Genomic DNA, 57,671 nt, shown 5'->3' on the forward strand with positions numbered 1-57,671 from the left:
GTTTGAATGTAAATAAGGCGGAAATTTCAATTAAAACGGTAGAAGAAGGCTTTTTTGAAGACTTTATTTTATTCCAAGCGAAGGTTACTCCACTAAATTCGATGTTGGTGAATGTTATTGAAGGAGGAGCGGTTCAGGAAATATTTGTTAGCAATGGAGATAGGGTTGTGCAAGGTCAGCCATTGGTTCGGTTGTACAATCCGAATACGGAATTGGCTTACATGCAGCAAGAAACTTCGATTATTGAACAGATTAATAATTTGAATAAAGCAAAACTAGATTTGAGAAACCAAGAATTGAATTTGGCTAAAGATTTAATCAGTATTGAACATGATTTTGTAGATGCTAAAAATTTATTCGATTTGAATCAGAAATTGTTTGAGCAAGAGATTTTATCTAAAAATGAATGGCAGAAAACACAAGAGAATTTTCGGTTTCAAAAGGAACGAATGGACATCATCAAGCAAAGTGTGAAGAAAGAAAAACAGGCAAATCAAATTCAAATTGGACAACTGAATCAATCTATTGAAATTATGAATCGAAGTTTGTCTATTTTGCGGAAGAATAAAAATAACTTTTTGATTACTGCACCACTTTCGGGTCGGCTTTCATCTTTTGAACCTATTTTAGGGAAAACGTATTTGCAAGGAAATAGTATCGGAACGATTGATGTCATGAAAGGGTATAAATTAGTGGCTGATGTGGATGAATTTTATTTGGACCGCGTTTCGGAAGGACAAAATGGGTCGGTGGAGTTTAATGGAAAGACAGTTGAAGTTCAAATTATAAAGGTGATTCCTGAAATTAAAGGAGGTCGGTTTATGGTGGAGTTGAATTTTGTAAAAAACGATAATTTGGAACTTAATCAAGGGTTGACTTTTGGAGTTCGGATTAATTTATCGGAAAAAAAGAAGACGACACTACTTTCGAAAGGGAGTTTTTATCAAGACACTTCGGGTAAATGGATTTTTGTAGTGAAAGACAATCAAGCGGTTCGGAGACCCATTGTTTTGGGTAGAGAAAATCCTTTGTATTATGAAGTTGTAGAAGGATTGAAAGAAGGGGAACAAGTGGTGACTTCGAGTTATGCGGATTATAAAGACATTGAAGTATTAAGATTGGAGAATTAAGTATTAAGATGTTGGAGGAAAGAAGATAGAGGAAAGAATATAGAAAATAGAGAATAGAATAAAGATTATGGAGGATTGGGTTGAAAAGTTGATTGCGGTAGTAAGACAAATCCTAAATCAAAAATCAAAAATCAAAAATTTTAAAGATGATACAAATCAAAAAATTATCGAAAATCTTCCAGACGGAGGAAGTGGAAACGAAGGCGTTACACGAGGTTTCAATCACAATCAATCAAGGGGATTTTGTTACTATTATGGGTTCTTCGGGAAGCGGGAAATCAACGCTTTTGAATATTGTGGGACTTTTAGACAGTGCTTCTTCCGGGAGTTATGAGTTGTTAAATCAAGAAATGATTGGGTTGAAAGAGCAACAGAAATCAAAAGTAAGGAAGGAAAACATTGGATTTGTTTTTCAGAATTTCAATTTAATTGACGAATTGTCGGTTTATGATAATATCGAGTTGCCTTTGATTTATAATAATGTTGCATCTTCTGAACGAAAACAAAAAGTAGAGAAGATAGCAGAACGTTTGGGGATTTCACATCGTTTGAAACATTATCCACAGCAACTTTCGGGTGGTCAACAGCAACGTGTGGCCGTGGCAAGGGCTTTGATAAACGACCCGAAAATCATTTTGGCCGATGAGCCAACTGGAAATTTAGATTCTAAAAACGGAAATGAGGTGATGGAACTTTTGACCGACTTGCATGCTCAAGGTGCAACGATTTTGATGGTAACGCATTCCGATTATGATGCTTCTTTTTCGCAGCGAACGATATTTATGAAGGATGGAATTATCCTTTCAGAAAAAAATAATAGTAAAAACGTAGACGTATTAATTTCTTAAAAACATTTCTTATGAACAAATTTATTCTTTTTGTAACTGTATTATTTACGGGATTATTAACCGCTCAAGTGAGCGAAAACAGAACTGTTGCTGACTTTTCAAAGCTAAAAGTATCGAGTTCTATTGATGTTGTTTACACTGTTTCAGATAAAATAAGTGTGAAAGTAGAAACGGATGATGCTGAAAAGTTGCAGCTCATAAAAACAGAAGTTGAAGGTGGGACATTGGTGCTTTCTATTGACACAAAAGGGTATAAGTCAAAAAAAAGTAAGGGAAAAAAGAAAGGCAACAACATTAGTTTTATCAACGGTGTACGGTTTGAGGTATTGAAAATTACGGTTTCAGGTCCAAATTTAGAAGCGGTGAAAGTGAGTTCTTCGGCGGATTTGAAATTTATGAATACGAATAAGACTTCTAGACTGGAACTGGTGGTGAGTTCTTCAGGAAGCGTTGCTGGAACCTTTGAATGTTCGGATTTATTTATTGATGCTTCGTCAAGTGGGGATGTGTCAGCGATGGTTACTGCCGATGCGGTGGAAATTGAATCGAGTAGCTCGAGTGATGTAACTTTATCGGGAAAAACTAAAGTTATTAAAGTAAAAGCAAGTAGTTCTTCTTCGTGTGATTTGAAAAAATTATTGGCTGAAAACGCGGTTGTTTTGGCAAGTTCATCAGCGGATGTTTCGGTTTATGCTACAAAATCAGCAGAGGCAAAAGCGTCCTCAAGTGCAGATGTTGTGGTTTATGGAAATCCTGAAAGTATTACAAAAGAAGCTAGGTCGTCGGGGTCTGTGAATAAAAGATAATCAAATTTTGTCATGCTGAATTTATTTCAGCATCTAAAAATGTTGAAATGAGATGCCGAAACGAGTTCGGCATGACAAGATAAAGTTGTGTTTTGTACTACTGATTTCTATTTCAATGTCTAAAATCAATCATCACCCGAGAGCTTTGCTCGAACGGACGAAGTAATCAAAAAATCGAATCATCATGTTAAAGAATTGGACGAACTTATTTATCTATCATATTAAAAACAACAAACTCTTTACGTTTTTGAATGTTTTGGGGTTGAGTATTGGGATTGCGGGATTGATTTTCGCGATTTTGTATTGGAATGAGGAGCATAGTTATGATGAATGGAATTCTGAAAAGGAAAAAGTATATCAAGTGCAAACCAATTTGGGAGGTGGAACGGTTTGGCCTCATTCAGTAGCAGGAATTGAACCGTATCTAAAAAGTAATTTCTCAGAAGTAGAAGCATATTTCTATACTGACAATTGGTACGAACCTGCAGTGGTAAAATTTGAAGATAAAAAGGAAATTGTAGACAAATTGCTGTCAGTTCAACCTAATTTTTTCGATTTTTTTCCTTTAAAATTTAAATATGGAAGTCCAAAAAACGGATTGAATGACGAAGAAAATATTGTGATTTCGGATGTAGTTTCTCAACGTATTTTTGGCACAATAAATCCCGTTGGCAAATCCATAATTCTGGATAATAAAGCTGTGACGGTTCGAGGAGTTTATGAATTAAATGTGAATTCCAGTTTGGCACCGGAAATAGTCATTAATAGGATGGATGGGCAGATGAGAGATAATAAAAACGAGTGGGGTAATTTTAATTATTCGCTTTATCTCAAAGTTAAAAACCCAAGCAATATTGACAAAATAGCGAGTAAAATACAGAACATTTATTACGACAATCGCGAACGGACTTGGGGTGAAAAGGAAGGAAAATCGAGTGCTGAAATAGAAAAAACCATTAAGGAATCCGGAATTAAAATAATTTTAGAACCGCTGACTAGTGCAAGACTGCATTCAAAAATTGATGGGTATCCTGAAGGAAAAGGGGATTTTCAATTTCTGCTAATAATGGTTGTCTTGTCCGTTTTAATATTGATTTTGTCCATTGTAAATTACATTAATTTGGCTACAGCCAATGCCATCAAAAGAGCAAAGGAAGTTGGTGTTAGAAAAATATTAGGTGCTTCTAAAAGCAATATTATTAAACAATTTCTATTTGAAACGGTGCTCACAGTTTTGTTTTCCATAATACTTTCTTTGGTTATCGTCGAACTTTCTTTGCCGTATTACAATGAGTTTTTGGATAAAAATCTGGTAATGTTTGGTAGTCAGTTTTATGCTGCATTGAGTTTAATATTTATAATTACGGTGATTTTAGCAGGCTTTTTTCCAGCACTTTACGTTTCCAATTTTGAAACTTTAAAGGTGTTGAAGGGGAATTTTTCAAGAAGTAAAAGTGGTATTTGGCTTCGCAACGGAATGCTAATTTTGCAGTTTGCCATTGCTTCATTTTTTATCATTGGTTCCTACATCGTTTATGAGCAAGTCAATTTTCTAGCGAACAAAGAAGTTGGTTTTAAGGGTAGTCAAGTTTTGTCAATTGAAATGAATAATGAGGTAATTAAAGCTAAAAATGATGTTATTGAATCATTCGACGGTGTTAAAGCAATTTATCAAAAATATGAATTAATCAAGCAAGAAGTTTCGAAAGTAAAAGGTGTTCAAGGTGTCAATTCAGGAACATTTGATTTTGGAAATAACAGTAATTCATCGTCTCAGTTTACCTATAACGGCGTGGACATTCAAGCTCAAAATATGGCTGTAGATTTAGGAATGTTGGAGATGATGCAAATCAAAATAGTACAAGGTCGAAGTTTCTCTTCGAAATTTGCTTCAGATACTATAAGTTCGATGATGGTAAATGAGACGGCGATGCGAATGATGAATGAGAAAAACCCGATTGGGAAAGAGGTAAATTGGAACGACAAAAAGTTGACTATCATTGGTGTTGTAAGTGACTTTAATTTATACAGTCCACAATCTAAAGTGCCTCCCATGGCATTTTTTCACCTCAAAACAATTGGATGGTTGTCCTATAATATGAATAAAATATATGTAAAAGTTGATGGGGAAAACATGGAACAAACTATTGCTGGAATTGAGCAGTTTTGGCAAGAAAACAGCGATTCAGATTACCCATTTTCGTATGATTTTGTAGATAAAAAATATGCACGAACGTATCAAATGTATGTGAACCAAAAGAATCTATTTTCCTTATTGAATTTTATTGTGATTTTGATTGCTCTATTTGGCTTGTTTGCCTTGGCGAGTTATTCGATTCAAAGGAGAATGAAAGAAATTGCCATCCGAAAAACGCTTGGTGCTGAAACGAATGTTTTGCTGATTTCGCTTTCAAAACAGTATGTAGTCTTTTGCGTCATTGGCTTTTTAATAGCGGTGTTTCCAGCCTATTATTTACTGAATCAATGGTTGGAAAACTTTGCTTCTAGAATTGAAATTTCAATTTTGCCTTTCATAATTGGATTCTTTGTATTGCTACTATTGACTTTAGTTGTAGTGCTTACTCGAGCTTATCAAGCTACGAAAGTCGATGTTTTGAAGTATTTGAAATATGAATAATGCAATGTCAGTTTAATAAAAAAGGAACGCAGATTGGAGCAATTGGAATAATTTTTAAAATCACTCTAATTTCTTAAATCTGTGTTTCAATAAAATATCAAAGATGAAAATTCTATTTAGTTTGCTGTTAGTTATAGCAGTTCAGTTTGCTAACGGCCAAAGCACTATTTGGTCGTTGCAAAACTGTATTGATGCCGGATTAGAAAACAATATTGCAGTAAAAATTCAAAAATTGGAAGTAAAAAGAACCCAAAAATCAAGGGTTTCGATGCTGAATGAATTGTTGCCAACGGTGAGTTTGTTTGGAAGTCAAAGCTATAATTTTGGTTCTACGATTGACCCAGGGACGAATGCTCGAGTGAGTTCTAACATTCAGTACGATAATTTTTACATGAATGCACAGATGAATCTATTAGATTTTGGAGCGATTGCAACTGCACAGAAATCGAAAATTGGTATTGCATTGGCGAAAGCTGAACAAGAAATTGCTGAAAATGAATACAAACTTCAGATTTTAGAAAGTTTTTACCAAGCTCTTTTTACGCAAGAATTAGCTGAAATTCAAAGACAACAATTGGTAAACACGGAATTTAATTTAACTCGAATTGGTAAGGAAATAGAAATTGCCAGTAAACCTAAAAGTGATTTATACGACATACAATTTGCTTTTGCTCAAGAAGAAAAACAGTTGATGGAAACACAGCAATTATTTGATATTCAAAAATTACAATTATTTCAATTGCTAAATGTGGAAGGTGTTGTTTTGGGAAATATTCAGTTGGAAAATCAACTTTTAAATGTAGAAAGTTCTTCCGCGGAAATTTCAAATCCAAAAATTAAAGGTGCTCAATTGGCGTATGAAAGTGCTCGAAAAGAAGTGCGTTTTCAGCAATCTAGGAAGTTGCCTACGCTTTCTACATTCTATCAATTGTCTTCATTTTACTACAAACCTTTGAGTGATATGGATGGATTTGTGGAAAATTTCAGTAACCAAATGGGGAATAATAAAAACCAGCAAGTGGGTTTGCAACTTGCTGTTCCTGTATTTAACGGATTCAAAAATAATAAAGCAATTGTTTCTGCAAAAATTGAAACCGAGAAATCTAAATTAAAGGTAGAGCAAGAAAATTTACAGTTGAATCAACAGCTTGAAATTGAAAATAAAAACAAAGAAAATTACTTTCTTGTTCAAGGGAAATTAGCTGAAGTTGTAGTATTTGCACAAGCATCTTTTAAAACGACTCAAGCAAAATTCACCTCCGGAAGTGTGGATGTATTTTCTTTTTCAATTGCTAAAAACAACTTATTAACTTCGGAATTTGACCTGTTGAAAAACAAGTTGCAGAGCCAATATACGGTTCATAAAATCAATTTAATTCGTTCGAACGCCTTATAAATTTCAGTTATCGAAGTATCTAAAACTTTCGACGTACGGCATTTGACTTTCAAGTATTTCAGACTATCTTTGCAATCAAAATTCAGTTTAAATAAATGCAACGTTTTTATATTAGTTGCGCAATCTAAATATAATGAAATTAGATAGAAAAGAAATACTTAAAGCGCTCGAAACAATTTCAGTTGCTGGAGAAGGTAAAAATATTGTAGAAAGTGGCGCGGTTAAAAACGTAGTAACTTTTGGCGAAGAAGCCGTAATTGATTTGGTACTTACAACACCGGCGATGCACATAAAAAAACGTGCGGAAGATGATATTCGTAAATTAATACACGAGAAATTTTCACCAGACGCGAAAGTCAAAGTAAATATTAAAGTGGAAGCTCCTGAAAAAGCGAACGAAATAAAAGGAAAAGCGATTCCTGGTATTAAAAATATTATTGCCGTTGCTTCTGGAAAAGGAGGCGTTGGAAAATCGACTGTTACAGCAAACTTAGCGGTAACTTTAGCAAAAATGGGATTCTCTGTTGGAGTTTTAGATGCTGATATTTACGGTCCATCGATGCCAATTATGTTTGATGTAGAAACTGCTAAACCGATTTCGGTGATGGTAGATGGAAAATCAAAAATGAAACCGATTGAAAGTTATGAAGTAAAAATTCTTTCGATTGGATTTTTTACAGCACCAAGTCAAGCCGTAATTTGGAGAGGACCGATGGCTTCAAAAGCATTAAACCAAATGATTTTTGATGCAGATTGGGGTGATTTAGATTTCCTTTTAATTGATTTACCTCCAGGAACGGGTGATATTCACCTTTCAATCATGCAATCATTGCCAATTACGGGTGCGGTTGTAGTTTCTACGCCACAAGCTGTAGCTTTGGCTGATGCCAAAAAAGGAGTTTCGATGTTTATGTCGGATTCTATCAATGTTCCGGTTTTAGGAATTATTGAAAATATGGCTTATTTTACACCAGAAGAATTGCCTGATAATAAATATTACATCTTCGGAAAAGAAGGTGCTAAAAACTTAGCAGAGGATTTGAATGTACCATTTTTAGGAGAAGTTCCTTTGGTGCAATCCATTCGTGAAGCGGGAGACTACGGACGTCCAGGAGCTTTGCAATCGGGTTCAGTAGTGGAGAAAGTTTTTGAAGAAATTACTAGAAATGTAGTGCAAGAAACAGTGAATCGTAACGAAGCACTTCCAGCAACTGAAGCAATTAAAATTACAACAATGGCGGGTTGTTCTGCTGTTAAGAAGTAGTTTTTAAGTATTAAGATGTGAGTATTAAGTATCAAGACAGGAAGATAGAAGGATTTAGAGACAAAGGGATTGAAATATTCAATGAAAGTCCTAACTGCCATATTCTAATTCCCAGCTTGTAACCTAGAACCTAGAACGTACAACCTAGAACAAATAAAAATGAATACAGAAGAATTAACTCAGAATATTTTGAAAGCGTTAGACGAAATTCGTCCGTTTTTGAATTCGGATGGTGGTGATATTTCGCTTGTTGGAATTGAAGACGACAAGCACGTTACGGTTCGATTGGAAGGAGCTTGTACTTCTTGCAGTGTCAATCAAATGACATTGAAAGCAGGTGTAGAAACGACTATCAAAAAATACGCTCCGCAAATAGAAACGGTAGTAAACATCGCTTAAGTTTCAATAATTCATAAATTAAAACTGTAGTAGTAACTTGTTTTTAAAGTAAGAACAAGTTGCTAAATACAACTGACAAATATCATATTACAAGCGTGCTTAATTTACGAATTTTGCAGACAATTAAAATACGCTCGATAATTATTCAAAAAATGATACAAACAGATATTCTTATAATAGGTGCCGGTCCAACAGGACTTTTTACTGTTTTTGAAGCCGGATTACTTAAATTAAAATGCCACATTTTGGACGCACTTCCTCAACCAGGTGGGCAGTTAACCGAATTATATCCAAAGAAACCCATTTTTGACATCCCCGGATTTCCTGAAGTTTTAGCAGGAGATTTGGTAGATAATTTGATGGAACAAATCAAGCAATTTCAACCAGGTTTTACACTTGGAGAACGTGCGGAAACCATTGATAAACAAGAAGACGGAACCTTTATTGTAACTTCTGATAAAGGGACTCAGATTCACGCGAATTCTGTTGCAATTGCAGGTGGATTGGGAAGTTTTGAACCTCGAAAACCACTTCTTGAAAATCTAAATTTCTATGAAGATAAAGGAATAGAGTATTTTATCAAAGACCCAGAAAAATTTAGAAACAAACGCGTGGTGATTGCTGGAGGGGGCGATTCTGCATTAGATTGGAGTATCTTTTTATCAAATGTTGCTTCAGAAGTAACTTTGGTACACCGAAGAAATGAGTTTCGCGGTGCTTTAGATTCAGTTGAAAAAGTGCAAGAATTAAAAGACCTTGGGAAAATCCGATTAATTACTCCTGCCGAAGTAGTGGGATTAAAAGGAACAGAACATTTAGAAGGAATAGTTTTGGACGAAAATGGCGCTCAAAGAACAATTGAAACCGATTATTTAATTCCGCTTTTTGGGCTTACGCCAAAATTAGGACCTATTGCAAATTGGGGTTTAGAAATTGAAAAAAACGCAATCAAAGTAGATAATTCATTAGATTATCAAACGAATATACCAGGAATTTACGCCATTGGTGATGTAAATACCTATCCGGGAAAATTGAAATTGATTTTGTGTGGTTTTCATGAAGCAACTTTAATGTGTCAGAGTGTTTATCAACGTATGAATCCAGGAAAGAAATATGTGTTGAAATATACGACGGTTTCTGGAATTGATGGATTTGATGGAACAAGAAAAGAAGCCGAGAAAGCGGTTGTAAAAGCAATTAATTAATATGGCACAAGACGTTAAAATAACCATAATTGACCGCGAAGGTGTTTCGCATGAAGTAGAAGCGCCAACGGATATGAACATGAATATCATGGAATTGGTTCGTGCTTATGAACTTGCTCCAGAAGGAACGATTGGTATTTGTGGCGGAATGGCCATGTGTGCTTCTTGTCAATGTTACGTGCTTAATGACGTGGCTTTGCCCGAAAAAAGTGACGATGAAGAAGCGATGTTGTCAGAAGCATTTAATGTAAAAGAGAACAGTCGACTGGGTTGTCAATTGCATATAACTGAAGATTTAGAAGGATTGAAATTAGAATTGGCTCCTGAATAAAACTGGGATTATTATATAAATAGAAAAGGCGAAAACAATATTGTTTTCGCCTTTTTTGTGCTGCTTTTTTTGAAACTATTTAGCTTCCTTATTTACTTTTGTAATGTATTTTTCAATAGCCATTGTCATTGATGGCGCTTCAGGCGTTGGAGCCATAATATCTACGACCAAGCCGCTATCTAAAGCTTCTTTTTGAGTGGTGCTTCCAAAGACTGCAATTCTAGTGTTGTTCTGTTTGAAATCTGGAAAGTTTTTAAATAATGACTTGATTCCTGTTGGACTAAAGAACACCAAAATATCGTAATAAACATCTGCCAAATCTGACAAATCACTCATTACCGTTTTATATAATGTTGCTGCAGTCCAATTAACTTTAAGGTTGTCTAAAGTTTGTGGTGCATCAGCATTCAATTGATCAGAAGCTGGAAGTAGGAACTTTTCATCTTTGTACTTTTTTATCAAGGAAGATAAATCAGCAAAGTCTTTTTGTCCTACATAAATTTTACGCTTTCTATAGACAACGTATTTTTGCAAATAAAAAGCAACTGCTTCTGATTGGCAGAAATATTTTAAATCTTCTGGAATCTTGTAACGCATTTCTTCAGCTACCCTGAAAAAATGATCCACTGAATTCTTACTTGTTAATATGATTGCAGTGTAATTTTTGAAATCAATTTTTTGAAGTCGAACGTCTTTTGCACTGACGCCTTCCACATGGATAAATGGGCGAAAATCTACTTTTACTTTATGCTTTTGCTGCAGCTCGAAGTATGGTGAATTTTCTACTTTAGGTTCGGGTTGTGACACCAAAATTGTTTTCACTTTCATGTTTGCTTTTTTCTTTTCCGCTATTTTTTTGTAAACCAGTAATAAACGAAATAGTAAGGTGCTATTTCGAGAGTGCAAAGATACAAAATAAAATAAAACAACTTTCCAATTATGAATTTTTGATAAATTTTTAAAGAATTTAGATAACTCAAAATATTTGCTATTAAAACAAAGGAAATTAACACATAAATTACCATTATTGATAGGTTATTCGTATAATAGAGCAACATGTTAATCGGTAACAAGCATAAAGAAATGTAAGTTCTGTAGTTAACTTTCTGTAAATTATACTGCTCAATCAATTCTTCAAAGTCAAAAGCAACGGCTACGATTTTTTCAACTAAAAATTTACCTAATATAAAGACGCTGCAAATAGTAATTAATTGTATAAATAAAACCCAATCGTATTTAGAAGCCAATCCCATGTAGTCTAATATCAATTGAATGAAAAAACTCATGGAAACAAATAGCACAAACATCAGTGCAATATTGAACCAACTCATCAATTGTGAGCTGTCTTTGTAGATTTTATTATACTTGTCAGAGACGATTAGTTTTGAGTAATCGGCAAATCGGTTTTCAAAAGCAGATTTGGTAATTGCAATTACGGCAAATGATAGTACAAATAGGAGGGTAGCCCAATCTTTACTTTGTATAATCCGTTCTTCTCCTAATAGTTCGCTTATCATGGCGCAAAATTAGTGAATTTTTTAATGCTTCAGTATCATTTAGAATGTGGTTTTTGAATGATTTGATGGCTTTAAATGTTAATTAATACTGTTTTATTGGTAGGCATCCGCTTGAAATAGTTTATTTTTGTTGACGAAATTTAGAAACTTATGAATCACGGAATCGTTATCATTCCTACATACAATGAAATAGAGAACATTGAAGGCATCATCAGAGCGGTTTTGTCTTTGCACAAGCCTTTTCATATTCTTGTTGTAGACGATAATTCGCCTGACGGAACCGCAAAAAAAGTGGTTCAGTTGCAACTTGAGTTTCCGGAACGCCTTCATATTGAAAATAGAACTAAGAAGTCCGGTTTAGGAACGGCTTACGTTCACGGTTTTAGATGGGCTTTGGCGCGCGACTATGATTATGTTTTTGAAATGGACGCTGATTTTTCTCACAATCCCCAGGATTTAGAAAAATTGTATGATGCATGTCATTTGGGAATGAAGGACGTGGCCATTGGTTCAAGATACGTAACAGGTGTTAATGTAGTGAACTGGCCGTTAAGCCGTGTGTTGTTATCTTACTTTGCCTCAGTGTATGTGCGATTAATTACTGGTATGGAAATACACGATGCTACCGCCGGATTTATGTGTTACCGCCGAGAAGTGTTGGAAAAAATCAATTTAGACCGCATAAAATTTGTAGGTTATGCGTTTCAAATTGAAATGAAATACCGTTCGTATGCCAAAAAATTTGAACTTTATGAAGTTCCAATAATTTTTACAGACCGCGCTCGAGGTCAGTCTAAAATGAGTGGCGCCATTATCAAAGAAGCTATTTTTGGCGTAATTGCCTTAAGAATAAAAAAAATGTTTAATCGACTATAGAGTTATTATGAGCACAACGTTAATCCGCAATGCGAAGATTGTAAATGAAGGAGTTATTTTTGAAGGAGATGTATTGATTGAAGGACAAATGATTGTGGAAATTGCTTCTCAAATCAGTGCTAAATCATCGTCTACTAAAATTATTGATGCAGAAGGAAATTATCTGATTCCGGGAATAATTGATGATCAGGTGCATTTTAGAGAACCAGGTTTGACACACAAGGGAACTATTTTTACCGAATCTCGTGCCGCTGTAGCTGGTGGAATTACGAGTTTTATTGAGCAACCCAATACCGTTCCCAATGCCGTTACGCAAGAATTATTAGAAGATAAATACAGAATTGCTTCTGAAAAATCCTTTACCAACTATTCTTTCATGATGGGTGGAACAAATGATAATTTGGAGGAAATTATGAAAACCAATCCTAAAAATGTAGCCGGAATTAAATTGTTTTTAGGTTCATCTACTGGAAATATGTTGGTGGACAATGAAGAGGTTTTAGAGAAAATATTTACAAGTACAAAAATGCTAATTGCCGTGCATTGTGAGGACGAAGCTACGATAAAAGCGAATTTGGCTCAATTTACAGAAGAATTTGGTGAAGATATTCCTGTTTCAGCACACCCGAAGATAAGAAGTGCCGAAGCGTGTTATATTTCTTCGTCCAAAGCGGTTGAGTTGGCTAAAAAGACGGGAGCGCGTTTACACGTATTTCATATTTCCACAGCAAAAGAATTGGATTTGTTTACCAATAAAATTCCGTTGGAAGACAAGAAAATCACCGCTGAGGTTTGTGTACACCACCTTTGGTTTTCGGATAAGGACTATGCGGCAAAAGGAAATTTAATTAAATGGAATCCAGCAGTTAAAACTGAAGAAGACCGAGATGCACTTTGGGCAGCTTTATTGGACGACAGAATTGACGTAATAGCTACCGATCACGCACCACATACCTTAGAAGAAAAAAAGCAGAAGTATGCAAAAGCACCTTCTGGCGGACCACTAGTACAGCATGCTTTGCTGGCCATGTTTGAATCCTACCACAGAGGAAAAATTTCCATTGAAAAGATCATTGAAAAAATGGCGCATAATCCTGCAAAATTGTTCAAGATTGAAAAAAGAGGATTTATTAAAGAAGGTTTTTATGCCGATTTAGCAATTGTAAATCCAGGATTACCTTGGACGGTTAACAAAGATAATATAATGTATAAATGTGGGTGGTCGCCTTTTGAAGGCACTACTTTTAAATCGCGTGTAACACATACGTTTGTCAATGGACATTTAGTGTATTCAAATGCTAAAGTAAAGGACATTCACGTGGGAGAACGCTTGACTTTTAACCGCTAAACAAATGTTGTTATGAGAAAATTGCTGCTGTTTTTTTTCTGTGGAATAATGCTTGCAAGTTGCAATTCAAATCCAGTTGAAAAACCAAAAGATGTACTTGATGAAGACCAAATGGTGGCTATTCTATATGATTTATATGTAATTAATGCTATGAAATCCAGTGGTGCGCCATCTTTGAAGGAGAATAATATAACACCTTCAAAATACATTCTTCATAAACATAAAGTAGACAGTCTACAATTTTCGAGAAGCGATCGGTATTACGCAACGGACATTGACGTGTATGAAAATATTTACAAAAGAGTTACTCAAAAGCTGCAAGTCAATAAAGCAGCAGCGGATTCTTTGCTAGTAAAGGAAGGTAAGCAAGATTTGGCCACAAAAGATTCGGCTGCGCTTCCGGAGATCAGGAATACTTTAAAGAATAAGCGAACTGCAAAGAAAGCACTCTTTGTAAAAAAAGACAGTATTAAAAATTAATATTTTTTGGCAATTTGCTCAATAACTTGTTCCATCGGTGTAAAATGAAAGTTGAGTTCTTTTTGGATTTTATCACTAGAATAAACATCCTTTGTATGAACTGACTTGGCAATTGCTTTTGTAAATTGCCTCTTTTGAAAAAATACATTTGCGGCAATCCAATCCCAACGCCAAGCAATTTTTGTCATCCATCGTGTAACTTCTTTTCTTGGAGGTGCCACTTTTAGTTGCTGTGCAATTAGAGTGGTAATGGTTTGATACGAAAGATTTTCAGAAACGACTATGTATCGATCTCCATGAGCGTTGCTGTTCATAAGTTGCATCATACATTTTACTACATCTGAAACGCCAACAAATCCTGTAGTTCCCAAAGCATAATAGTGTAAACCCTTTGCTACTTTTGAAATCAGATTATAGCTACCTTCGTTCCTATTCCAACTTTTAGGAACAGGGCCAAGAATAACACCTGGATTTACAATAAGAATTTCTAGGCCTTCTTGTTGTCCGCGCCAAAGTTCCATTTCTGCACCATACTTAGAAATAGCATAATCACTGTGTGGCTTTTCTGGATTCCAGTCGGTCTCTTCGTTAATGATTTTTCGGCTGTCTGTATTGCGTTCTTTGTAATTGTGTTCGGGCAAATCGCCTAAAGCTGCGATGGAACTTACAAAGCAGATTTTCTTGATGTTTTTTGCTAAGCAAAAGTTGACAATATTTGCTGTTCCTTCGATATTGGTTTTTCGTAATAACTCTTCGTCGCGTGGGTCAAAAGAAATTTTTGCTGCGCAATGATAAACATAATCAATGTTTTCAAATGCTATTTCTAAAGCTGGAATATCCGTAATGTCACCAAGAGTCCAAATTATTTTTGCAAATAATGCCTCTTTACCATACATTTTAAAAAGCGCTTTCGTCTTTTCAATTGCACTTTTTTCTCTGTAAAGTGCCTTAATTGATAAACCGCTTTCTGTAAGATGCAATGCCAAATGTGCACCCAATAATCCTGTAGCTCCTGTAACTAAAATCATAGTAACAAAGATACGTACTTAATCAGATTATTGAATAAGAAGCAGGTGCGAAAGTTTTATTACGTTCAATTTTAAATTGAAATACCACTGCTTATCATCACAGCATCTTAAATGAAAATTGCACTTTAAACAAAAACACTTCCGTTTTACCTCATAAAAAAAAGCACCCGTTGAACTGAGTGCTTTAGTGTAATCTAATTTTGTGAGCTTAACCGTTAATGGCTTCCACTTTGATTTCTTCGTCTTTCAACATGTCTTTTAACATGTTTTCAATACCGCTTTTTAATGTAAATGTGGAGGATGGACAGCCATTACAAGCGCCTTGAAGCACTACTTTTACGCGTTTTTCGATAGGATCGTACGAATCAAATAGAATGTTTCCACCATCTGCCGCTACGGCTGGTTTTACATATTCTTCTAAAATATTAATGATTTTTTGAGAGGTAGTATCCAAATTATCAAAATCATCCAGTTTTTGTTTCTCCACTTTTGGATGGCTAACAATTTTGCTTTCGTCTACAGCCGTTCCACCGTTTTCAATAAATTCTTTAATGAAAGTGCGGAGTTCCAATTGGATTTCAGACCATTCACTCACATCATATTTCGTTACCGACACATAATTTTCATCAATGAAAATTTCTTTTACAAAAGGAAATTTGAACAATTCTTTGGCTAATGGTGATGCCGCTGTATCGTCGATATTTTTGAATTCTAAAGCTGTTTTAGTCAATCCTCTGCTTACTACAAATTTTAAAACGCTTGGATTTGGCGTCGTTTCACCATAAACTGTAGCGGGCATTTTTTGAGAAGCTTGTTCAGGAGCGTTCAATACGATGCCGCCAGTATTCACAAAATCATTGATTTGTTCTGCAACAGCATCTTTAACATCATCCCACTCCACTATGTTGTAACGTTCAATAGCAATAAAATTTCCTGAAATATATACTGCTTTGACAAAAGGGAGGTGAAATAATTTCTGGGCCAACGGAGAAGCAGTTGCGTCATCAATGTTTTTAAACTCGTAGCTTACATGATTGGCGATAAAATCCGGGAATTCAAATTTTAAGATAACAGGATTCTGCGTTTCTCTTATTATAACATTTATCATGATATTTGTATTTTTTGCGAATTTAACAAAGTTATCTTACACGAAATATTATATTTGGATTTTAATACTTTAATTAACATATTTTTAAACGTATTGAGTATTTTTTGTTCTCCTTCTAAATTTTGACTTTTATGAAAAGAATTCTACTTCTATTTTTATTATTAATTTCTTCCTATGTAAGCTTCTCGCAAGCTGACATAACGGTGACCAATACCGATGGATTTACTGTTTTTATTCCAGGTGTAGCTAGGGTCTACACGGTAACAGTAACCAATAATGGTCCAATGGCTGCCGAAAATTTAGTGGTTCAAGGTACTTTAACTGCAGGTATTGATTTGGCAAATGTTACCTGGTCTGGAAACAACAGCACGTCGGGAACTGGAATTTTAAATGCAACAATTGCTACGATGGCGGTCGGATCCACTGTAATCTATACCGTAAACGTTCCTGTCCCATCCAATTTTAGTCAGACTACAAATTTAGTACACCAAGTTTCCACAAGTAGTACGACAACGGATCCAGATCCGAGTTGTATTGCCTGTACAGATACTGATACGCCAACTCCGTTTGCAGACTTGGTAACAGTTAAAACAAACAATCAAACCCAATATTTAGTTGGAGAAACAACCGTATACGTAATCACGGTTAACAATATTGGACCAAGTGATGCTGTTAATGTAAATGTAAGTGATGCCATCCCAGTGGGATTGAACCCTTCTCAAATGTCATGGACAAGTAGTACGGGTGCGTCGGGAACAGGAGCTTTAAATCAGACCGTTCCTGCTTTGCCTGTTGGTGAAACGTTGACGTATAATGTGTCTATTGCAGTTCCTACTAATTATTCAGGAAATTTAATAAATCAAGTTATTGTAAGCAGTGGTACAACAGATCCAGAGATCAATTGTCCTGCTTGTATTGATGTGGATACGCCGCTACCGGATTTTGTAACAATTGATAGTAGTACGTATACTACACAACAACTTATTAAAGACGTATTGATTAATGAACCTTGCGTTCAATTGTCAAATTTCACCTCGTCTGCAACTACAAATGCAGCAGCTGCAGCAGGTTTTGGAGCCTTTAAACGAAATAACTCTAACTTTCCATTTAAGGAAGGAATTATAATCCGTTCTGGGAATGCAAGTTTTACCGAAGGTAAATATACCGGAGCTTCAACCGGTAGCACTGGATCTAATCAATCTGATCCAGATCTTGATGTAATCAACGGTAACTCATCTTCAAGAGATCGGTCTTTTGTAAAATTCAATTTTGTGCCAACTGTTCAAAATTTCAGTTTTAATTTCTTATTTGCTTCAAATGAATATGGTACCTTCCAATGTAGTTTTGGAGATACTTTTGCCTTCATATTAACAAATTTAAGTACCGGAGTTTCTAGCAACTTAGCAATTGTGCCAGGTTCGGTTAACGCTGCAAATCCAAATGGAACAAGAGTTTCTGTAGTTACGATCCGTGATGCGGCTAATAATGGGGGCTGTAGTAGTGTGAATCCTCTATTCTTTGAACGTTTCAACGCGACTGGAACGGGTCCTAATGCTGGACCTGCGAGTTCTGCTATAAATATGAGAGGCCAAACGGTTTCCATGACCGCTTCAGCAGATGTTATACCAGGAACAGAATACAGTATTAAATTGGTGATAGCGGATCACAATGATACAGCTTTTGATAGCGCAGTTTTTTTAGAAGCAGGAAGTTTTGTAATCGGTGGCCCAAGGATTACGGGAACTGGAATATTTACTTCTGGAACCGAATTTACAGGTGATGAAGCATTTTGTGAAGGAGCACCACAAATGATTCAAGCTGGTACAGGACCCGTAGCGGGTGTAACCTATTCTTGGTTTAAAGATGGCGTTCTAATTGCAGGAGCAACCAGTTATAATTTGGAAGTTACTGAAGCTGGAACGTACACAGTTATTTTTTCTTACGGAAATGGATGTCAACAAAGCGATGATGTAATTATTGAATTCAAACCTACTGATTTTCCTTTAATGGAAGACGCGGATGACTTGTATGTTTGTAACTCTGCAACTCCAACTTTTAATTTGACTTTAAATGCGCCAATAGTTATGGCTGCATATGATGTAAATGATTTTGACACATATTACTATACTAGTTTGGCTGCTGCGCAAGATCCCGTTGGTGTTGCAATTCCATCAAGTCAGGTAGCTGCTTATCCCGGTATAGATGGACAACAAATCTGGATGAAAATGGTCAATATTTTCTCAGGTGGAAATTGTGATCCAATCAAAACATTTAAATTATTTTTAACGGCAGCGCCATCAGGTGCGTTCTCTTATGCAGATGATGATGGTGAGCCCGGTTTTTGTATAAACTCAAATAATAATTTACTGCCGACTTTGCTTGACTTAAGTGCAGGAGGTTCCTATTCTGCTGAACCAGCTGGATTAACTATTGATCCTGATACTGGAGCACTAGACTTAACTACAAGTTCTGCTGGAACCTATTTAGTTTCTTACATTTTTAATGCCTCAGGATGTGATCCATTTACGGCTACAACAACAGTAATAGTAGACGATTGCTTGGCAACGGTTGCTTCTAACTCCGGAAATGTGTGTCAAGGAACGCTTACATTTGGCTTATCTGCAACACCTGCAGGAGCAGGTGCTACATACGAATGGAAAGACTACAATGGAGTGGTTATTTCATCAGAGCAATTCCCTATGAACGTGCCCGTTCCAGGAGCTGCGGGATCTTATATTTATAGTGTAGTTGCATCATTAAATGGGTCGAGTTCTGACGTTTCCACTACTACTATAGTTGTACATCCGACACCTACAGCAAATTTTGTGTCGGTTTCCTCTACAATTTGTACTAATTCTTCCCTTACTATAATTTTCAGTGGAACTCCTGGAGCGATCATTAGCTTTACAGATGGTGCCACTACGTATCAAGTTACTATTGACGGAAGTGGAAGTGGCCAATATTTAACGTCAGTTTTAGCTACTGATACTACATTTACTTTGGTAAGTGTAATAGGGACAACCGTACCGGCTTGTTCAGCAAATCTAACTGGATCGATATTAATTTCGGTAGGATTGCCAACTGCAACAATAGTCGGATTTACGGAAGCAGTAATTTGTTCAGGAACAGAAACTGGTTTAGCGATTCAAGGAACACCTGGATCAACAGTAACGTATACAAAAGATGGTGTAGTGCAACCAACGGTACTTATAGGTGCAGCTGGTACAGCTACGATTCTAACAGGAGTACAAACAGTTACTGCAACAACTACATTTACATATGAGTTGACAAATGTAGTAAGCAACAGTACGCCTCCATGTTCAGATGCAATTACAGGACAAACAGCAAATCTAACGGTTAATGCTTTGCCAACGGCAACATTTACGGCAACAACAGCATCAGTTTGCGAAGGAACAGCGGCGATTTTGAATTTCATAGGAACGCCAAATGCAGCGGTAACCTATAGCAATGGAACCACTGAATTTACAGTAGTATTAAATGCAACAGGAACTGCAACAGTAACAACAGATTTTCTTTCTGTAGATACGACCTTTACTTTAATTAAAATTGAAGTAACCAATACAGTTCTTTGTTCAAACACTCTATCTGGAACAGTTCCTATTACAATTGACAAAAATCCAGCAATCACAGTACAACCGATTGGAGTTACAAAATGTGTTGGAGAATCCGTAACATTTACGGTAGCGGCAACAGGAGCTAATTTAACGTATCAGTGGTTTTTTAATGGAGTTTCAATAGCAGGAGCAACAAATGCTTCATATACAATTGCAACTTTAGCTACAGCAAATGATGGGGATTATACCGTTGAAGTATCAGGAACTTGTGGAACAAAAGTTGTTTCTGATCCAGCAGTTTTAGTTATGACAGAAGAAACAATAATCACTGTTCCACCCGTGGTTTCTCAAACAGTATGTGAAGGAGATTTAGTTACCATCAGTGTTACTGCAACAGGAACTAACTTGACATACCAATGGTTTAAAGGAGCTACAGCAGTTGCAGGAGCAACAAGTTCAACTTTAACCATTGCAACTGCAACACCAGCAAATGCAGGAATTTACACTTGTGTAATTACAAATCCATGTCAAGTAGTAACAACTACCACATCAGAATTGATTGTAAATACTTTACCAGCAATTGTTACCCAACCTGTAGGAAGTACTATTTGTGAAGGAACGGGAATCAATTTAAGTGTTACAACTACAGGAACAGGATTAACGTACCAGTGGTTTTTAAACGGAATAGCGATTCCAGCAGCAACAACGTCAACGTATGCAGATGCATCAGTGAGTTTAGCTGAAGCAGGAAACTATACCGTAGTAGTGAGCGGTTCTTGTAACCCAGCAGTTACTTCATCGGCAGCTGCCATAGTAGTGAACCAACCGGCAACAATAACGATACAGCCCGTTCCTAATACGACAGTTTGTTCAGGAACGCCAGTAATGTTAAGTATCGTTACTAATGGTGGAACAGGAGTAACATACCAATGGTTTCAAGGAGCAACAGCAATCCCTGGAGCAACGGCATCGACTTATACGATTGGGTCATCAATAGTAGCAGATTCAGGAAACTATACGTGTCAAGTAACAGTAGCTTCTTGTGGAACAATTACTTCAGAGGTTGCTGTAGTAGTTGTAAACCAAGCGCCAGCAATTACAAATCAACCACAGGATAAAGAAATTTGTGTAGGACAAACAGCTACTTTTAATGTAGTGGCAACAGGAACTAATTTGACCTACCAATGGTTCAAAGGAACCACAGCAATTGCAGGAGCAACGGCAAGTACCTACAGTATTGCAAACGCAACGGAAGCAGACAGCGGTGATTTTTATTGCGTCATTACAAGTGCATCTTGTCCAGATATTCAAACTACAACAGTAACCTTATTAGTTAAACCGCTACCTTTTGCAACCATCGCAGCTGGAAATCCATCCACTATTTGTGCAGGAGAAAGTACACAAGTTCTTTTTACAGGAACAGCTGGAGCAGTAGTAATTTATACTATAAACGGTGGAAGTCAAGAAACCATTACATTAAATGGAGCAGGAAATACGATTTTGCCTACTGGAATTTTAAATAAAACAACGGTTTACACATTAGTGAGTGTAACTTATACAGGAGCAGACGCATGTTCACAAGCGTTAGTAGGTTCAGTAACCATCAATGTAAATCCATTACCAAAAGTAGCGTTGGAAGACGGTAAAATTTGTGTAGATCTAATAACATTGGCAACAACAAGAAACTACTTGTTAAACACAGGATTAAACGAAGCAGAATTCACCTTTGAATGGTCTGATGTTAGCGGAATCATACCTTTGGCAACAAACAGTTTCTACGATGTAAGTGTAGCAGGTCAATACAGTGTAACTATTACAAATATCATCACAGGATGTCAAGCTACAGCCTTTGCCACCGTGGGTGAATCCTCCCCTCCAACAGATTTTGATTATACGGTAAGTGGTTTCTTTGCAAATAATCCAACAGTGGTTATTACCGCATCACCAGCAGGAAATTACGAGTATCAATTGGATTTCGGTCCTTTCCAAGAAAGTAACATTTTTGACAACATTTCAGCAGGAACGCATACAATTACAGTTCGTGATCCAGAAGCTTGTGATGTCTTGACCAAACAAGTACTGATTGTAGATTACCCACGTTACTTTACACCAAATGGCGATGGAATAAATGATACATGGAATATTCCGTCAATAAATGGTATTTCTTTCACAAAAATTTATATATTTGACCGATTCGGAAAATTAGTTAAAGAGATGACTGCGTCAGGATCAGGGTGGGACGGAACCTATAACGGTCAACAACTTCCTGCTACAGATTATTGGTTTACATTAAATTACCAAGAAGATACTATAAATAAAGAGTTTAGAGCACATTTTTCATTAAAACGTTAACCCCAATGAATTTTAAAAAACGATATTTAGTACTATTATTGTTCATATCACAGATTTCATTTTCGCAAGAAGGAATAGCATTATATTCTGATTATTTGTCAGATAATTACTATTTAATCCATCCCTCAATGGCTGGAGCAGCAAACTGTGCAAAAGTGCGGGTTACGGCTCGTCAGCAATGGTTTGGAAATGATAACGCACCTGCGTTGCAGACGGCCAGTTTCAATGGACGAATCGGAGATCAATCTGGAGCTGGAATTATTTTGTTCAACGATGAGAATGGATACCACTCTCAAAGAGGTTTTAAAGTGACTTATGCACACCATATTATGTTTTCTAGATCTGATGTGGATTTGAATCAACTTTCATTTGGTATGAGTGCTGGTTTAGTACAAAGCCAATTGGACCAAAGTGAATTTGAAGGTTTCGATCCAATTGTGGATGGCGCCATTCAAAAGGATTCTTACTTCAATGTAGATATAGGTGCATCTTATAATTATTTGGAGTTTTACACACACTTTACTGTAAAAAATGTTTTGGCTAGTAAAAGAGATATTTACACAGAAGTAGAATCGGATAACTTGAGAAAATACATTTTGAGTGCTGGTTATGTTTTTGGTGATAGTGAAAAATTGCAGTGGGAACCTTCTGTTTTGTTTGCCTATACAGATCAGACCAAAGAAAAATTAGTTGATTTAAATCTTAAATTATACAAAGATTTTGACTTTGGAAAACTTTGGGGTGGATTGTCTTACAGAAGAAGTTTCGATGCTACGCAATACTTAGATAATGGAACAGTAGAAACACAGCGTTTACAATACATCACACCTATAGTTGGTTTGAATTATAAAAACCTGGTTTTTGCTTATACATACTCACACTTAGTTGGTGATGTAAAGTTTGACCAAGGTGGTTTTCACCAAATTACTTTAGGGATCAATTTATTCTGTAAAAGAGAGAAGTGGGATTGTAATTGTCCTGCAATTAATTAAGAATTTATTTTATTATAATGTAAAGTCCCGCTATTTGGCGGGACTTTTTTAATTCAAATTAGTATGGTTATAAAAGCAGTAAATGGCAAGTCGCCTAGTATTCCTTCGGATTGTTACGTAGCAGAAAATGCTACAATTGTGGGCGATGTTTCTTTTGGATCCGAATGCAGTGTGTGGTTCAATGCAGTTATTCGTGGCGATGTGAATCAAATATCATTTGGTAATAAAGTAAATATCCAAGATGGAGCGGTAATCCATTGCACGTATCAAAAGCACGCTACTGTAATTGGAAATAACGTTTCTATAGGTCACAATGCCATCGTACACGGTTGTACAATCGAAGATAATGTGCTAATTGGAATGGGTGCCATCGTAATGGACAATTGTGTGGTAAAAAGCAACTCAATTATTGCTGCGGGAGCTGTGGTTACTCAGAATACAGTGGTGGAATCGGGTGTGATTTATGCAGGCGTTCCAGCCAAAAAGGTAAAGGAAATCAACCAATCAAATTTTGCTGGAGAAATTGATCGTATAGCCACTAATTATGTAATGTATTCCAGTTGGTTTAAGGAAGTTGCGGAAGAGTAATTAAAATTAACAATCTCTTTCTATAACGTCATATGAATGGATCAGAACTGCTTTTAAGACATCGGAACTACTATTGGTTATAAATTGATGGTACGGCGTCTTAGAGGCGCTGAAGCCAATTTTTGATTCTAAAATGAATTGAGTTTGTCTAGCTACTGCTTCTCCAGAATCAATGATTTGAATGGTTTTTGGTAAAATCTTTTTGATTTGCGGAATTAAGTAAGGGTAATGACTACAGCCTAAAACCAAGTAATCAATATTGGCATCCATCATGGGTTGAAGATACGAATTAAGCAATTCATACATTTCCACTGAATCTATTTTTCCGTCTTCAATTAGTTGAACCAAGCCAAAACCGACTTGTTCTACAATCTTTACATTTTGGTATTTCAAGACCGTTTCGTTAAAAAGTGCGCTGTTCAAAGTTCCTTTTGTGGCTAAGATGCCAATCGTTTGGGTTTTAGATTTGAGTGCAGCAGGTTTAATTGCAGGTTCAATTCCGATAAAGGGAACATTATATTGAGCGCGTAATTCTTTTATTGCATTAGTGGTGGCAGTATTGCAAGCTACCACAATTAATTTGCAATCGCGCTCTAAAAGTAATTCTACGTTTTTACAACTTAGGGCGATAATTTCCTCTTTTGATTTCTGTCCGTAAGGAGCATTTTTGCTATCGGCTAGATAAATGCTGCTTTCATTGGGCAAAAGTTGATGTATGGCTTTCCAAATAGAAGTGCCGCCAATTCCAGAATCAAAAAGTCCAATGGGATTATCATTTGTCATGAAGCAAATATAAAAAAAAACTGCTCAAGCTATTTAAAACTTGAGCAGTGATTGTATGTGATAATGTAAATATTAAAAACCTAAATCCTTTTTAACATCTGCGGTAAGATCCGTTCCGTCTGCATAGATAAAACTAGCTGAATCTGAAACGTATTGGAAACCTTTAGCACGACCTACTTTTTCAATCGACGTTTTGATTTTTAACTGGATTGGTTTCATCAAATCCATTTGTTTAGTTTGCAACTCTTTTTGAGCAGTCTGACCAAATTCCTGAATTCTTTTTTCCATGTCTTCTACTTCTTTCTGACGATCCAAATTGATTGCTTCAGATACAGTTTCAGACTCAGATGCATATTTTTGCAAACGCGTTTGCAATTCATTTCTCATTGTTGTAAAATCAGCCTCGTACGTCTTAGTGATTTTTTCAATCTGTTTTTGTGCATCAAGCACAGCTGGCATTTTAGTCATAAGTTCCTCAACATTTACGTGAGCTATTTTTGACTGAGCGTTTACTTGGTTGGCTCCAAAAAACAAAACAGCGGCAAGTAGTAAGGTTTTCAATTGTTTCATCATTATAAATATTAAAGTAATTAATTAATTTTTGTTTCTATTCTTGTTTGTTACTTATTTCGTTGGTGGCGTAGGTGTAGTGGTACTGTCCTTTGCCTTTTTTGCGTCTTCTCGATCTTTAATGGTTTTTGCTTTTTTATCAGCTAAAGCTTGGCGTCGTTCATCCATTTCTTTTTTCTTTGCAGCAATTGCTTCCTTCCGCTGCGTTTCTTTTACAGAGGCTGCCGATGGTTTATTTTCAGTCGGAGCTTTTTCTGCTTTGTCTTCCGGAGCCGAAGTTTCTTCTTCCGGTTTATTTGCTGGACTTGCAGGTATTGTTACTCCATTTCTTTTGTCAATAATAGCTTGTCTCTTTGCGGCAGCTTCTGCACGTTTAGCATCTGCTGCAGCTTTACGATCAGCTAAAAGCTTTTCACGATCAGCGGCTTTAGCGCTAATTAAACTGTCTCTTGCTGCTTTCTTATCGTCCAAAATCTTTTTTCGTATGGCAAAATCAGAATTGGCATCCTCAACATCTTCTTTATATTCCTTAATTGCTTCTTCCTTCAATTCGCTTTTGCTCAACTGACTTCTCTTAGATGTTCTACTCAATCTTCGAACAACCAAATCACTAATGTCAAATTGCTTTGCAGCAAATATCATTGTTAGATCAGACGACTTGTCAAACACGAAATCATATCTCTTTTGCTCCGCAATATCTTGCACTGCTGTAAAAACTTGATCTTGTATAGGTTTAACCAATACCGCTTTTTGTACAATCAAATCACCATTTGGACCAAATCGCTTTTCTTGAAAAGCCATCAATTCACTCTCTTGAAATAGAATTTCTTCTTCGCGTTCTTCTATTAATTCTTTGGTCAAAAGTACGCGTTCCGTTTTAAGCGATTCTTTCAGTTTGTCTATTTCAGTAGTTTTTGCACTGATTTCTTGTTTCCATTTCTGGGCTTTTTGCTCTAATGCGTTTTTGGCTTCTGTATAATCAGGCGCATTTTGCAGAATATATTCCATGTCAATGTATCCAATACGCAAACCACGAACCACTTGGGCTTGTATGCTGCAAGTGAATGCAAACAAAATCACTAAAATTATATGTTTCTTCATAATTTATTAATTTATTAGAAAATACCGTGCCACTTTTTTTTAGAACTGTTGTCCGATGATAAAATGCGTCTCCCAACCGTTTGGTTTTAATTGTCCTGGTTGTGGATCAAATCCATGTCCGAAGTCAATTCCTAACAGTCCGAAAGCAGGCATAAATACACGTAAACCAAATCCTGCTGAACGTTTTAACTCGAAAGGATTGTATGCTTTAAATCCATTATAAGCCGCTCCAGCTTCGGCGAAAGCCAAAACGTAAATAGAAGCTTGCTGTGCCAATGTTATTGGGTAACGCAATTCTAATGAGAACTTATTATAAACCGTTGCTCCATCTTGAGTGGTAACTCCTGTTTCAATGTTTTGTGAATAAGGTGTCAATGATTGATTTGGATATCCTCTTAACTGAATTACTTCTCGTCCATCAAGAGCAAAGTTAGCCAATCCATCTCCTCCTAAAAAGAAACGTTCGAAAGGTACATCTCCTCTTTCGCTATTGTAATTACCAAGGTAACCAAATTCTGCCAAAGATCGAAGAACTAATTTATCATAAATTTTTGTATACCAATCCGCTTTCATTTTTATTTTGTAATACTCCAACCAATTAAACTTCTCCTGATCGACCTTTGAAGCATCTGCCGACGCATCTTGAAAGTTATCAACTCTTGTGTAAATAGGAGTTCCGCTGTCGCTGTACTCTACTTTAAGGTACTTACCTTGACTGTCTGGATCTGTTATTGCTAAACCTTCAGTAGAATCATATAATCTTTTATATTCTTCTTTGTTGCCAAGATTGCCATAATCTACACCATTAAATAATGAATAAGGAGGTGTTATTTTTGCGCTAATGCTAAACTCAGAACCGTACATTGGGTAAATTGGATTACTACCTTTATTGGTATGTGTAAATCCTACAGTGTATGCAAAATTTCTAGAAGATCCATTTCCAAAAGTAAATAAACCCGTGTTGTAATTGTTCAAATCATAAAATTGGAAACTCAACGCTTGTGATAAGAACGAGTCATTATCCGGCACTGTCAATCGTTTTGATAGCCCTACAGATAACGAGATGATGTTAAAACTACGTGATCTATCTACATCATTCGTGCTGAAATTATTTAAATATTGCTTACTGTAAGACAATGAACTATTAAAACTAACTGGTTTTTTACCTCCAAACCAAGGCTCAGAAAAACTCATACTATAGGTCTGAAAATACGTACTTCCTTGCAAACGCAACGATACTTTCTGACCGTCTCCCATGGGTACCGGTTGGTACGCTTCCTTTTTAAACATGTTTCGAGCAGAGAAATTGTTGAATGATAATCCTAGCGTTCCAATGAAACCTCCACCACCGTAACCTCCTTGAAGTTCAATTTGGCTCGAGCCTTTTTCTACTAAATTCCACTCAATATCTACGGTTCCTGCTGCCGGATCTACATTTTTAAATTGCGGATCAATCGCCTCTGGATCAAAAAATCCTAAAGCCCCGATTTCACGAATTGTTCTTACTAATTCTTCCTTACTGTATTTTTCTCCTGGTCTAGTACGCAATTCGCGGTAAATTACTTTATCGTTCGTTTTGTCGTTTCCTACTACTGTAATTTTATTAAAATAGGCCAATGGACCTTCCATAATTCTAATTTCAAAATCAATGGTGTCATTTTCAGTTCGTACTTCTACCGCATTAATTTGTGAAAACAGGTATCCGTTATTTTGGTACAAATTGGTAATGTCTTCTCCGTCTGGTTTTGTTTTGTCTGCAATTCTTTTTTCAAGCAAAACACCATTATATACATCGCCTTTTTTAATTCCAATTAAACTGCGCAAACCTTGATCCGTATAAACCGAGTTTCCTAAAAATTTAATATCGCCAAAATAGTATTTCTTACCTTCTACTAAATTTATTTTGATAGCAAGGTCGTTTTTCTCTTTATTGTAAATGATTGTGTCAGACAAAATTCGTGCGTCACGGTATCCTTTTTCCTTGTACTTACTTACAACCGATTTTAAATCTTCTTCGTATTTATCTTTGACATACTTAGATCGTTTTAAAATTCGAATAAAGTTTTTCTGCTTGGTATTGGACATTGCTTTACGCAAATTTTTGTCAGAAAATTTCTCGTTTCCTTCAAAGACAATAGACGATACTTTTACTTTTTCGCCTTTGTCTATGTTCACCAACATACGAACTTCATTTCCTGAAGTAGTATCAGGGGTAACGGTAATATTTACTTTGGTATTGTAAAATCCGTCTTTTCTATATTTGTTTTCAATATAGTTTTTGGTAGTCGTAATTAAGTTTTCGTTTACAATTTTACCTTTAGTTAAACTATTGTCTTTTATCAAGCCTTCAACTTTACCTTTTTTTACACCGTTAATTTTAACGTCGCTTAATTTTGGTAACTCGTTTAAGTTTAATTCTAAATAAATACTATCGCCTGCAATCCTATTAATGTAGAAATTAATTTCGCTAAAGAGCTGCACTTCTCCTAATTTTTTAATAGCATTGCTGATTTCCTCTCCAGGAATAGTAATGCTTTGTCCTTTTTCCAAACCGGAATAAAGGATGACGTTTTGTTTATTAAAAGTTACTTTACCAGTAACGTCAATATCAGCTAAGATGTAAGTCTTACCTTCGTCAAAAGGAAGTCGCTCTTGTGCTTTTGCTTGAAAAACACTTCCAATACAGAGTACCGAAACGAATAGGGGTATGCTTTTATATAACACTAAAAAATTATTTAATTTGTTCACTTGTTTTTCCGAATCTTCGCTCTCGCTTTTGGTAGCTGATAATTGCTTCATATAAATGCTGTTCTGTAAAGTCCGGCCAGAGCACTTCGGTAAAGTATAATTCTGCGTAAGCTATTTGCCACAACAGAAAATTACTGATTCGATGTTCGCCACTGGTTCGTATTAATAAATCTACGTCAGGTAAATTTTGCGTGTAAAGATGCTCATTTATAATTGCTTCATCAATAGCGTCTATTGAAATTATATTATTTTTAACTTTACTTGTAATTTTTTTCACTGCCGAAATAAGCTCTTCTCGTGAGCCGTAACTCAATGCTAAAGTGAGCGTCATTCGGGTATTGTCTTTCGTTTTATTTATAACTTCTAAAAGTTGCTTTTGGGCAGAAGAAGGCAGTTTTTCAATGTTACCAATGGTATTTAAACGAATGTCATTCTTCATTAATGTATTAAGTTCCTTCTTTAAAGAGGAAATAAGTAGTTTCATTAATGTATCTACTTCAATTTTTGGACGGTTCCAATTCTCCGTAGAAAAAGCATATAGCGTAAGATTTTTGATGCCAATTTTAGCGCACGATTCTACCGTAGTTTGCACTGATTTTGTTCCATTTTCATGACCAAAAGCGCGAAGCATTCCTTGTTTTTTAGCCCAACGGCCATTTCCATCCATGATGATGGCAATGTGTTGGGGTAAATTATCGTTATTAATCTCGTTTTTTAAATCCATTTCGTTAATCACAAAAGCATGGTTTTCTACCAAAAGTGTATGTCAGCGTAAAGCCTGAAAAAACATACCAATCGTTACTGTTTATATTGCCGAACCGCAATTGTTGCAATTCATCATTTTTAGGGGAACTTCCATCAATATCATCTGCAAACGTATATCTTGGGGCAACTTCAAATCCTACAATTAGATTTTTAGTTAAATTCGATTTTACGCCTAAAGCAAAAGGGACTGAAAGTGTACCATGACTGGAATCCGAATTGGTTACATTGGGTTCTTTAAAAAATAATCCATCATAATGCGTATAGGCCAATCCTACAAATACATACGGAGTAAATTGCCTTTTCAACTGATGCAAATCAAATTCGAAAAAATTAAATTCAAGTCCTAAAGATACTTCTTTTATCGTATTCTCGAAATCATAGTTCCTTTGTTTTCTGGACGGATCTTTTGATCGATCGTCGTCTGCAGTAATTTTAGCAGTACTAATGGAGGCACGCCAAGAATGTCTCGGACTGCGGTTCCATTTATATATCAGGCCATAAGTAAATTCGTTTGGTTTGATGTAAGTGGTTTCACCTACGTCTCCAACAAAATTGCTTCCACCTGCAAAAACACCGATTTCGTGAATTTGAGCGGTTGCAGAAAAGGTAATTAATATTAAAAAAGATAAAATCAGTCTATTCATAAAATTGAAAATAGCGTGCAAATATAATAAATCTGACTACTAAACGACTACCATTTTAGTATTTATGTCAATTATATTACAACAGTTTGTAGTTGTGTTTAAATAGATATCAAACGGAAAGAATAGTGATTAAGTATTAAAAAGGCATTAAATCCTGAATTAATTTCTTTTGTCCTCGCCCCAAAGTAGTTTTGTGCGTAAGGTTTTGAAAAAAGTTTCATTCGGAATTTCCACCATATTGATCTGAAATGACGTTTTTTTGATGGTAATAACAGATTCATTTTCAATAGATGTTATACGAGAATCCATTGAGACCAAGTATTGATGTTCCCTGCCCGATACCTTAAGTTTGATTTCTGTAGTATCAGGAATTACAAGTGGTCTTGCATTTAAATTATGTGGTGCAATAGGAGTGATGACCAAACTTTTTACGTCTGGTGTTAGTATCGGGCCGCCACAACTTAACGAGTATCCTGTAGATCCCGTAGGTGTAGCAATTATCAATCCATCAGCCCAATAGGAAGTCAGTAGTTCGCCGTTCAAGTAGGTTTCAATGGTGATCATAGAAGTCGTGTCCTTTCGACTTACCGCAATTTCGTTCATTGCAAAATTGATGTCCATCAAATCTTTATTCTTTGGAAAGACACTCGCTTTTAGTAGCGTTCGTTTAGAAATTTTATAGTTTTTGTCAACCACCATTTGTAAAAAAGCCGCGATATCTTCCTTTTGTACAGATGCTAGAAAGCCAAGCCTACCTGCATTGATTCCTAATATTGGTATACCCGATTTTCGAACTAAAGTGGCTGCTCTTAATATTGTTCCGTCGCCACCAATGCTCAAAAATAAATCAAAACTTTTGTCCAATTCTTTGTGCGAACTGAATGTTTTATATTCTTTTTTTACCAATTCCTTCTCATAAAGCATCTTTAAAAAAGTAGCCTCAATGACCATCTCAATGTTTTTTGAATTGAAAAAAACAAAAATGTCTCGAATAATTGGTTCAGTACTGTTTTGATAATATTGGCCGTAAATTGCAACTTTCATAATCTGTTTTATTTGGAGAAAAAAGAATGTCTTGTAATAAAAAAGTGCGAACTATATGTTTAAATATTTTTCCAAATAATCCGATCGCTCCTTTAAGCCTTCTAAATAGGTGTCTTCTTTGTTTTCGGAGATGATGTTATAGCCGTACCTTCTGAAGGTTTGGATAATTTCATTGACGCTTCCAGAAGCAATTTTTACTGTAATTTGTGCGGTTTGAGTGGTTGAATTAGATAAAAAACTTCCTAAAACCTTTCCGCCATTGCTTTCCACAATTTGGGCAATTTGAGACATGGAATAATCCAATGCATCTTTCTCAACTACGATGATGCCACCTTGTTCTTTTAGAAAAGGCGTGTCGTTTAAAAATCGGATCACATCTTGAATTTCGTAATACCCTACGTAAGCGTTTTCGGGAGTTAAAACGGGTAATATGTTGCTTTGATTTTGAGCAAAGACTTCTAATACATCCAGCCAAACCATCGTTGTTCGCGCAAAAAAACCTTCTAAATTAAAACGGTAATCATTGATTGTTTTGTCCAAATCATAAGTTTCTACGTCTTCTGCAGCGATGCTTCCTATATAAACCCATTCTTCTACCACAGGAAAATGACTGTAAGGTGCGTCAGCAAAAAAATCCTGAACATTCCCAATACGCTCATTTAAGTGTAACGGCTTGTAGTCGTTAGTAATATAGTCTGTGATTTCCATAATAATCGTTGTGGATTTATTGTCTGCAAAATAATCAAATTTTAGCACAATAAGCCTCGTTTAACTTCGTATTTTTGTATTTGTTAAAACAATGTACAACGCTTCAAAAAGTATTCCAATGACAAAATTAAGTGTAAATATCAATAAAATTGCCACATTGCGTAACGCTCGTGGAGGAAATGTGCCGGATTTATTACAAGTTGCTAAAGATATAGAGCGCTTTGGCGGACAAGGAATAACCATTCATCCGCGTCCAGATGAACGCCATATTCGGTACCAAGACGCCAGAGATTTAAAACAAATTGTAACCACAGAATATAATATTGAAGGAAATCCAGAGCGTAGTTTCATGGATTTGGTGCTGGAAGTACAGCCTACGCAAGTTACTTTAGTACCTGATGCAGTGGACGCTATAACCTCCAATGCCGGATGGGATACTATGAAACATGCTGATTATTTGAAAGAAATCATTCAGGAATTTCATAGAAACAACATTCGTGTTTCTGTGTTTGTAGATCCTGTTTTAAAGATGATTGAAGGTGCAAAGTTAATTAATGCCGACAGAATCGAGTTGTATACCGAAGCTTTTGCACATGATTACGGTTTGGGTAATAAGGAAGGTATTCTGCCTTATGTGGAAGCGGCTAAGTTAGCCAATGCCTTGGATTTAGGAATCAATGCAGGTCACGATTTAAGTTTAGATAATATTCAATTTTTTAAACAGAATATCCCCAATTTATTAGAGGTGTCCATTGGACATGCGCTAATTTCAGAAGCACTTTATCTTGGATTAGATAATGTGGTAAATATGTATTTACAAAAATTGAAATAACCAATTACTATTGGTAACTCGCAATTTCTAAATCAAAAATCATAATTCATAAATTATCATGTTGTATTCAAAAATAGAAGGATCAGGAAAACCATTTGTCATCATGCACGGTTTTTTGGGAATGTCTGACAATTGGAAAACTTTAGGAACACAATTTGCCGAAAGCGGTTTTGAAGTGCACATGCTAGATCTTAGAAATCACGGTCGCAGTGTGCAGTCAGAAGTGTTTAATTATCAAATGATGGTAGACGATGTGGTGCAGTATTGCAAAGAAAAGGAATTAAGCTCCATTTATTTATTGGGACATTCTATGGGAGGTAAAGTGGCAATGTTTACAGCAACACAATTTCCGGATTTGGTTGAAAAATTAATTGTGGCGGATATTGGGGTAAAATATTACAGACCACATCACGATGAAATTTTAGAAGGTCTTGCTGCTGTTGATTTCTCAAAAAAGCCAAGCAGGAGCGATGTCGAAGAAATACTTACGCCTTACATTGCAGATTTTGGCACACGTCAATTTCTAATGAAGAGTTTATATTGGAAGGAACCAGGTCAACTGGCGTACCGATTTAATTTGAATGCGTTTATCGCAAATAAAGACATGATTGGCGACGCGTTATCGCAAGATGCAGTTTTTGAAAAGCCTACTTTGTTTTTAAAAGGAGCAAATTCGAGGTATATCCTAGAGTCGGATACCGAGGAAATTAAGAAACATTTTCCTAAAGCCGAAATTGAAGTTATTGCAAATGCAGGTCATTGGCTTCATGCCGAAAATCCTACTGATTTTTATGATGCAACTATGCAGTTCTTAAATAACTAAATAAAAAAAGGAGTTTTCAACTATTGAAAACTCCTTTTTTAACAAAAATGGGAAGGTCTTAATTTTTAACCAGTTTCACTGTAGAAGTAGCTCCATTTGTATCGGAAGCTTGCACCATGTATATTCCATTCTTTAAACTGGAAATGTCTACAGTACTTGTTCCTACATTTAGGTTTTGCAAAAGAACTTGCTTTCCTAATAAATCAAAAACACGAACTTCTGTAATATCTGCGCCAGAAAACTGAATGTTGTCTTTTGCTGGATTAGGCCATATTGCTAATTTGGTATTATTAAAATCATTCAATCCCAATTGTGTTCCCGTGTATTTATAAGCACCTCCGACTGTTGCAGAAGTGGTAAATCCTCCTCCAATTCCAACTGCAGCATTTTTAAATTTTATGGTTGTAACTTGTGTTCCTGATTGAACTTGCGTCCATGTTAAACGTTACTGCAGTCCATGTAGTGCCGCCATTTGTTGTATTATATAACAAAGGTGGAGTTGATTTTTTTACTAATAATCCGTTGTTGGCATCTTTGAAACCAAAAGATCCTGAAACTGTAGCGCCACCAAAATCAGTTATCGGTGATTGTGAAACCGTCCATGTCAGTCCTTTATCTGTTGATTTAAAAATCCTACCTTTATTAGTTCCAAACCAAATGATGTCGCTATTAACTTCATAATTATGAACGTAGCCATATTCTCCACTAAGTGGATTAGGAATGTCAACACTAGAAACACGTGTCCAATTCGTTCCACCATTAGTGGTGGTGTACAATTCAAAAAAGCCACTTGCCGGATCTCCTTGGCAAAAGCCATTATTAGCATCCCAGAAATGAACAACGTTCGGAAATGAATCCACTGTATTGTTAAATAAAGCGGTGGTTTGTTTGGTCCATGTTACGCCAGCGTCTGTGGTTTTCCAAATACCTCCTAAAACCGTATTGGCATTATTGGAGTAGGCAGAAACCCAAGCCGTTGTTGCTGAAATAGCGCTGATGCAGGAAGTGCTTAATAAGGATTGATTGGTGCCGAGGTTAATAGTTCCCGGAGTCCACGTGTTTCCGCCATCAAGACTTCTTGTAAATTGACGGACAGCATTTGTAGTTGTAACTCCATCGTAGGCTTTTGCCCAAATCACATTGGCATCCACAATACTAATGTCGTCAAGTCCGCGGCTTACCTCTGAAAAGCCTGTTGATTTCGCGGTCCAAAATGTTTGACTGAATCCATTGAAAGCCGTTAAACAAATGGATAAGAGTAGAAATTTTTTCATAATTTAGCAGGTTTAAAATTAAGTTGTAGTCAAATTTAAAGAAAAATGTGATACATACTTAATAATTCTTGTAAATTTTAATAAAATAATTTCACTTCTATGTCTTTAATTGTCAGATTACTAGTTACAGCTATCTTAGTTACTTTACTCGCTAATTTTCTTGGCGGTGTTGCCGTGGATAGCTTCATGACGTCAATAGTTGTGGCCGTTGTTTTGGCGCTACTTAATTTATTTGTAAAACCCATTTTGGTATTGTTTACTTTGCCAGTTACTATTTTTACGTTTGGGCTGTTTCTACTTTTTATCAATGCCATTATCATTATGTTGTGTAATGAATTGGTAGACGGTTTTTCTGTAGTCAACTTCTGGTCGGCGTTGCTCTTTAGTATCTTGCTTTCGATTGGGCAGACGCTGGTTTTTTCCTTTTCCAAAGAACGGAAATAGCAGATGCATGGACAATTTATCTATTGTTAATTGTTTGATAATACCTCAAGTAAAAACTTGGTAGGCTTGTAAAAATGTATTAATTTTGCCACCCAATTTTAGCACGTAAAACAATGAATGTTACAAGAAAAAATACCGATGATTTAAATGCAGTACTAACTGTTTCAATTTATAAATCACACTTTTCTCATAAAATAGAGACGCTTTTAAAAGAATATCAGAAAAAAGCAGATCTTCCAGGTTTCAGACAAGGTGAAGTTCCAATGGGAATTATTGAAAAAAAATACCGTCAGCCTTTATTATTAGAGGAAGTGAATAAAAAAATTCAAGAAGAGCTGAATAAATATATGCAAGCTGAAAAGCTAGACTTATTAGGGAATCCAATTCCTGTAGTAGTAGAAAACAGAGATTGGGATGCAGATAAATTTGAATTTGAATTTGAAATCGGTCTTGCACCAACTTTTGATATCGACTTAGAAGGTTTAGGCGAAATCACGCAGTATAAAATTATTGCTGACGATCAAATGCTGAATGAGCAATTGGTTCGTATGCAAAAACAATACGGAAAAATGTCTGCTAACGAAACTTTCGAAAAAGGAAATGACGTTACCGGAACTTTCAGAAATGAAGCTAAGGAAATTGAAAATCCTGCTACACTTTCTTTAGATGTCTTTAAAGACGCAGCTACAGAAGATTTATTTGTAGGGAAAAAAGTAGGCGACGTAGTTACTTTAAATACTAAAGGTCTTTTTGCTGATGACCACCAGTTGATGGAGTATTTGAAAGTAAGTCATGATGATGTTCACGGTTTGGATATTGACGTAGACTTTACAATCGAAGAAATCAATGCAACTGAGCCAGCTGAATTAAACCAAGAATTGTTTGATAAATTATTCGGAGAAGGAAATGTTTCTTCTGTGGAAGAAGTAAAAGCAAAAATTAAGGAAGATGCTGAAAAGCAATTCGAAGGACAGTCCAACCAACAATTTTTAAATGATGTAACAGAAGGTTTGTTGCACAATACTAAATTTGACTTGCCAGCTGAATTCTTGAAAAAATGGATCCAAACTGTAGGTGAAAAACAATTGACGCCAGAAGAAGCAGAAGTGGAATATGCGCGTTCAGAAAACGGATTGCGTTACCAATTGATCGAAAGTAAAGTAATGTCAAGCAATAATTTGCAAATGAATTTTGAAGAATTGAAAGCATATGCAGCTGAAATGATCAAAATGCAAATGGCTCAGTTTGGTCAAATGGATCCTTCTGCAGCTGACATTGACGGAATCGTTGCACGAGTTCTTGGAAACCAAGAAGAAGTAAAACGTCTTTCTGATCAAGTGATGAGCGAAAAAATGTTGGCACTTTACAAATCAAAAGTAAAATCAACCGTTAAAGAATTAACGTACCAAGAATTTGTTGCTGCATCTTACGGCGAATAATTTCTAAGAAAATGATTATATTTGAGCGTCAGAATTTATTTTGGCGCTTTTTGTTTTTCTCTGTTTAAGGACTTCGCACAAAATCGAACAACCTTAAACCTTAAACTTTAAACTAAAAATATGAACTACGGTAAAGAATTTAAAAAGTTTGCAACAAAGCATCAAGGTGTAAATGCAATGTATTACGATAAAATAGTTGGTGCAATGACGCCAACAAACATGACGCCTTATATTATTGAAGAGCGTCAACTAAATGTTTCACAACTGGATGTGTTTTCACGTTTGATGATGGACCGTATTATTTTCTTGGGGACAGGAATTGACGATCAAATTGCAAATATCGTTCAAGCTCAATTGCTTTTCTTGGAAAGTGCAGATGCCGCAAAAGATATTCAAATTTACATCAACTCTCCAGGAGGAAGCGTTTATGCAGGTTTGGGGATTTACGACACGATGCAGTACATCAAACCAGATGTAGCAACAATTTGTACAGGAATGGCCGCGTCTATGGGAGCTGTTTTACTTTGTGCAGGTGCAAACGGAAAACGTTCGGCATTGCCTCATTCAAGAGTTATGATTCACCAACCATCAGGAGGTGCTCAAGGAGTTGCTACAGATATGGAAATTAACTTGCGTGAAATGTTAAAATTAAAAGACGAATTGTACAAAATCATTTCTGACCATTCAGGTCAATCTTTTGATAGAGTGCATAAAGACAGTGAACGCGACTACTGGATGATTGCCGATGAAGCAAAAGAATACGGAATGATTGATGAAGTGTTGAGAAGAGAGATTAAATAGTTTTCAGTTGTCTGTTGCCAGTTTCCAGTTTAGCGCGAAACCGACAACCGACAACCGATAACGGACAACAAAAAAATAATGGCAAAACAAACTTTAGAATGTTCATTTTGTGGTCGGAAGAAACCAGAAACCGACTTGCTAATTGCAGGAATTGACGCACATATTTGCGACAAATGCATTGAGCAAGCACACGGAATTGTTTTGGAAGAACTCAAAGCGAACAAAGGCAGTAAAAAGAATGTAGGCGATTTGATTTTGAAAAAACCGAAGGAAATTCGTGCTTTTCTAGATCAATATGTAATCGGTCAAGACCAAACCAAAAAGGTAATGTCAGTGGCGGTTTACAACCACTACAAGCGTTTGATGCAATTGCAAACCGAAGATGATGTAGAAATCGAGAAGAGTAACATCATTATGGTGGGACAAACGGGAACAGGTAAAACTTTGGTGGCTAAAACCATTGCAAGAATGTTGGACGTGCCTTTAGCGATTGTAGATGCAACAGTTTTAACAGAAGCAGGTTATGTTGGGGAAGACGTAGAAAGTATTTTGACACGTTTACTTCAAGCAGCCGACTATGATTTGGCGAAAGCCGAAAGAGGTATTGTATTTATTGATGAAATTGACAAAATTGCTCGTAAAAGCGACAATCCATCGATTACGAGAGACGTTTCTGGAGAAGGAGTTCAGCAAGCTTTGCTAAAACTTTTAGAAGGAACGGTTGTGAATGTACCGCCAAAAGGAGGTCGTAAACATCCAGACCAGAAATTTGTAGAGGTAAACACGCAAAACATCTTGTTTATAGCAGGTGGCGCTTTTGATGGTGTAGAGAAAATTATTTCAAAACGTCTGAATCGTCAAGCGGTGGGTTACAGTACGTCTAAAAATGTGGATAACATTGATAAGGACAATTTACTGCAATACATCATCCCAAAAGACATTAAAGATTTTGGTTTGATTCCAGAAATCATAGGTCGTCTTCCAGTGTTGACGCACATGGATCCATTGGATAGAGAAACATTGAGAGCGATTTTGACGGAACCTAAAAACGCGTTAATTAAACAATATAAGAAATTGTTTTCTATTGATGATGTTGATTTCACCATCACGGACGAAGCATTAGATTTCATCGTTGATAAAGCATTGGAATACAAATTAGGAGCTCGTGGGTTGCGTTCTCTTTGTGAAGCAATTTTAACGGATGCGATGTACGACTTGCCAAGTTCTGATGAAACAGAATTAAAAATTGACAGAGAATATGCAGAACATACTTTGAATAAAAATTTATTGAAGCGTTTGGAAATAGCTTCGTAAGTAAATCATTCAAATTTTAATAACAAATCCCGGCTAATTGTCGGGATTTTTTTTGCTTTAATCTTTAGTAAAAACTTTGTAACAGATTAAATGATTTCAAAAGATTCTTTAGTCTCGCAAAACACTTTTAAAAAATATAAAATCCTTCTAATCTTTTTAATCTGTGGCAAAAAACGGATTCCATGCCTTTTCAATTATTCAACCTCAAATTTTTTCATTATTTTTACGCCACTAAAAAACCAACCATGACTTTTCAAAATACCCGAGAATTCGCAAAACAACTCGATGCACAAGATACTTTAAGTAAATATAGAGATGAATTTAATTTTCCAAAAGTAAACGGAAAACAAGTCATCTATTTTACTGGAAATTCATTGGGATTGCAACCCAAATCAGCCAAAACTTTTGTGGATGAAGTAATGACGGATTGGGCAGAACTTGCGGTAGAGGGACATTTTTATGCAGACAAACCTTGGTGGGATTACCACGAACGTTTTGCAAATCCATTATGTGCTGTTGTTGGCGCATTGCCAAGTGAAGTTACGGTGATGAATACTTTGACGGTAAATTTACACTTGCTGATGGTTTCGTTCTATCAACCAACCGCTAAAAGATATAAAATCCTTTGCGAAGCAAAAGCGTTTCCAAGTGACCAATACATGATTCAAAGTCAAGTACATTTTCATGCCCAACATTTAGGTTTGAATCCGTCTGATATGATTGTGGAAATTGAACGTCGCGAAGGCGAACACAACATTCGTCTTGAAGATGTTTTGGCTAAAATTGAGGAAGTAGGCGATGAGTTGGCTTTAGTTTTAATTGGTGGTGTAAATTATTATACGGGACAAGTTTTCGACATAAAAACCATTACAGCTGCAGGTCACAAAGCCGGTGCTTTTGTAGGTTGGGATTTGGCCCACGCTGCCGGAAATATTCACCTTGAATTGCACGATTGGGAAGTTGATTTTGCCGCTTGGTGTAGTTATAAATACATGAATTCGGGACCCGGAAATGCTTCAGGTTGTTTTGTACATTGCAAACACCACAAGGATTCAGACTTACCAAGATTCGCCGGTTGGTGGGGACATAATAAAGAACGTCGTTTTAAAATGGAGCCGCAATTTGATCCAGTTGAAGGAGCAGACGGATGGCAAATTAGTAATTTACCTATTTTATCGCTAGCGCCTTATTTGGCTTCTGTGGAAATGTTTGCTGAAATTGGAATGCCGGCTTTAATTAAAAAACGTGATCATATCACCTCGTATTTAGAATTTATTTTACACGAAATAGACAAAGAAGTAGATAGTACTTTTGAAATCATCACTCCTTCAAATCCCGAAGAACGCGCTTCTCAATTATCTGTTTTCTTGCATGGAGAAGGAAGAGCCTTGTTCGAATATTTAATGAATAAAGGAGTTATTACGGATTGGAGGGAACCAAACGTTATTAGACTTGCACCAGTTCCTTTGTATTGTTCGTATGAAGACATGTATGAGTTTGGACAAATATTGAAAGAGGGAATTCTTTCTGTGAAGAGATAGAAGGACAAAAGGATAGAAAGATAGAAGGACAAAAGGATAGAAAGATAGAAAGACAAAAGGATAGAAAGATAAAGGGACAAAAAGACAAAATGATAGAAGAACAGACAATCCTTACATATCAAAATCCCTCAATCTTTACGTCTTTCAATCTTTCAATCAAATTCAATATAAATTATGCATAACTATAAAGAATTAGAAATTTGGAAAGCGAGTTTGGCAATTTGTACACCAATTTATAAACTGACAAAGAAGTTTCCTGACGATGAAAAATTTGGACTTATTTCGCAAATTCGACGAGCTGCAGTTTCAGTTCCATCAAATATTGCTGAAGGTTCTTCAAGAAGTTCAGATAAAGATTTTGTTCGCTTTCTAGAATATTCTTTAGGTTCTTGCAGAGAAATCGAAACTCAAATTTTAATTTCTCAAGATTTAGAATATGCAAATCCAGAAACTGTTGCAGTACTTTTAAAAGAACTCTATCGAATAATGGTTATGATAAATAATTTCATCAAAAAATTGCGTAGTAATTATTAATTTTGTGTTTTCAATCTTTTACAAATAACAACTCGGTTGCAAGTCTTTCAATCTCTCAATCTTTACGTCCTTCAATCTTTCAATTATTTAAAATTTAACATCTAGACCGCTAGTCTTTCAATCCTTAAGTCTTTCAATCTTTCAATCCCTATAAAATATAAAATCTAGGTTGCTAGTCTTTCAGTCCTTAAGTCTTTCAATCTTTCAATCCCTTTTAAAAATGACCAAACAAGAAAAAATAAAAAACTTCAACCCATCCCAGCCCGGATTAGCGGACGAAAGTATATTCGGATTACCTTTTTCAGCAGAAGAAAGCGAAATTATAATCATTCCCGTGCCTTGGGAAGTAACCGTGAGTTATGGCGCAGGCGCTTCGGAAGGACCTCAAGCCATTTTGGATGCGTCTTTTCAAGTTGATTTGCACCACCAAGAATTTCCTGAATTATGGAAACTAGGAATGCATTTAGACTTAGGACAACATTCAGATAATTGGAGCCAACAAAGTGCGGAATACAAAGCTCTGGCACAGCCAATTATTGAAGCTTTAGAAAAAGGCGAAGTGATTGCAGAACACCCAAAGTTGCAAAGTGATTTGGATAAAATCAACGCGGTGTGTCATGAAATGAAAGAAACATTGCGGGAACGCGTTCTATATTGGACTAAAAAAGGTAAAAAAGTAGCGTTACTTGGAGGAGACCATTCGACACCTTTAGGCTATTACGAAGCGATGGCGACATTGCACGACAATTTTGGAATCTTGCATCTTGACGCGCACATGGATTTGCGAATTGCCTATGAAGGTTTTACCTATTCACATGCTTCAATTATGTATAATGCGTTGCATTTGCCACAAATTTCTAAAATTGTGCAAGTCGGTATCCGTGATTTTTGTGAACAGGAAGTGGAGGTTGCGCAAAAAGATAGAGTGGTAGTTTTCACCGACCGCGATTTAAAACGTGAAACCTATGAAGGGACTTCATGGAAAAGTCAATGTGAGGCAATTATTGATGCGTTACCGCAAAAAGTGTTGATTAGTTTTGATATTGACGGCATGTATCCTTGGTATTGTCCAAATACGGGAACGCCTGTTCCTGGTGGATTTTCGTTTGAACAAGCTACTTATTTATTATCAAAATTAGCCGAGAGCGGAAAAGAAATTATCGGTTTTGATTTAGTGGAAGTCGCTCCTGGCGAAAACGACGATTGGGACGGAAACGTAGGTGCTCGAATGTTGTTTCACATGTGCGGCGTTTTGGCTAAGAATAATAAATTGCACGTTGGAGAAACGATTGTTTTTAAAAAATAAATAAAACATTTTTACACAGATTGCACGAATTTACACAGATTATAAAGAAATTAATTTGTCAAAATTTGTGCAGTCTGTGTAGATTTTTGTCATTCTGAACTTGTCTCAGGTTTTCATCAATATTTTTTTAGATGCTGAACTAAATTCAGCAGGACAAGAAAAAACGTTTGTCATTCTGAACTTGTTTCAGAATCTCAATAACGTTTTTAGATGCTGAACACAATTCAGCATGACGAAGTAGACCAATGTAGATTTAGCTATAAATTTTCAATATTTTCCATCAAAGAAATCGCCTTCTCTTTCGTAGCGGCCAATTCACTAGGTTCCATCTTTTTTAGCAAACTCATCATCATCGCCATCCGGTGATTATTGGTAAAATGTTCTTTTTTCTCATCCAGAAAATGCCAGTATAGACTGTTGAATGGACATGCATTATCCGTCAGTTTTTCTTTGACATTATAATGACATCCGCTGCAATAATTACTCATTTTATTGATGTAACTTCCAGAAGAAACGTAGGGTTTTGTAGCCATAATTCCGCCATCAGCATATTGGCTCATGCCTCGCGTGTTGGGTAATTCTACCCATTCAATTGCGTCAATGTAAACGCCAAGATACCAAGCATCCACTTGATTCGGATGTATTTGTGTCAATAAAGTGAAGTTTCCTATTACCATCAAACGCTGAATATGATGTGCATATGCCGTATCCAAACTTTGCGAAAGCGCGTGCTGCAAACATTTCATTTTTGTTTTTCCAGTCCAAAAATAATCAGGTAGCTTGCCAGTGTTTTCGAGCGTGTTTTTGGATTTATACTCTGGCATTTCTTTCCAATATATGCCACGGACATATTCCCGCCAACCTAAAATTTGTCGCACAAATCCTTCAACTTGCGAAAGCTCAATGGTTTCTTGATTCGCATGAAAATAGTTGATAACTGTATCAATTACCTCTTTCGGACCAATCATTTTGCTGTTCATTGCGAAAGAAATCCGGGAGTGAAATAGGTATTTATGACCAGTGTACAAGGCATCTTGATAAGTTCCAAAATGTTCTAGTAAATGTTCGCAAAAATAATTAAGTACTTCCAAAGACTGTTTCCGATTCGTCGGCCATTCAAAATTTTTAGCATTAATAGTTCCCATTGTAGAAATATTCTGCTCTTCAATTTCTTTTACAATTTCAGAAACGTCGGTTTCAAATTGCAATGGAAAAGGAATTGGAACTTCCTCTTTATATTTATTGCGGTTTTGGTGGTCAAAATTCCATTTTCCGCCTAAAGGCAAATCTCCTACGGTGAGAATGTTGTGTTTCTTCCGCATTTCACGATAGAAACTTTCCATCAATAACGATTTTTTCCCTTTAAAAAATGCGGTGAGTTCTGTTCTTGACGTATAAAAATGCTCGGTATCGTAGGATTGCGATTCGATTTTTAAAGTTTTACAGAAATCCTTTAATTGAACATCCAGTCGATATTCATCAGGAAGTTGGTATTCAAATCGCGTAATTTTTTCTTTTTCAATTAAATTTGAGAGTAAAGCGGTCAACTCAATTGTGTTATTAGAATCAGAAATTTTGTAATACTGAACTTGATGTCCGTTATTTTTTAGATAATGCGCAAAATTCCGCATCGATAGAAAAAATGCCACCACTTTCTGTATGTGATGTCTTACATAATCGGTTTCTTGACGCATTTCCGCAATGATGTAAAGCGTAGTATCACTTTTTTTATCAAACCAAGAATGATCGTGATTGAGTTGGTCGCCAAGAATTAAGCGTAGTTTTTTCATAATTTTTTTGTTTCAAGTTTCAAGTTATCAAGTTTCAAGTTCGGAATCGTCCAACATAACTTGAAACTTTAAACTTGAAACAAATTTTTCACAACCACAGCTTCTGAAAAGCCTGATTTCCATCATACATTTCCGCTTGTCGTTTAATGTTGAACTTCCGATCTCGCGGGTCATTTCCAACGCCGGCATTGTAAATCCAATTGCCATAATTAGAATGAACGTCGTAATCAATGAGTAAACTTTCAAAGTAAGCAGCGGCAATTCGCCAATCTTGTTGCCATTCTTTGGTCCAAAAACTTGCTACATTTTGCCGTCCCCGGTTACTCATAAATCCGGTTTTTGCGAGTTCAATCATATTTGCATTGACAAAAGGTTCACTCGTATTTCCAGAAGTCCATTGATTAAACGCTTTCTGATTGAATTTCCATTCGTAGTTTTTATTCAAAATGCCGTCGAGTTTAAATATTCTATTTCCAAACTTCATTGAAATATATTTAAAATAATCCCTCCAAATCAATTCAAAAATCAACCAATACGTATCTTCATTTGAGCCAAATTCCGCTTCATACTCTTTGACTTTCCAATAAATAGTTTTGGCAGAGACGCTTCCATTTGCCAGCCAGGCCGATAATTTTGAACTGTAATTGGCACCAATTAGTCCGTTCCGGGTTTGTTTGTATTGCGATAGATTTTGAGTTTCAAAGAAGTAATTATCAATCCGCTTCAACGCTTGGTTTTCTCCTCCTTTAAATGGGAATGCAGTATTTTGATGTACTTCAAAGGAATCCAATCCCAAGTCCATTAATGTTGGGATGACTGTTTCATTCATAATCAGATTTGTTTCTGACTTTGCTGAAATCGAGTTTACTTCTCGAACCGATACTTTTTTCTCACACTCTTTTCTGAAAACGGTAAAAACTTGTGGCAAGTTGTCAATATCTTGGTACGGAATATCTTCAGGATGAAATAAAAATTGATAGTAAAATGCATTCCAATTTACTTCCTTAAGTCTTCCATTTCTCTGTAGATTTTCAAAAACATCGAATTCTTCACTGGTCCATTCTTTTTGAAAATAAATAGTTGCAATTTTATGTTCATCTACTAATTTAGGAATGACATTTTCTGGTTTTTCGAAATAAACCAACAAGTTAATATTTAACCTTAGTAAATTTTCACGCAATTCTGCGACACTTTCAATCAAGAATTTTACTCTGAATCGTTCCGTTTTTCTAAATCCGTACTTAGTTTCTGCAAAATGTCGAGGATCAAAACAATATACAGCAACTGTTTTTTCTGCATTTTTGCATGCTTCAGCTAAAGCTAGATTGTCGTCAACTCTTAAATTAGTAGTAAACCAAACAAGATTGTTCATTAGAGGATAAAGATTTAAGTTTAAAAAATAATAATGATTAAAATTCTCACTAGAGAAATCGGATTGCTATCCGTTTTTTGCACGCCTGCATTTTTCACTGCAATATAAAACGACTTCCCAGTTTTTCTCCCATTTTTTGCGCCAAGCGAAAGGGAGTTTGCAGGTTTTACATATTTTTTCGGGAAGATTTACTTTTTTGTGCGCCATTATAAAACGGATTTCGTGGGTTGGTCTGGATGTGCATATGTAAATCGATCTATAAGTTTTGGAAGTGCATAACCGTCAACTCCATTTATAGCTACGATTTCACCCAAATCTAATCGCACTGAAAAATCGTCTTGCAGTAATTCATCTTCAATGAAAATCTTTTCAATTGAAGCGATGAGGTGCATGCAGCCGTTTTCTTCAATTTTATATTCATTTAAATACTTACATAATAATCGGACGGGACTTCCTTTTACAAACGGGACGTTTAAATTATCTAGAAATTCCGCTTCCAAATTGGTTCTGTCAAACTCTGAAATTTCAGGTAAGTAATTGGCAGAAGTATGATGTGCAGCTGCAATCATCGTTTTGGTGATGCTATTTACTGTAAAATAATGATTGTCCTTGATATTTCTATACGTGTCTTTTGGAGCAGTGGGCATCGGACGAAGCATAAAACCTAGCATCGGAGGATTACTACCCAAATGTGTAACGCTACTTATTACAGCTACATTCAAAACATCTTCGGACGAAATAGTTCCAATTAAATTAGCCGATTTGTAACCCGTAATCGCGTTAATCAAATTGAGACGTGGTACTTTTAACATGGAGTCTATGGTTGAATGGTCGAATTCTTTCATGCGTAAAATTTTTGCAAATATAATTTGTTTAACGTAAAGGTAAATAATTTAAACAAAAAATAAAGCTTTAGGACGAAATAGTTAAAAGAAATGAATGCTTACTTTTATTATTTCAGTACTTTTGTATTTCGTAATTCTTATAAGAAATTCATGCAAACGCCTCAAAAAATGGCCATTGTAGGTTCCGGATTGGTTGGAACACTATTGGCAATTTACCTTAAAAGAGCGGGTCATTCCGTTTCTGTTTTTGACAGAAGTCCAGACATTAGAAATATTGAGTTTTCAGGACGATCCATTAATTTGGTAATGTCGGACAGAGGCTGGAAAACATTAGAAGACATTGGATTGGACGAAGAAATTCGTAAAATTGGAATTCCGGTTAATAAAAGAGGGATTCACCTTAAAGACGGAACGCTAAACAATCAATTTTACGGCAAGGAGGGCGAAGCAATTTTCTCGCTTTCCCGTGGAATCTTAAATCGAAAGATGATTGATTTGGCTGAAAAAGAAGGTGTAGATTTTTTCTTTGAACATAAAATTTGGGACGTTAATTTGGCAACAGTCACTTTATTTGAGGGTGAAACCGAACAAGACGCTTGGAGAGAATTGAAATTTGATATGGTTTTTGGTGCCGATGGTGCATTTTCTAGAATCCGACACCGAATGCAGCGTCAATCCATGTTTGATTATTCACAAGAATTCATGGAAATTGGGTATAAAGAATTACACATTCCTGCCAACGCAGACGGTTCTCATAAATTAGATAAAAACTCATTGCATATTTGGCCTCGTGGAAATTTCATGTTGATGGCGTTGGCTAATTTGCAAGGTTCATTTACATGTACTTTATTTATGCCGTTTAAAGGTGAAAATTCTTTTGAAAATATTAAAACTGAGGCAGATTTAACGGCATTTTTCGCTGAATTTTTTCCAGACACTAAAGAAGTGATTCCCGATTTGGTACGTGATTTCTTTAAAAATCCAACCAGTTATTTGGCAATCATGAAATGTTTTCCATGGACGTATGAAGATAAAGTAGCTTTAATAGGCGATTCTTCCCACGCTATTGTTCCTTTTTATGGTCAAGGTATGAATGCTGGATTTGAAGACATTACGGTTCTGCATGAAATGATGCAGAAGTACGGAGACGATTGGAAGAAAATTTTCTCTGAGTACGAAATTTCACGCAAGCCTAACGCAGATGCAATAGCAGAACTTTCCAAGCGAAACTTTATAGAAATGAGCGATTTGACTGCCGATGCTAATTTCATTTTACAAAAGAAAATTGAAAAATGGTTTTCAGATAAACATCCTGAAAAATGGACGCCATTATACAGTCGTGTGACTTTTAGTTTGCAACCTTATGCGGAAGCTTTAGCGATTGGTGATGCTCAAAATGAGATCATGCAAGAGGTTTTGAAAATGAATAATATCGAAGAAAAATGGGATTCGCCAGAAGTGGAACAACGAATTCTAGAATTATTAAAATAAATAATATAGGTAAGCCCGAAAGCTTACCTTTTTTTATGCCTCTCGATGCACTTTTGTGAAATCAAACGTTGGTGTACAAACTGATATGTACTCGCATTTTTTGTCAAAAGGGTTCGAGTATTGAACGCGGGTATTTGCTTCAATTTTTATCGACTGTCCGGCTTCTAAAATCACAACTTCATCTTCAATAATGAATTGCTTTTTTCCGCTAATAATATAAGTATATTCTGCGAATTCTGGTCGTTGGAAAGGCTCAGTCCAATGGGGAGGTGCTACCATGTGTGCTATTGAGATGTCTGAGTTGCCATCAGTAGCCTTCCCGAAATGCTCTTCTATTAGCTTTCCGTCTGTCGTAGGGACTACGAATGGAGCGGATTGTAAGGTGTATCTTTTCATAGGATTATTTTTTAAACATTTTACTAAGGATTCCAAAAGCGCCTCTAATAAAGGTAGCACTGGTTAGTACTTTTATCACTGTTTTAGTGGTGTCGCTCATGGGTTCCGCTTTTGTTTTGGTAGCGGGCTTTGCAGCTGTAGCTTTGGTTTCTTCGACTTTAACAGCTTCTTGAATCTTTTTATTTAAGATTTCATAAGCGCTTTCTCGATCAATGACTTCGCTGTACTTTTTTACTAGCTTGGAATTGTTGTTGATCGCTGAAATTTCAGCGTCGTCAAGGATGTTCATTCTGCTCATTGGCGCTCTAAGCATCGTTGCGGCAAGTGGGGTTGGGATTCCTTTTTCGTTTAAGACGGTTACTAAAGCTTCTCCAATACCTAGACTTGTTAGTACCTCGTCGGTTTTATAAAATTCGGAAATCGGATAGTTTTCGGCAGTGCTTTTTATCGCTTTTCTATCATTTGCAGTAAACGCCCGAAGCGCATGCTGGATTTTCAATCCCAATTGTGCTAGTATTCCACTCGGAACGTCCATCGGGTTTTGGGTAATGAAATAAATTCCAACACCTTTAGAACGTATCAACTTGACGATACTTTCTATTTGGTCGAGCAACGTCTTACTGGCTTCATTGAATATCAGGTGAGCTTCGTCAATAAAAAGTACCAATTCAGGTCGTCCCGAGTCGCCTTGTTCTGGCATTTGTTGGTAAATTTCAGCAAGCAAGCTCAGCATGAAGGTAGAAAATAGTTTTGGTTTGTCCTGAATGTCCGTCAATCGAAGGATATTAACATACCCTTTACCTTCGTCATCAATACGCATTAAATCACTTACATCAAATGATTTCTCACCAAAGAAAATGTCGCCGCCTTGTTGTTCGAGTTCGATAATTTTTCGCAAAATCGTCCCGGTAGAGGAAGTTGATATTTTGCCGTAATGTTCCGTGATTTCTGCTTTACCTTCATCCGTAATGTAGTTGATGACTTTTTTGAAATCTTTCAAATCCAGTAACGGCATCTTGTTATCGTCACAATACTTAAAGATAATCGATACAATCCCGGATTGCGTATCGTTCAAATCAAGAATCCTTGAGAACAATACAGGGCCAAATTCCGATACCGTAGCACGAAGTCGAACGCCGTTTTGTGGCGATAATGTCAGTAATTCAACGGGAAACTTAGCGGTTGAGTAGGGGAGATTTATTTTTGCATGGCGATCGACAATGAAAGGAAGTGCTTCGCCAGGAGCGGCAATTCCACTAAAATCGCCTTTAATATCCATCATTAAAACCGGAATGCCATGCAAAGATAGCTGTTCGGAAAGAACTTGAATTGTTTTTGTCTTACCCGTTCCAGTAGCACCTGCAATGAGTCCATGTCGGTTTAATGTTTTTAAAGGTATCTTCACATAGGTATCAGGAAGTGTGGAGCCGTCTAACATCGCGCCACCTAAAATAATACTTTCGCCTTTAAAGCTGTATCCGCTATTTATCGTTTCTAGAAAATCTTCTTTTGATTTCATGTTGTATGTAAGTTGAGCTTAAATCGAAGTCTAAAATACGAACAATTTTAAATTATAAAGTAGTTTTTTGCAACTATTCACCAATTTGTAAGCCAATAGATGTAAATTTAATGTTATTTTTAAAACGTAGGACAATAATTTTATGGCGTTTTGAGTTCTAAGTAATGCAGAAGATTTGTTTGTGTATTTAGCAGTCTATTACTTAAAAATATGTGATGCAAGTCTGATTTCAGGTCGTATCCTCAATAAATTTAACCAATAACTGAAAATTTATTACAATTGAAACATTTCGAAAAGGAGCTTACATTTCAGAAATTAATGTTAATAATGAATAAAATGAGATATTTTATTTTTTTATATGGTCTAAAAATATAAATTTGTCGTTCTGTTAAAATAATTAAATAAAAAATGCTGTTTTAAAATGCAGCGATTACATTTAAAAAACTAAAAATTAAAAAAAATGGCAAACGCATCAAATGCTAGTGTAGCGAAGAAAGAAAGTGGTTCAACTGGCGGAAATTTATTCGCAGGAATTGCAATTGTAGCATGTATTGGAATTGGAATTCTAATCTGGAGATACATAATGGGTGCTCCAGGAAATTTTGAAGGTGGAGACAATTCGGGTCACCCGCTTCCAGGAAATTATATGGGAATGGTTTACAAAGGAGGAAAAATCGTACCAGTTTTGATCGGATTATTGGTAATGGTAGTTGTGTTTTCTATTGAGCGTTTCTTCGTGATCTCTAAAGCAGGTGGAACTGGAAACTTAGATAAATTCATGAAAGATGTTCAAGCTAATATCGTAGCTGGAAATATTGAAGGAGCTATTGCTGACTGCGACAAACAAAAAGGTTCTGTAGCAAATGCAATTAAAGCAGCTTTAATTAAATATAACGAAGTTAAACGTGAAGGTTTTGATAGTGAAGCTGCGGCAGAAACGATTCAGAAAGAAATTGAAGAGGCTACTTCTCTTGAAATGCCAATGTTGGAGAAAAACATGACTGTTATCTCTACATTAGTATCTTTAGGAACATTAGCAGGTCTTTTAGGAACGGTTGCGGGTATGATTACTGCATTTGGTGCATTGGCAACTTCTGGAGCTCCAGATCAGGCTGCATTGGCAAATGGTATTTCTGAAGCCTTGATTAACACGGCAACAGGTATTGCAACTTCTGCATTAGCAATTATTTCTTATAATTTCTTTACGTCTAAAATTGATACTTTAACTTACTCAATTGACGAAGCGGCTTCTACTATCGTAGGAACTTACAGACGTTCAAGAGGAAGTTTAAGAGGTTAATTCAAAACAATAATAAATATAATTACCTGGTCAATTCTTTGCAATTGACCAGGTATTAAAAAAATAATATGGCGAAAGTTAAAATGTCCAAAAAAGCTACCGCGGTTGATATGACTGCGATGTGTGATGTTGCCTTTCTTTTGTTGACGTTTTTTATCTTAACTGCAACCGCAAAGCAACCGGAAATTGTTCCAGTTGAAACGCCTGCATCTACAGTGCAAGTGAAATTGCCGGATACAGACCTTGCGATCATTACAATTGCAGGAAGTGGTAAAGTATTCTTTGGTGTGAAAGCAGCTGATGTAAGAATTAAAACGTTGGAATTGATAAGCGAAGAGTATAATCTTACTTTTAGTGACGAAGAGAAAAAACGATTCAGTTTAATGGAAGAATTCGGAGTTCCGGTAAACCAATTAAATGGATTGATAAAATTATCTTCTGCTGATCGAAATAAAGAGGGTGTACAAAATGGAATTCCTCATGATTCAACGGATAATCAATTGACATCATGGGTAAAAGCAGCACGTAACGCAAATGCGGAAGTGAATGAGCAGCAGCTGAATTTTGCGATCAAAGGTGATGCAAAAGAACAGTATCCAGAAATTAAGAAAATAATTGATATTCTTCAAGATCAAAAAGTAAACAAATTTAATTTGGTTACTGGTTTGAGAGGAGAATAGTTAAAACAAGATAAAAAATGGCTCAATTAGATACTGGCGGAGGTAAACAAGCAAAGGGCGGAAAAGTTAGAAGCAAGAAGCAAAATTCTAGTGTCGATTTAACAGCGATGGTGGATTTAGCATTCCTTTTGATTACGTTCTTTATGTTGACGACTTCGTTATCAAAACCACAGTCGATGGATTTGGCAATGCCAGATAAAGGTGATAAAGACAAGCCGGAGGAAGATATTCTAATCTCTGAAGAGCGTACATTAAACCTTATTTTAGGTCCAGACAATAAATTACAGTATTACATGGGTCAATTGGCTAGTCCAAAAGAAGGGCCTAAAGTAATTACTTACGAAAAAGAAAGTCTTCGAAAGTTAATCTTGGAGAAAATTCAGTCTGTACCAATGGCTACAAGAACTACAGCTAAACCAAATGGTGAACCTTTAATTGTTTTGATCAAAGCAAGTGAAGAATCCACTTATATGAATTTAGTTGACGTCTTAGATGAAATGGCCATAGCGAAAGTAAAAGTATATGCGATCGTGGATATTACAAAAGAAGATAATCAATTGTTTGGAGAGTAGTTTTAGTCTTTAAATTTTAAAAAAAATATAGTATGAAACTAGATATATACAAACAGAAATGGATTGACATGGTGTTTGAAGGTCGTAATAAAGACTATGGAGCCTATGTTTTAAGGAAAGAAAATCCTAAAATGACACTTTTAGCTTTGCTAATTGGTAGCGCTGTGTTCGCAGGTTTATTAGCTATACCGCTGATTAACTGGAGTTCAAGTGACGACGATGAGCAAGAGCAAGTGACTATGGTGGATATGGCTAAAGTAACATTGCCTCCTCCAGTTGAAGAGGTGAAACCATTGTTACCACCACCACCACCACCACCTCCTGCACCTAAAGTTGACGAAGTTAAATTTGTTAAGCCGAAAGTGGTTGAAAAAGAGAAAGTAGTTGAAGAAATCAGAACTATTGAGGAACTGAAAGACAAAAATGTAGGTGCAAAAGACATTAAAGGTCGTGATGATGGAAAAATCGTTATTGATATTCCAGCGGGTGAAGGTGAAAAGGATGTAAAAATTGTTGAAGACAACACAGTATACCAAGCGGTAGAAGTGAAGCCTGATTTTCCAGGTGGTATTCAAAAATTTTATGAATTCGTAGGTAAAAATTATCAAGCTCCTGAAGAGGATGTAAGAGGTAAAGTTTACGTTTCTTTCGTTGTTGAAAAAGACGGATCATTAACTGATATCAAAGTACAACGTGACATAGGTTACGGTACAGGAGCAGAAGCGATTCGTGTGATCAAAAAATCACCAAGGTGGAAACCAGGTATTCAGAATGGTCGTCCAGTGCGTGTTTTATTTTCATTACCAATTAACATTGTAGGAGGATAATCTTCATGACAGACGATAATAATACAAATAAGAGAGTTCAGAAATCGCCTAAAGTGCGATTTTTGCTCGTTTTAGGAATAGTGTTTTTCCTGATTTATTTTGCACTTGGCATATTCATCATATTTTGGAAAGACTTTCCTCTTCAGTTAACCACAACGTATAGGATTGCATTTGGAGTATTACTCATTGTATATTCTTTTTTTCGATTCGTACGTCTAATTCAAAATTATAAAGAATGAGAAAGCAACTAGTTCCTTCGTATCTTAAAATAATTGCCATGCTGATTGTAACCTTTATTTTTGTCTTTGCGTGCAAAGATAAAATGGATGCGGACCAGAATGAACAAACTATTTTAACTGGTGAAATTGATGTTTATGTAGATAAGACCATACAGTCGATGGTACAAGGACAAGTAGATGTTTTTGAAAATCAATATAAAGCAAAAATCAACCTCACTGCAAAATCCGAGTCGGAAATCGTAAATGATTTGTTGGCTGGGAAAACAACTATGGCTGTATTGACCCGCAGGTTAACGCAAGAAGAAGAGAACTACTTTCACAATAAAAAAGTAATTCCTCGAGTTTCGCATTTTGCATCAGATGCAGTGGTTTTTATTCGTAGTAAAGCTAGTAATGATACATTATTAGATTTAGACGAAGTGTATAATTTGCTTCAGCAAAAATCTTCCACCGTAAAAAGTCTAGTTTTTGAGGATCCAAATTCTAGTGTTGTCACGTACATGAATCGCTGGGCAAAGGTAAAAAATGGAACGAAGGAGAATGTATATTCTTTAAAATCGACGAAAGAAGTTTTTGATTTTATAGTGGCAAATCCTGATGCAATTGGGGTTGTAGGCTTAGATGCAATTACAGAACCTTACCCAGAATGGGAAAAATTAGTTGCTGACATTAATGTATTGGCAGTTAAAGATGTTAAAACGGCAACTAATAATAAAGTGTATCATTTTCCCAACCAAGCCAGTCTAGGTAAGGGTTTGTATCCTTTAAAAAGGAGCATCTATGTGTTAAATTATCAAGGATTCGCTGGTTTAGGTACGGGTTTTGCTTCGTTCCTAGTAGGAGATATTGGCCAACGAATTGTTTTAAAATCAGATTTACTACCGATAACCATTCCAGAACGAAATATTATAACAAGAAAAGATTTAAACAAAAAATAAGAACTATGAACAAATTAAAAGTATTTAGCGTTGCATTTTTAGCAGTTGGAGCACAATCTTTTGCTCAAGATTTGGGTCAAGCCCAAACGGCCATTGACGCTGAAAAATTTCAAGATGCGAAATTAATTTTAAAAGGTCTGACTGTTTCAGATTCGGATCAAGGAAAAAATTTCTTTATCCTAGGGAATTTATACTTGACTCAAAAAGTACAAGATTCTGCTCAGCTTTATTTCCAAAAAGGACTTCTTGCTAAAAAGAATGCAAACTTCAATAATATTGGTTTAGGCCAAATTGCTTTAGACAATAATAATGCTGCTAAAGCAAATGAGAATTTTAATAAAGCGCAAGCTGACATGAGACGTAAGGACTTTGAAGAGTTTCTTTATATCGGTCGTGCTTACTTGAACGCAGAGACTCCAAATTATAAATCTGCTTTACTTTTCTTAAATAAAGCGAAAGCAATTCAGTCTACTGATGCTCAAGTGCTATTATCATTAGGAGATGCATATTACGGAGATGGTAACGTTAACGAAGCCTATTCTGCCTATAGAAATGCGTACGACGCTGACAAATCGGTTTTGAGAGCAAAACTGCAGTTGGGTGTAATTACTAAAGGTTCAAAAGCATTTCAAGAGGCAAAAAGTGCATTTGAAAATATTTTAACCATCAATCCTAATTATGGTCCAGCTTACAGAGAATTAGCTGAAACGTATTATGTTTGGTCTTTGAATGATAAAGAAAATTATGCAGCTTATAACAAGCAAGCGATTGAATATTATGAGAAGTACATGACAATGACGGACTACTCTTTGGATTCAAGAATGCGTCATGCTGATTTCTTGATTTTAACTAAAGACTATGCAGCTTTGGAAGCAGAAGCAAATGAAATGAAAAAGTTGGATAAAGTAAATCCTCGTATTTTACGTTATTTAGGTTATTCTGCTTACGAAAACGGAAAAGATGATGATGCAATTAAAGCATTGAACGACTTCCTTGCTACTCCTAATGTGAAATCAATAGGTCGTGACTACCTTTATTTAGGTATGGCAAAAACTAGAAAATCTTTAACAACTACTAAAGATGCAGAAGGGAATGACACTTACGCAATTGAAGCAGTTTCGTTTGATAGTGGTGTAGCTGACATGTTGAAAGGTGTTCAGATGGATCCAGCAATGGCCAATGAGTTAAATGATATTGGTAAGAAATTCTTTGACATTAAATTATACAACAATGCTGCTGCAATCTATGAAGTTGCAACGTCTAATCCAAATTCACAAAACTTCTTGTATGATAATTTCTACTTGGGTTATGCATTGTACTTTGGTAACGTAAATTTACCACAAGGAGAGAAAATCAATCCAATCGTTGTTGAAAAAGCATCTAAAGCATTTGACAATGTAATTGCAGTTTCTCCTACAACGCAAGACGCTTACATTTACAAAGCACGTGTAAATAGTTTGTTAGAAACTAATGCAGAAGCACAAGCTAAGATGGTTGCGAACTACGAAGAGTTTATCAAAGTGGTAACTGAAAAAGGGATTGAAGAGGTAAACAAACCTGCAAATAAATCTAAATTTGTAGAAGCTTATACAAACATTGGAACCTTTTACGCAACCTCTGACAAGGTGAAAGCGAAGGATGCATTCCAAAAAGCTTTAGTTATTGAGCCTACAAATGAAGTGGCACAAGCACGATTGAAAGCACTTTAATAAGCAGTTTTCACAATGTATTGAAACCGATATCAGTAATGATATCGGTTTTTTTGTGTGCTTTAGATTTTATCTAAAGTTTATGTATGCTTTCAAAAATATAATTCACTATCACAATCAACTTCAACTATTGTAAGTTGAACTAGCGTTATGAATGACTGGATTGCTGTAGTGCTCTTTGTAAGTTTAATTGCAATGCCCTTTTGAGTATCATTTTGAACATGAACAAATCTAATGAATACACGGTCCTTAAAGTTGTCCTTGAAATTGCCATTGAAATTGGTATTACCATTACCATTCCCTACCTTTGCCCCCTTATTAAAAACAAAATGTTAGCAAAAGAGATACAGGTTGCCGTTGAAAAAGGAGCGATGTTACCATTGATGGAAGAATTTTACACCATTCAAGGTGAAGGCTATCATACCGGCACCGCAGCTTATTTTATTAGAATTGGTGGTTGTGACGTAGGTTGCCATTGGTGCGATGTTAAAGAAAGTTGGAATGCAGAATTGCATCCACCAACAAATGTTGATACGATCGTTGACAATGCATCTAAATATTCTGAAACGGTGGTGGTAACAGGTGGTGAGCCATTAACTTGGGACATGACTTTGCTTACGCAAAAATTGAAAGAAAAGAATAGAAAAGTCCACATAGAAACTTCTGGAGCTTACGAACTTTCGGGCAAATGGGATTGGATCTGTTTGTCTCCAAAGAAAAATAAATTACCTACCGAAACTGTTTATGCTGAAGCACATGAATTAAAAGTAATCATATTTAATAAACATGATTTTATATTTGCCGAAGAGCAAGCGGCTAAGGTAAATGGAAATGCCATTTTATTTTTACAGCCAGAATGGAGCAAGAAAGACGAAATGACGCCTTTGATTGTGGATTATGTAATGAATAATCCAAAATGGCGCGTTTCATTACAGACGCATAAATTTTTGAATATTCCATAAATTAGTTTTAAATTTGAGTTCAACTAATACGTGAACTCTATGAAAAAATTAATAATTACAGCGGCATTCTTTTTTGTAGCTCATTTTGTAATGGCACAAGATGCTTTTAAAGCAGACGTTCTTAAAGTTATTCAACAGTCTGGAGCTGCGGCACCCATGCAGATGGCAAAACAGCAAATAATGGAAAACATTCCGTTAGCTAAAAGAGCAGATTTTGGAAAAGAATTTGATGCAACATTACCTTCTTTGTACGATGAAATTGCAAAAATTTACATGGAAACGTATACGCACGAAGACGTGAAACAGATGATTAAATTTTACGATTCGCCAGTAGGGAAGAAGATTGCAAGTTCAACAGGTGCCATTACTGCAAAATCGCAAGTTGCTGGTCAAGAATGGGGAGCTGAATTGCAAGGAATCATGATGAAATATTTAGAAGAGTAGAAAAAATTAAATCTAGAAACCCAAACTATACGTTT

53 protein-coding genes (1 of these 53 cut by a window edge) are annotated in these 57,671 nt (G+C 35.9%); 33 read left to right on the plus strand and 20 right to left on the minus strand.

All coding sequences use genetic code 11. The annotated features are described in order from the left end of the window. The 9 genes from H602_RS0117260 to H602_RS0117300 all read left to right on the plus strand — a co-directional run. A protein-coding gene (locus H602_RS0117260) for an efflux RND transporter periplasmic adaptor subunit (protein WP_026979142.1) crosses the window boundary here: on the plus strand, positions 1-1,130 show its 3' portion. The gene continues 112 nt to the left of window position 1, outside the view; 1,130 of the gene's 1,242 nt are visible here — the last part of the coding sequence; the start codon falls outside the window, past its left edge; the stop codon is at positions 1,128-1,130. 146 nt (positions 1,131-1,276) lie between these two features. Beyond that, positions 1,277-1,978, plus strand: coding sequence for an ABC transporter ATP-binding protein (locus H602_RS0117265; protein ID WP_026979143.1), 702 nt, complete (start codon positions 1,277-1,279; stop codon positions 1,976-1,978). Between the two features lie 11 nt (positions 1,979-1,989). Beyond that, a complete protein-coding gene (locus H602_RS19515; RefSeq protein WP_051224635.1) occupies positions 1,990-2,784 on the plus strand; it encodes a GIN domain-containing protein in 795 nt (264 codons plus the stop codon). Between the two features lie 184 nt (positions 2,785-2,968). Continuing rightward, on the plus strand, positions 2,969-5,422 hold the full coding sequence (locus H602_RS0117275; protein WP_026979144.1) for an ABC transporter permease: 2,454 nt from the start codon (positions 2,969-2,971) through the stop codon (positions 5,420-5,422). Positions 5,423-5,525: 103 nt separating this feature from the next. Beyond that, on the plus strand, positions 5,526-6,818 hold the full coding sequence (locus H602_RS0117280; protein ID WP_026979145.1) for a TolC family protein: 1,293 nt from the start codon (positions 5,526-5,528) through the stop codon (positions 6,816-6,818). Positions 6,819-6,951: 133 nt separating this feature from the next. Beyond that, on the plus strand, positions 6,952-8,082 hold the full coding sequence (locus tag H602_RS0117285) for an Mrp/NBP35 family ATP-binding protein (RefSeq protein ID WP_026979146.1): 1,131 nt from the start codon (positions 6,952-6,954) through the stop codon (positions 8,080-8,082). 159 nt (positions 8,083-8,241) lie between these two features. Then, positions 8,242-8,481: a NifU family protein gene (locus H602_RS0117290; RefSeq protein ID WP_026979147.1), complete on the plus strand. Its 240-nt coding sequence runs from the start codon at positions 8,242-8,244 to the stop codon at positions 8,479-8,481. Positions 8,482-8,633: 152 nt separating this feature from the next. Beyond that, complete coding sequence (locus tag H602_RS0117295; protein ID WP_026979148.1) at positions 8,634-9,686, plus strand: NAD(P)/FAD-dependent oxidoreductase; 1,053 nt, start codon at positions 8,634-8,636, stop codon at positions 9,684-9,686. Position 9,687: 1 nt separating this feature from the next. Continuing rightward, positions 9,688-10,017, plus strand: a complete 330-nt coding sequence (locus H602_RS0117300; protein WP_026979149.1) for a 2Fe-2S iron-sulfur cluster-binding family protein — start codon at positions 9,688-9,690, stop codon at positions 10,015-10,017. A 75-nt stretch (positions 10,018-10,092) separates the two neighbouring features. Here H602_RS0117300 and H602_RS0117305 read toward each other — a convergent pair whose 3' ends face one another. Together H602_RS0117305 and H602_RS0117310 are read right to left on the minus strand one after the other, a co-directional pair. Further along, positions 10,093-10,845 carry a uroporphyrinogen-III synthase gene (locus H602_RS0117305; RefSeq protein WP_026979150.1) on the minus strand — a complete coding sequence of 251 codons (753 nt, stop codon included), beginning with the start codon at positions 10,843-10,845 and terminating at the stop codon, positions 10,093-10,095. Between the two features lie 20 nt (positions 10,846-10,865). Next, positions 10,866-11,534, minus strand: coding sequence for a DUF4271 domain-containing protein (locus tag H602_RS0117310; RefSeq protein WP_026979151.1), 669 nt, complete (start codon positions 11,532-11,534; stop codon positions 10,866-10,868). Between the two features lie 150 nt (positions 11,535-11,684). Between H602_RS0117310 and H602_RS0117315 the strand changes: the two genes are divergently transcribed. From H602_RS0117315 to H602_RS0117325, 3 genes are read left to right on the plus strand one after another with little or no spacing between them, the layout of a single operon-like run. Beyond that, on the plus strand, positions 11,685-12,410 hold the full coding sequence (locus H602_RS0117315) for a polyprenol monophosphomannose synthase (RefSeq protein WP_026979152.1): 726 nt from the start codon (positions 11,685-11,687) through the stop codon (positions 12,408-12,410). Positions 12,411-12,417: 7 nt separating this feature from the next. Further along, entirely contained in the window at positions 12,418-13,758 is a 1,341-nt protein-coding gene (locus H602_RS0117320; protein ID WP_026979153.1) for a dihydroorotase, read from the plus strand. Positions 13,759-13,770: 12 nt separating this feature from the next. Further along, positions 13,771-14,238 (plus strand): DUF4296 domain-containing protein, encoded by a 468-nt coding sequence (locus tag H602_RS0117325; protein ID WP_026979154.1) that lies wholly within the window; start codon positions 13,771-13,773, stop codon positions 14,236-14,238. On the opposite strand, the gene H602_RS0117330 is transcribed toward H602_RS0117325, so the two are convergent. Further along, on the minus strand, positions 14,235-15,266 hold the full coding sequence (locus H602_RS0117330) for an NAD-dependent epimerase/dehydratase family protein (RefSeq protein ID WP_026979155.1): 1,032 nt from the start codon (positions 15,264-15,266) through the stop codon (positions 14,235-14,237). The two genes, H602_RS0117325 and H602_RS0117330, sit on opposite strands and share 4 nt — an antisense overlap. 208 nt (positions 15,267-15,474) lie before the next feature. Next, positions 15,475-16,374 (minus strand): NifU family protein, encoded by a 900-nt coding sequence (locus H602_RS0117335; RefSeq protein ID WP_026979156.1) that lies wholly within the window; start codon positions 16,372-16,374, stop codon positions 15,475-15,477. 131 nt (positions 16,375-16,505) lie between these two features. Here H602_RS0117335 and H602_RS19520 point away from each other — a divergent pair, with 131 nt between their 5' ends. The 3 genes from H602_RS19520 (at position 16,506) to H602_RS0117355 (ending at position 23,881) form a co-directional block, all read left to right on the plus strand. Beyond that, positions 16,506-22,301, plus strand: a complete 5,796-nt coding sequence (locus H602_RS19520) for a choice-of-anchor L domain-containing protein (RefSeq protein WP_051224638.1) — start codon at positions 16,506-16,508, stop codon at positions 22,299-22,301. 5 nt (positions 22,302-22,306) lie between these two features. Next, complete coding sequence (locus H602_RS0117350) at positions 22,307-23,293, plus strand: PorP/SprF family type IX secretion system membrane protein (protein ID WP_026979157.1); 987 nt, start codon at positions 22,307-22,309, stop codon at positions 23,291-23,293. A 63-nt stretch (positions 23,294-23,356) separates the two neighbouring features. After that, the gene (locus H602_RS0117355) at positions 23,357-23,881 is read left to right on the plus strand and encodes a gamma carbonic anhydrase family protein (protein WP_026979158.1); all 525 of its coding nucleotides are present in this window, start codon (positions 23,357-23,359) and stop codon (positions 23,879-23,881) included. Between the two features lie 6 nt (positions 23,882-23,887). Here H602_RS0117355 and murI read toward each other — a convergent pair whose 3' ends face one another. The 8 genes from murI to H602_RS0117395 all read right to left on the minus strand — a co-directional run bounded on the left by murI (position 23,888) and on the right by H602_RS0117395 (position 32,247). After that, complete coding sequence (gene murI / locus H602_RS0117360; protein ID WP_026979159.1) at positions 23,888-24,664, minus strand: glutamate racemase; 777 nt, start codon at positions 24,662-24,664, stop codon at positions 23,888-23,890. A gap of 72 nt (positions 24,665-24,736) precedes the next feature. Then, the gene (locus H602_RS0117365) at positions 24,737-25,234 is read right to left on the minus strand and encodes an OmpH/Skp family outer membrane protein (protein ID WP_026979160.1); all 498 of its coding nucleotides are present in this window, start codon (positions 25,232-25,234) and stop codon (positions 24,737-24,739) included. Positions 25,235-25,288: 54 nt separating this feature from the next. After that, positions 25,289-26,335, minus strand: a complete 1,047-nt coding sequence (locus H602_RS0117370) for an OmpH/Skp family outer membrane protein (protein WP_026979161.1) — start codon at positions 26,333-26,335, stop codon at positions 25,289-25,291. Between the two features lie 39 nt (positions 26,336-26,374). Then, the gene (gene bamA, locus H602_RS0117375) at positions 26,375-29,134 is read right to left on the minus strand and encodes an outer membrane protein assembly factor BamA (protein WP_026979162.1); all 2,760 of its coding nucleotides are present in this window, start codon (positions 29,132-29,134) and stop codon (positions 26,375-26,377) included. After that, entirely contained in the window at positions 29,067-29,807 is a 741-nt protein-coding gene (locus H602_RS0117380) for an undecaprenyl pyrophosphate synthase (protein ID WP_026979163.1), read from the minus strand. The genes bamA and H602_RS0117380 overlap by 68 nt, the downstream gene beginning before the upstream one ends. A 4-nt stretch (positions 29,808-29,811) precedes the next feature. Next, positions 29,812-30,492 carry a type IX secretion system protein PorG gene (gene porG / locus H602_RS0117385; protein ID WP_026979164.1) on the minus strand — a complete coding sequence of 227 codons (681 nt, stop codon included), beginning with the start codon at positions 30,490-30,492 and terminating at the stop codon, positions 29,812-29,814. A 159-nt stretch (positions 30,493-30,651) separates the two neighbouring features. Beyond that, the gene (locus tag H602_RS0117390; protein WP_026979165.1) at positions 30,652-31,536 is read right to left on the minus strand and encodes an NAD kinase; all 885 of its coding nucleotides are present in this window, start codon (positions 31,534-31,536) and stop codon (positions 30,652-30,654) included. A 51-nt stretch (positions 31,537-31,587) separates the two neighbouring features. Continuing rightward, a complete protein-coding gene (locus tag H602_RS0117395; protein ID WP_026979166.1) occupies positions 31,588-32,247 on the minus strand; it encodes a CBS domain-containing protein in 660 nt (219 codons plus the stop codon). Between the two features lie 115 nt (positions 32,248-32,362). Between H602_RS0117395 and H602_RS0117400 the strand changes: the two genes are divergently transcribed. Continuing rightward, entirely contained in the window at positions 32,363-33,076 is a 714-nt protein-coding gene (locus H602_RS0117400; RefSeq protein ID WP_026979167.1) for a pyridoxine 5'-phosphate synthase, read from the plus strand. 58 nt (positions 33,077-33,134) lie between these two features. Further along, entirely contained in the window at positions 33,135-33,899 is a 765-nt protein-coding gene (locus H602_RS0117405) for an alpha/beta fold hydrolase (RefSeq protein ID WP_026979168.1), read from the plus strand. 58 nt (positions 33,900-33,957) lie between these two features. Here the strand turns inward: H602_RS0117405 and H602_RS19155 are convergent, their stop codons facing one another. Together H602_RS19155 and H602_RS0117415 are read right to left on the minus strand one after the other, a co-directional pair. Continuing rightward, positions 33,958-34,203, minus strand: coding sequence for a T9SS type A sorting domain-containing protein (locus H602_RS19155; RefSeq protein WP_169516049.1), 246 nt, complete (start codon positions 34,201-34,203; stop codon positions 33,958-33,960). A gap of 85 nt (positions 34,204-34,288) precedes the next feature. Continuing rightward, the gene (locus tag H602_RS0117415; RefSeq protein ID WP_026979169.1) at positions 34,289-35,173 is read right to left on the minus strand and encodes a WD40/YVTN/BNR-like repeat-containing protein; all 885 of its coding nucleotides are present in this window, start codon (positions 35,171-35,173) and stop codon (positions 34,289-34,291) included. Positions 35,174-35,272: 99 nt separating this feature from the next. Between H602_RS0117415 and H602_RS0117420 the strand changes: the two genes are divergently transcribed. From H602_RS0117420 to H602_RS0117450, 7 genes are all read left to right on the plus strand, one after another. Then, complete coding sequence (locus H602_RS0117420) at positions 35,273-35,617, plus strand: phage holin family protein (RefSeq protein ID WP_026979170.1); 345 nt, start codon at positions 35,273-35,275, stop codon at positions 35,615-35,617. 113 nt (positions 35,618-35,730) lie between these two features. Continuing rightward, the gene (gene tig / locus H602_RS0117425; RefSeq protein WP_026979171.1) at positions 35,731-37,056 is read left to right on the plus strand and encodes a trigger factor; all 1,326 of its coding nucleotides are present in this window, start codon (positions 35,731-35,733) and stop codon (positions 37,054-37,056) included. 120 nt (positions 37,057-37,176) lie between these two features. Then, entirely contained in the window at positions 37,177-37,857 is a 681-nt protein-coding gene (gene clpP / locus H602_RS0117430) for an ATP-dependent Clp endopeptidase proteolytic subunit ClpP (protein ID WP_026979172.1), read from the plus strand. Between the two features lie 78 nt (positions 37,858-37,935). Next, on the plus strand, positions 37,936-39,171 hold the full coding sequence (gene clpX / locus H602_RS0117435; protein ID WP_026979173.1) for an ATP-dependent Clp protease ATP-binding subunit ClpX: 1,236 nt from the start codon (positions 37,936-37,938) through the stop codon (positions 39,169-39,171). A gap of 245 nt (positions 39,172-39,416) precedes the next feature. Beyond that, entirely contained in the window at positions 39,417-40,712 is a 1,296-nt protein-coding gene (gene kynU, locus H602_RS0117440) for a kynureninase (RefSeq protein WP_026979174.1), read from the plus strand. Positions 40,713-40,886: 174 nt separating this feature from the next. After that, positions 40,887-41,246 carry a four helix bundle protein gene (locus H602_RS0117445; protein WP_035759954.1) on the plus strand — a complete coding sequence of 120 codons (360 nt, stop codon included), beginning with the start codon at positions 40,887-40,889 and terminating at the stop codon, positions 41,244-41,246. Between the two features lie 220 nt (positions 41,247-41,466). Continuing rightward, positions 41,467-42,552 carry an agmatinase family protein gene (locus H602_RS0117450; protein ID WP_026979176.1) on the plus strand — a complete coding sequence of 362 codons (1,086 nt, stop codon included), beginning with the start codon at positions 41,467-41,469 and terminating at the stop codon, positions 42,550-42,552. A 257-nt stretch (positions 42,553-42,809) separates the two neighbouring features. Here the strand turns inward: H602_RS0117450 and H602_RS0117455 are convergent, their stop codons facing one another. From H602_RS0117455 to H602_RS0117470, 4 genes are all read right to left on the minus strand, one after another. After that, positions 42,810-44,342 carry a cryptochrome/photolyase family protein gene (locus tag H602_RS0117455; RefSeq protein ID WP_026979177.1) on the minus strand — a complete coding sequence of 511 codons (1,533 nt, stop codon included), beginning with the start codon at positions 44,340-44,342 and terminating at the stop codon, positions 42,810-42,812. 88 nt (positions 44,343-44,430) lie between these two features. Next, complete coding sequence (locus H602_RS0117460) at positions 44,431-45,714, minus strand: DASH family cryptochrome (RefSeq protein ID WP_026979178.1); 1,284 nt, start codon at positions 45,712-45,714, stop codon at positions 44,431-44,433. Between the two features lie 66 nt (positions 45,715-45,780). After that, positions 45,781-45,921, minus strand: coding sequence for a DUF2256 domain-containing protein (locus H602_RS19750; RefSeq protein WP_084404287.1), 141 nt, complete (start codon positions 45,919-45,921; stop codon positions 45,781-45,783). Next, positions 45,921-46,559 (minus strand): flavin reductase family protein, encoded by a 639-nt coding sequence (locus H602_RS0117470; RefSeq protein ID WP_026979179.1) that lies wholly within the window; start codon positions 46,557-46,559, stop codon positions 45,921-45,923. The genes H602_RS19750 and H602_RS0117470 overlap by 1 nt, the downstream gene beginning before the upstream one ends. A gap of 150 nt (positions 46,560-46,709) precedes the next feature. Here H602_RS0117470 and H602_RS0117475 point away from each other — a divergent pair, with 150 nt between their 5' ends. Beyond that, positions 46,710-48,050, plus strand: coding sequence for an FAD-dependent oxidoreductase (locus H602_RS0117475; protein WP_026979180.1), 1,341 nt, complete (start codon positions 46,710-46,712; stop codon positions 48,048-48,050). A gap of 33 nt (positions 48,051-48,083) precedes the next feature. Here the strand turns inward: H602_RS0117475 and H602_RS0117480 are convergent, their stop codons facing one another. After that, positions 48,084-48,446, minus strand: coding sequence for a cupin domain-containing protein (locus H602_RS0117480; RefSeq protein WP_026979181.1), 363 nt, complete (start codon positions 48,444-48,446; stop codon positions 48,084-48,086). A 4-nt stretch (positions 48,447-48,450) separates the two neighbouring features. Beyond that, positions 48,451-49,965 (minus strand): helicase HerA-like domain-containing protein, encoded by a 1,515-nt coding sequence (locus H602_RS0117485; RefSeq protein ID WP_026979182.1) that lies wholly within the window; start codon positions 49,963-49,965, stop codon positions 48,451-48,453. Positions 49,966-50,425: 460 nt separating this feature from the next. On the opposite strand from H602_RS0117485, the gene H602_RS0117490 reads away from it, so the two are divergent. The 8 genes from H602_RS0117490 to H602_RS0117530 all read left to right on the plus strand — a co-directional run bounded on the left by H602_RS0117490 (position 50,426) and on the right by H602_RS0117530 (position 57,636). Continuing rightward, positions 50,426-51,265 carry a MotA/TolQ/ExbB proton channel family protein gene (locus tag H602_RS0117490; protein ID WP_026979183.1) on the plus strand — a complete coding sequence of 280 codons (840 nt, stop codon included), beginning with the start codon at positions 50,426-50,428 and terminating at the stop codon, positions 51,263-51,265. A gap of 68 nt (positions 51,266-51,333) precedes the next feature. Next, positions 51,334-51,945: an ExbD/TolR family protein gene (locus H602_RS0117495; RefSeq protein WP_026979184.1), complete on the plus strand. Its 612-nt coding sequence runs from the start codon at positions 51,334-51,336 to the stop codon at positions 51,943-51,945. A gap of 17 nt (positions 51,946-51,962) precedes the next feature. Further along, positions 51,963-52,517, plus strand: coding sequence for an ExbD/TolR family protein (locus tag H602_RS0117500; protein WP_026979185.1), 555 nt, complete (start codon positions 51,963-51,965; stop codon positions 52,515-52,517). A gap of 32 nt (positions 52,518-52,549) precedes the next feature. Next, positions 52,550-53,344 carry an energy transducer TonB gene (locus H602_RS0117505; RefSeq protein ID WP_026979186.1) on the plus strand — a complete coding sequence of 265 codons (795 nt, stop codon included), beginning with the start codon at positions 52,550-52,552 and terminating at the stop codon, positions 53,342-53,344. Between the two features lie 235 nt (positions 53,345-53,579). Then, entirely contained in the window at positions 53,580-54,521 is a 942-nt protein-coding gene (locus H602_RS0117515; protein WP_026979188.1) for a substrate-binding domain-containing protein, read from the plus strand. A 5-nt stretch (positions 54,522-54,526) separates the two neighbouring features. Further along, on the plus strand, positions 54,527-56,230 hold the full coding sequence (locus H602_RS0117520; RefSeq protein WP_026979189.1) for a tetratricopeptide repeat protein: 1,704 nt from the start codon (positions 54,527-54,529) through the stop codon (positions 56,228-56,230). A gap of 329 nt (positions 56,231-56,559) precedes the next feature. Continuing rightward, positions 56,560-57,192, plus strand: coding sequence for a 7-carboxy-7-deazaguanine synthase QueE (locus H602_RS0117525; RefSeq protein ID WP_026979190.1), 633 nt, complete (start codon positions 56,560-56,562; stop codon positions 57,190-57,192). 39 nt (positions 57,193-57,231) lie between these two features. Further along, on the plus strand, positions 57,232-57,636 hold the full coding sequence (locus tag H602_RS0117530; protein WP_026979191.1) for a DUF2059 domain-containing protein: 405 nt from the start codon (positions 57,232-57,234) through the stop codon (positions 57,634-57,636). The last annotated feature ends 35 nt before the right edge of the window (positions 57,637-57,671 follow it).

The organism is Flavobacterium tegetincola DSM 22377, from assembly GCF_000425485.1.
Taxonomy (GTDB): Bacteria; Bacteroidota; Bacteroidia; order Flavobacteriales; family Flavobacteriaceae; genus Flavobacterium; species Flavobacterium tegetincola.

Excerpts from the sequence above, each read along its gene's own strand:
- H602_RS0117445 (WP_035759954.1), top strand. The coding sequence starts at position 40,887 with ATGCATAACTATAAAGAATTAGAAATTTGGAAAGCGAGTTTGGCAATT.
- murI (WP_026979159.1), bottom strand. The coding sequence starts at position 24,664 with ATGACAAATGATAATCCCATTGGACTTTTTGATTCTGGAATTGGCGGC.
- H602_RS0117405 (WP_026979168.1), top strand. The coding sequence starts at position 33,135 with ATGTTGTATTCAAAAATAGAAGGATCAGGAAAACCATTTGTCATCATG.
- kynU (WP_026979174.1), top strand. The coding sequence starts at position 39,417 with ATGACTTTTCAAAATACCCGAGAATTCGCAAAACAACTCGATGCACAA.
- H602_RS0117380 (WP_026979163.1), bottom strand. The coding sequence starts at position 29,807 with ATGGATTTAAAAAACGAGATTAATAACGATAATTTACCCCAACACATT.
- H602_RS0117280 (WP_026979145.1), top strand. The coding sequence starts at position 5,526 with ATGAAAATTCTATTTAGTTTGCTGTTAGTTATAGCAGTTCAGTTTGCT.
- H602_RS0117415 (WP_026979169.1), bottom strand. The coding sequence starts at position 35,173 with ATGAAAAAATTTCTACTCTTATCCATTTGTTTAACGGCTTTCAATGGA.
- H602_RS0117265 (WP_026979143.1), top strand. The coding sequence starts at position 1,277 with ATGATACAAATCAAAAAATTATCGAAAATCTTCCAGACGGAGGAAGTG.
- H602_RS0117275 (WP_026979144.1), top strand. The coding sequence starts at position 2,969 with ATGTTAAAGAATTGGACGAACTTATTTATCTATCATATTAAAAACAAC.
- H602_RS0117315 (WP_026979152.1), top strand. The coding sequence starts at position 11,685 with ATGAATCACGGAATCGTTATCATTCCTACATACAATGAAATAGAGAAC.
- H602_RS0117295 (WP_026979148.1), top strand. The coding sequence starts at position 8,634 with ATGATACAAACAGATATTCTTATAATAGGTGCCGGTCCAACAGGACTT.
- H602_RS0117490 (WP_026979183.1), top strand. The coding sequence starts at position 50,426 with ATGGCAAACGCATCAAATGCTAGTGTAGCGAAGAAAGAAAGTGGTTCA.
- H602_RS0117450 (WP_026979176.1), top strand. The coding sequence starts at position 41,467 with ATGACCAAACAAGAAAAAATAAAAAACTTCAACCCATCCCAGCCCGGA.
- H602_RS0117480 (WP_026979181.1), bottom strand. The coding sequence starts at position 48,446 with ATGAAAAGATACACCTTACAATCCGCTCCATTCGTAGTCCCTACGACA.
- H602_RS0117290 (WP_026979147.1), top strand. The coding sequence starts at position 8,242 with ATGAATACAGAAGAATTAACTCAGAATATTTTGAAAGCGTTAGACGAA.
- H602_RS0117460 (WP_026979178.1), bottom strand. The coding sequence starts at position 45,714 with ATGAACAATCTTGTTTGGTTTACTACTAATTTAAGAGTTGACGACAAT.
- H602_RS0117455 (WP_026979177.1), bottom strand. The coding sequence starts at position 44,342 with ATGAAAAAACTACGCTTAATTCTTGGCGACCAACTCAATCACGATCAT.
- clpP (WP_026979172.1), top strand. The coding sequence starts at position 37,177 with ATGAACTACGGTAAAGAATTTAAAAAGTTTGCAACAAAGCATCAAGGT.
- H602_RS0117420 (WP_026979170.1), top strand. The coding sequence starts at position 35,273 with ATGTCTTTAATTGTCAGATTACTAGTTACAGCTATCTTAGTTACTTTA.
- clpX (WP_026979173.1), top strand. The coding sequence starts at position 37,936 with ATGGCAAAACAAACTTTAGAATGTTCATTTTGTGGTCGGAAGAAACCA.
- H602_RS0117330 (WP_026979155.1), bottom strand. The coding sequence starts at position 15,266 with ATGATTTTAGTTACAGGAGCTACAGGATTATTGGGTGCACATTTGGCA.
- H602_RS0117475 (WP_026979180.1), top strand. The coding sequence starts at position 46,710 with ATGCAAACGCCTCAAAAAATGGCCATTGTAGGTTCCGGATTGGTTGGA.
- H602_RS0117520 (WP_026979189.1), top strand. The coding sequence starts at position 54,527 with ATGAACAAATTAAAAGTATTTAGCGTTGCATTTTTAGCAGTTGGAGCA.
- H602_RS0117515 (WP_026979188.1), top strand. The coding sequence starts at position 53,580 with ATGAGAAAGCAACTAGTTCCTTCGTATCTTAAAATAATTGCCATGCTG.
- H602_RS0117495 (WP_026979184.1), top strand. The coding sequence starts at position 51,334 with ATGGCGAAAGTTAAAATGTCCAAAAAAGCTACCGCGGTTGATATGACT.
- H602_RS0117335 (WP_026979156.1), bottom strand. The coding sequence starts at position 16,374 with ATGATAAATGTTATAATAAGAGAAACGCAGAATCCTGTTATCTTAAAA.
- H602_RS0117400 (WP_026979167.1), top strand. The coding sequence starts at position 32,363 with ATGACAAAATTAAGTGTAAATATCAATAAAATTGCCACATTGCGTAAC.
- H602_RS0117300 (WP_026979149.1), top strand. The coding sequence starts at position 9,688 with ATGGCACAAGACGTTAAAATAACCATAATTGACCGCGAAGGTGTTTCG.
- tig (WP_026979171.1), top strand. The coding sequence starts at position 35,731 with ATGAATGTTACAAGAAAAAATACCGATGATTTAAATGCAGTACTAACT.
- H602_RS19520 (WP_051224638.1), top strand. The coding sequence starts at position 16,506 with ATGAAAAGAATTCTACTTCTATTTTTATTATTAATTTCTTCCTATGTA.
- H602_RS0117525 (WP_026979190.1), top strand. The coding sequence starts at position 56,560 with ATGTTAGCAAAAGAGATACAGGTTGCCGTTGAAAAAGGAGCGATGTTA.
- porG (WP_026979164.1), bottom strand. The coding sequence starts at position 30,492 with ATGAATAGACTGATTTTATCTTTTTTAATATTAATTACCTTTTCTGCA.
- H602_RS0117530 (WP_026979191.1), top strand. The coding sequence starts at position 57,232 with ATGAAAAAATTAATAATTACAGCGGCATTCTTTTTTGTAGCTCATTTT.
- H602_RS19750 (WP_084404287.1), bottom strand. The coding sequence starts at position 45,921 with ATGGCGCACAAAAAAGTAAATCTTCCCGAAAAAATATGTAAAACCTGC.
- H602_RS0117320 (WP_026979153.1), top strand. The coding sequence starts at position 12,418 with ATGAGCACAACGTTAATCCGCAATGCGAAGATTGTAAATGAAGGAGTT.
- H602_RS0117365 (WP_026979160.1), bottom strand. The coding sequence starts at position 25,234 with ATGAAACAATTGAAAACCTTACTACTTGCCGCTGTTTTGTTTTTTGGA.
- H602_RS0117505 (WP_026979186.1), top strand. The coding sequence starts at position 52,550 with ATGAAACTAGATATATACAAACAGAAATGGATTGACATGGTGTTTGAA.
- H602_RS0117305 (WP_026979150.1), bottom strand. The coding sequence starts at position 10,845 with ATGAAAGTGAAAACAATTTTGGTGTCACAACCCGAACCTAAAGTAGAA.
- H602_RS19515 (WP_051224635.1), top strand. The coding sequence starts at position 1,990 with ATGAACAAATTTATTCTTTTTGTAACTGTATTATTTACGGGATTATTA.
- H602_RS0117355 (WP_026979158.1), top strand. The coding sequence starts at position 23,357 with ATGGTTATAAAAGCAGTAAATGGCAAGTCGCCTAGTATTCCTTCGGAT.
- H602_RS0117285 (WP_026979146.1), top strand. The coding sequence starts at position 6,952 with ATGAAATTAGATAGAAAAGAAATACTTAAAGCGCTCGAAACAATTTCA.
- H602_RS0117310 (WP_026979151.1), bottom strand. The coding sequence starts at position 11,534 with ATGATAAGCGAACTATTAGGAGAAGAACGGATTATACAAAGTAAAGAT.
- H602_RS0117390 (WP_026979165.1), bottom strand. The coding sequence starts at position 31,536 with ATGAAAGTTGCAATTTACGGCCAATATTATCAAAACAGTACTGAACCA.
- H602_RS0117325 (WP_026979154.1), top strand. The coding sequence starts at position 13,771 with ATGAGAAAATTGCTGCTGTTTTTTTTCTGTGGAATAATGCTTGCAAGT.
- H602_RS0117350 (WP_026979157.1), top strand. The coding sequence starts at position 22,307 with ATGAATTTTAAAAAACGATATTTAGTACTATTATTGTTCATATCACAG.
- bamA (WP_026979162.1), bottom strand. The coding sequence starts at position 29,134 with ATGAAGCAATTATCAGCTACCAAAAGCGAGAGCGAAGATTCGGAAAAA.
- H602_RS0117370 (WP_026979161.1), bottom strand. The coding sequence starts at position 26,335 with ATGAAGAAACATATAATTTTAGTGATTTTGTTTGCATTCACTTGCAGC.
- H602_RS0117470 (WP_026979179.1), bottom strand. The coding sequence starts at position 46,559 with ATGAAAGAATTCGACCATTCAACCATAGACTCCATGTTAAAAGTACCA.
- H602_RS0117485 (WP_026979182.1), bottom strand. The coding sequence starts at position 49,965 with ATGAAATCAAAAGAAGATTTTCTAGAAACGATAAATAGCGGATACAGC.
- H602_RS0117500 (WP_026979185.1), top strand. The coding sequence starts at position 51,963 with ATGGCTCAATTAGATACTGGCGGAGGTAAACAAGCAAAGGGCGGAAAA.